Source organism: Pseudomonas sp. HR96 (assembly GCF_034059295.1).
Lineage (GTDB): Bacteria > Pseudomonadota > Gammaproteobacteria > Pseudomonadales > Pseudomonadaceae > Aquipseudomonas.
Genome location: NZ_CP139141.1, coordinates 5105889 through 5162566 on the forward strand (window position 1 = coordinate 5105889; position 56678 = coordinate 5162566).

The following is a 56678-nucleotide window of genomic DNA, read 5'->3' on the forward strand; positions in this document are numbered from 1 at the left end:
CGCTCCAGGCGATGATGAAATAGCGCGCCTGGCGCAGACCGCGGCGCCAGGCGAGGATCCCGGCAGTGAAGATGACCACGGTGAACGCCAGTGCCAGCACGGTGGCCAGGCGCAACGCCAGGGCGTAGCTGGAGGCCAGCGACAGCACCATCACCACCGTGCCGCAGAGCATCAAGGCGAACAGCAGACGGTCCATGCCGCGACTGTGGTCGGCCGTCTGCAGGAAGCTGCGGGAGAACTGGCAACCGAACAGCGCCGCCGCGCCGATCAGGAACGGCGTCGAGGCATTCGCCCACCAGGGGCTCTGCGGCCAGAGGAACTCCACCGCCGCGCCATTGACCGAGAGCTGGTACAGACCGAACGAGGCGATATAAAGGATGTAGAACAGGTAGCTGCGGTCGCGCACGCTGATGAAGATGAACAGGTTGTACACCACCATGCCCAGCAGCACGCCGTAGATGGCCCCAAGCACATAGATGCGCGTGGGCTGCTCTTCCATGTAAGCGGTGGTCGACCACAGCGTCAGCGGCGCCTGCACCGAGCCCTGACTCTGCAGGCGCAGGTAGACAGTCTTCTGCTCGCCCGGCTGGAATGGCAGGTCGAAGACATAGTTGTTCTGCTTGATCTGGCGCACCGAATAGGGCAACGCATCGCCGGTTTTCTGGGTCAGGCGAAAGGTGCCGTCGGCACCGGCCTCGTACAGTTCGATGTTGTCCATCGGCGGGTACGCCAGCTCCAGCAGCCAGCTGCGGCGCTGCGCGGCGGGATCGGCAGCGGCGTAGTGCAGGTCGACCTTGAGCCAGAAGGCCGAGGTCGAGTAGCCGGCATTGAGCACATCGGCGCCATGGCGCTGGAAGCGCTCGACGAGGGCGCCATGGCCACTGACGTCGTCGATGGTGGCCGTGCCGTCGACGTCTTCGAACACCTGCATCACGCGGCCCAGGGGCAGGCTCTGAGTGGATTCGTCGAAATCGACCGCGCAGCACAGCAAGGGCAGCCAGGCCACCAGAAGGATCAGCAAATAGCGCATACGGCCCCAACATGGCCTGTCCGGAAAACGTCGGGAAGCCCCATTCCCTGTGAGACGACGCGGCCCGGCAGGGCCTGATATCAATTTCGAAGCACTCTAGCATAGCCGATGGCCACCTGCGCGACGTGTCGCAACAATCCGCTACACGGCTCTAACGTCGTGTTTTCAGAAGATTTTGTCAGGCTCTGCAGGTCTCCCCCGGAGCGCCAGCGGCGTTCGCCACAGATGTCACACCGCGAGCACAGTGGTAAGCTCACGCACCATGAATATCTATAGCTCTCGCCCCGTTGTCCTTTGCCTCTCCGGCCACGACCCCAGTGGTGGCGCCGGCTTGCAGGCCGATATCGAAGCCCTGTTGGCGCAGGGTTGTCACGCCGCTCCCACGGTCACCGCGCTGACCGTGCAGAATACGGTGAATGTCAGCGACTTCCGCGTGCTCGACCGCGAGTGGATCCTGGCTCAGGCCAATGCCGTGCTCGGCGACTCGCCGGTGGCGGCGGTCAAGCTGGGCATGCTCGGCTCCATCGACATGGTCGACACCGTGGTCGAACTGCTGAGCGCCCACGCCCATCTGCCCATCGTCTGCGACCCGGTACTGCGCGCCGGCGGCGGCGGCAGCCTGGGCAAGGACGAGGTCGGCTACGCCATGCGCGAGCGCCTGCTGCCACTGGCACTGATCGCCACGCCGAATCTGCCCGAAGCACGCATCCTCGCCGAGCTGCCCGATGGCACGCCCGACCAGTGCGCTGAAGTGCTGCTGCGCCACTGCCGCAACCTGTTGATCACCGGCGGCCATGGCGACGAGCAACAGGTGCACAACCGCCTGTACAGCCGCGATGCAGCGCCGTCGAGCTGGACCTGCGAGCGCCTGCCGGGCAGCTATCATGGTTCCGGCTGCACCCTGGCCAGCGCCCTGGCCGGCCGCCTGGCACTCGGCGAAGGCCTGCAGAGCGCGGTCAAGTCGGCCCTGGACTACACCTGGCGCACCCTGCGCGACGCCGAGCGGCTGGGCCAGGGCCAGTACGTGCCGCGTCGACTGCCGCTGGATTTCTGCTCATAGGACCGATCGCCGAGCCGGCTCGGTCGCACGGCCGCAAGGCCAAGAGGTAATGCAATGAAATTACGTGGCGTGTATGCCATCACCGATGGCCAGCTGCTGGCCGGCAAATTCCTTGCCTATGTCAAGGCGGCGCTGGATGGCGGCATCACCCTGCTGCAGTACCGCGACAAGAGCAGCGACGAAGCGCGGCGCCTGCGTGAAGCCGACACCCTGATGAAACTGTGCGAACAGTACAAGACCCGTCTGATCATCAACGACGACCTCGAACTCGCCGCCCGCCTGGGCGTCGGCGTGCACCTGGGCCAGACCGACGGCCCGCTGACCCCGGCGCGGACCCTGCTCGGCCGCCAGGCCATCATCGGCTCGACCTGCCACGCCAGCATCGATCTGGCCAGGCAGGCGGCACAGGAAGGGGCCAGCTACGTGGCCTTCGGCGCCTTCTTCGCCTCGCGCACCAAGCCCGAAGCCGAATTGGCCTCCTTCGACACCCTGGCCACCGCCCGCCAGCAGATCAAACTGCCGATCTGCGCGATCGGCGGCATCACCCTCGACAACGCCGAATCGCTCATCGCCCAGGGGGCGGACCTGCTCGCAGTGGTCCACACCCTGTTCGGCGCCCCCGACACCCAGGAAGTCACTCGCCGCGCCAAGGCCCTGAACGCCTTGTTCGCCGCCGCCTGATGCCCTTCCCAGCCTTGGATTATTGATCATGTCGCGTTCCGAAGAACTGTTTGCCCAAGCCCAGCAACACATCCCCGGGGGGGTCAACTCGCCCGTCCGCGCCTTCAAGAGCGTGGGCGGTACCCCACTGTTCTTCAAGCACGCCGCTGGCGCCTATGTCACCGACGAAGACGACAAACGCTACGTCGACTATGTCGGCTCCTGGGGCCCGATGATTCTCGGCCACAGCCACCCCGAAGTGATCGACGCGGTCCGCCGCCAGCTGGAACACGGGCTGTCCTACGGCGCACCGACCGCCATGGAAACCGAGATGGCCGACCTGGTCTGCTCGCTGGTGCCGTCCATGGAGATGGTGCGCATGGTCAGCTCGGGCACCGAAGCCACCATGAGTGCGATTCGCCTGGCGCGTGGCTTTACCGGCCGCGACAGCATCATCAAGTTCGAAGGCTGCTACCACGGCCACTCCGACAGCCTGCTGGTCAAGGCCGGCTCCGGCGCCCTGACCCTCGGCGTGCCGAGCTCGCCCGGCGTACCGGCGGCGTTCGCCCAGCACACCCTGACCCTGCCGTTCAACGACCTGGCCGCAGTCGCGCAGATGCTCGAGGAAGTCGGCGAGGAAGTCGCGTGCATCATCGTTGAGCCGGTGGCCGGCAACATGAACTGCGTGCCGCCGGCACCCGGCTTCCTGCCTGGCCTGCGCAGCCTGTGCGACCAGCATGGCGTGGTACTGATTTTCGATGAAGTGATGACCGGTTTTCGCGTGGCCCTTGGCGGCGCCCAGGCCTACTACGACGTGGTGCCGGACCTCAGCACCTTCGGCAAGATCATCGGCGGCGGCATGCCGGTGGGCTGCTTCGGCGGCAAACGCGCGATCATGTCGCACATCGCCCCGCTAGGCCCTGTGTACCAGGCCGGCACCTTGTCGGGCAACCCGCTGGCCATGGCCGCCGGCCTGACCACCTTGAAGCTGATCAGCCGTCCGGGCTTCCACGACGAACTGACGGCCTTCACCACCCGCCTGCTCGACGGCCTGCAGGAGCGCGCCGATGCGGCCGGCATTCCGTTCGTGACCACCCAGGCCGGTGGCATGTTTGGCCTGTACTTCAGCGGCGCCGACGACATCGTCACCTTCGACGACGTCATGTCCAGTGACGCGGAGCGCTTCAAGCGTTTCTTCCACCTGATGCTCGAAGGCGGCGTGTACCTGGCGCCGAGCGCCTTCGAAGCGGGCTTCACCTCGATCGCCCACGGCGAAGCGGAGCTGAAGATTACCCTGGATGCGGCAGAGCGGGCGTTTGCAGCATTGAGGTAGGAACGTCTGGGCGCCTGCCCTGCAGGACCACGCTGGCTCGGGAAGGATGTTGCCCTTTCCCGAGCCAGCTCGCTCCTGCGGGGCTTGGCGCTCTCGTACCTGCGAATGCAAGAAAATGAGTAAAGACTTTGTAACCATGCCTCTGCTTATTTCATAATGCATCACCGCACCGTCTTTCAGCCGGCTCCCGCTTTGCGCAGAGGTAATTCGATCCCCATGAACCGCACCGGCCGCGCCCTTGCCTTGGGCTGCCTGTTGCTCCTTGAGCCACTGCTGGCATCGGCGGGAAGCAATTCGTTGCTGATCCCCTCGACGGGTCGTTGCACCCTCAATACCCCGCCGGAAAACCTCGCACAAGCCGTCGCCACCTGCCAGCAGGCGGCCAAGTCGGGCGACGCGCAGGCGCAATACGAGTTGGGGCAGTTCTACTATGACGGCAAGAGTACCCCCCGGGACCTCAACCAGGCCCTGGCGTACTTCGAGCAGGCCTCGCTGCAAGGCCAGGCTGACGCGCAATATCACCTGGGACTGATGTTCTTCAAGGGCGAAGGCGTACCGGCCAACAACGTCCAGGCGTATATCGTGCTGAAGATGGCAGCAGTCAATGGCGCCGAAGATGCACTGGACACCGCCGACCAGGTGTCGGCGCAGATGTCCCATCAAGACCTGGAGATGGCCACCCAGGTGCTCGGGCAGATCTTTCGCAAGTACCTGCTGGAGCTGCAGACCGCCGACGGCGGCCGCACCCCCTTCTCGCCCTTGCCCTGAAGCCTATTTGTCCGGCATCGGCATCGGGAACGGCATCACGTTGCTGACGCCGCGCGCCTCGCTGATCTTCGGAGTGCCCAGGCGCTCGACCTCGTCGATGCGCACGATCGAATGCATCGGCACGAAGCTGCGCACCACGCCCTCGAACTGCGCCTTGAGCTTCTCCTCGCTGGGATCGACGACCACCTGGGTGCGCTCACCAAAGACGAATTCCTCCACTTCGAGAAACCCCCACAGGTCGCTCTGGTAGATCTGCTTGGCGTACATCTCGAACACCTGCCCCTGGTTGAGGAAGATTACTTTGTAAATGGGAGCTTCGCGTTTGGTCATCTTGGGAGGGTAGTCGGTCGAGGTAGTGAAGAGGGGCGAAACTATAGCATAGCCGCCCGACAGACAAGGCTAGGAACCCGGGGGCCTCGCCCCTATAATGCGCGGTTCCGTGAATCACCCGATGACCCCGCATGGCCAAGAAGCTTTATATTGAAACCCACGGTTGCCAGATGAACGAGTACGACAGCTCGCGCATGGTCGACCTGCTGGGCGAACATCAAGCCCTGGAGGTCACGGCCCGCGCCGAAGACGCCGACGTGATCCTGCTCAACACCTGCTCCATTCGCGAGCGCGCGCAGGACCGGGTGTACTCCCAGCTGGGTCGCTGGCGCGAACTGAAGCTGGCCAATCCTGAAATGGTCATCGCCGTCGGCGGCTGCGTGGCCAGCCAGGAAGGCGCGGCGATTCGCGATCGCGCACCCTACGTGGACGTGGTGTTCGGCCCGCAGACCCTGCACCGCCTGCCGGAAATGATCGACGCCGCGCGCACCACCCGGCTGCCGCAGGTGGACATCTCGTTTCCCGAGATCGAGAAATTCGACCACCTGCCCGAGCCGCGCATCGACGGCCCGACCGCCTACGTGTCGGTGATGGAAGGCTGCAGCAAATACTGCACCTTCTGCGTGGTGCCCTACACCCGGGGCGAAGAGGTCAGCCGGCCGTTCAACGACGTCATGGCCGAGATCACCCACCTGGCCGACCACGGCGTGCGCGAAGTTACCCTGCTGGGGCAGAACGTCAACGGCTACCGTGGCACCACCGACAGCGACCACGTCGCCGACCTGGCTGAGCTGATTCGCGCGGTGGCCACGGTCGATGGCATCGAGCGCATCCGCTACACCACCTCGCACCCGCTGGAGTTTTCCGACAGCCTGATTCTGGCCCACGCCGAGGTGCCGCAGCTGGTCAAGCACCTGCACCTGCCGGTGCAGTCGGGCTCGGATCGCGTACTGGCGGCGATGAAACGCAACCACACCGTGCTCGAATACAAGTCACGCCTGCGCAAGCTCAAGGCGGCGGTGCCGGACATCTGCATCAGTTCGGACTTCATCGTCGGCTTCCCCGGCGAAACCGAGAAAGACTTCGAGCAGACCATGAAACTGGTGGCCGACGTCGGCTTCGACTTCTCCTACTCGTTCGTCTATAGCCAGCGCCCCGGCACCCCGGCGGCGGACCTTGGCGACGACACCCCCGAAGCCTTGAAAAAGCAGCGCCTGGATGCCTTGCAGCACCGCCTCAACCAGCAGGGCTTCGAGATCAGCCGACAGATGGTCGGCAGCACCCAGCGCATACTCGTCACTGACTATTCGCGCAAGGATCCGGGCCAGCTGCAGGGGCGCACCGAGAACAACCGCATCGTCAATTTCAGCACCGACAACCCCAAGCTGATCGGCCAGTTCGTCGACGTCTACATCGCCGAAGCGCGGCCGCATTCGCTGCGCGGAACGCTGGTGCAATAAACGGTAATTGTGCGCTGGTCGCTTAATCCCTTTCGCGACCCGCCTGCCGGGGTTATCCTTCAGTTCATCTTAATTGCCGTCGGGCGGCTATAAACGACCTTGAACGCACCCATAGAACCACATCATTTCATCCTCGAACCCTTCGAGGCCCGCCGCTTCGCCAACCTGTGCGGACAATTCGACGAGCACCTGCGCTTGATCGAACAGCGCATGGACATCGAGATCCGCAACCGCGGCAATCAATTCGAGCTCATCGGCGAACCGGCCCACACCCAATCCGCCGAGCAGCTGCTGCGTCGCCTGTACCGTGAGACCAAGGCCACCGAACTGTCGCCAGACATGGTGCACCTGTTTCTCCAGGAGTCGGCGGTCGAGGAATTGTCCAACCCGGCCTCCACCGAAGTGCCGGTAGCGCTGCGTACCCGCAAGGGCATGATTCGCCCGCGCGGCCTGAACCAGCAGCGCTACGTCAAGGAAATCCTCGGCAACGACATCAACTTCGGCATCGGCCCGGCCGGCACCGGCAAGACCTACCTGGCCGTCGCCTGCGCGGTGGATGCGCTGGAGCGCGAGCAGGTGCGACGCATCCTGCTGGTGCGTCCGGCGGTCGAAGCCGGCGAAAAGCTCGGCTTCCTGCCCGGCGACCTGGCGCAGAAGATCGACCCGTACCTGCGCCCGCTGTATGACGCGCTGTACGAGATGCTCGGCTTCGAGCACGTGGCCAAGCTGATCGAGCGACAGGTCATCGAGATCGCCCCGCTCGCCTACATGCGCGGACGCACGCTGAACAACAGCTTCATCATTCTCGACGAAAGCCAGAACACCACCGTCGAGCAGATGAAGATGTTCCTGACCCGTATCGGCTTCGGCTCCACCGCCGTGATCACCGGCGACATCACCCAGGTCGACCTGCCCAAGGGCACCAAGTCGGGCCTGGCGCATGTCATCGAAGTGCTCGACGGCGTACCGGGCATCAGCTTCACCCACTTCAAGCCCAAGGACGTGGTGCGCCACCCGCTGGTGCAGCGTATCGTCGAGGCCTACGAGCGCTTCGAGGCGCGCAAGCCGGCAGCGGCCGAGGGTCGACGCGGCGATGCTTGAACTGGACATACAACGGGCCAGCACGCTGGCTGGTCCGCAGGACAACGATTTTCGCACCTGGTGTGAATTGGCCTTGCGCCAGCGCAGCGCCGACTCGGAAATGACCATTCGCCTGGTCGACGAAGCCGAAGGCCGCGAGCTCAACCACACCTACCGTCACAAGGACTATGCCACCAACGTGCTGTCCTTTCCGGCCGACGTCCCTGACGATATGCTCGATATCCCGCTGCTGGGCGACCTGGTGATCTGCACCCAGGTGGTCGAGCGCGAGGCGCGCGAACAGGGCAAGCCGCTGGACGCGCATTGGGCGCATCTGGTCATTCACGGTTGTCTGCACTTGCTTGGCTACGATCACATCGACGACGACGAAGCCGAGGAAATGGAAGCACTGGAACGAACGTTGCTTGCCGAGTTGGGTCACAGGGACCCGTACGCCGACGACGAAACCGACTTTCCAACCACCGCCGTTCCAACGAAGAACGACACCAGGGATCACGAGTAAGGGACATGAGCGAAGATCGATCGAGCAACGGGCAAAAGTCCTGGCTGGGCAAGATTACCCAGGCTTTTGCCCATGAGCCGAAAAACCGCCAGGAGCTCCTCGAGCTGCTGCGCGAAGCCCATCAGAACAAGCTGCTGGACAGCGAAGCGCTGACCATCGTCGAAGGCGCCATCCAGGTCGCCGACCTGCAGGTGCGCGACATCATGGTGCCGCGCTCCCAGGTGGTGAGCATCCGCTCCACCCAGAGCCTGCGCGAGTTCCTCCCCGCCGTGATCGACTCCGCCCACTCGCGCTACCCTGTGCTGGGCGAGAACCACGACGACGTCATCGGCGTGCTGCTGGCCAAGGATCTGCTGCCACTGATCCTCAAGGACAACACCGACGACTTCGACATCAAGGACCTGCTGCGTCCGGCCACGTTCGTGCCCGAGTCCAAGCGCCTGAACGTGCTGCTGCGCGAATTTCGCGCCAACCATAACCACATGGCCATCGTCATCGACGAGTACGGCGGCGTGGCGGGCCTGGTGACCATCGAGGACGTGCTGGAACAGATCGTCGGCGACATCGAGGACGAGCACGACGTCGAGGAAGACAGCTACATCAAGCCGCTGCCCAGTGGCGACTTCCTGATCAAGGCGCTGACGCCGATCGAGAACTTCAACGAGTTCTTCGACAGCGAGTTCTCCGATGACGAATTCGACACCGTTGGCGGCCTGGTCATGAGTGCCTTCGGCCACCTGCCCAAGCGCAACGAGACCACCGAGATCGGCGCCTGGCGCTTTCGCATTCTCAACGCCGACAGCCGTCGGATACACTTGCTGCGCCTGACCCCCATCTCTCGCTGAAGCTTTGCACTAAGGATCACCATGCGCTGGATCACTCGCCCCGGCTGGCCCGGTAACCTGCTGGCCGTGGTCGCCGGCGCGTTGATCACCCCGGCCCTGGCGCCCTTCGACATCTGGCCACTGGCGTTGGTGGCCCTGCTGCTGATCTACCTGGGCCTGCGCGAGCTCGACCCGCGCCAGGCCTTCGCCCGTGGCTGGTGTTACGGCTTCGGCCTGTTCGGCGCCGGCACCAGCTGGATCTACGTCAGCATTCACACCTTCGGCGACGCCCCGGCGTGGCTGGCGGCCTCGTTGATGCTGGCCTTCACCGCAGCCGTGGCGCTGTTCTTCGCCCTGCCGACCTGGCTTTGGGCGCGCTGGCTGCGGCGCAGCGAAGCGCCCCTGGCCGACGCCCTGGCGTTCGCGGCGCTATGGTTTGCCCAGGAAATGTTCCGCGGCTGGTTCCTCACCGGTTTCCCCTGGCTGTACTCCGGCTACAGCCAGCTGGACGGGCCGCTGGCAGGCCTGGCACCGGTGGGCGGCATGTGGCTGATCTCCTTTACCCTGGCCTTGAGCGCCGCGCTGCTGTGCAATCTGCCGCGCCTGCGTCGCCACACGCCGAGCCTGGCAGCCGGCCTGGTGCTGCTGATCGGCCCCTGGGCCATCGGCCTGGCACTCAAGGGACACGCCTGGACCACGCCCGTGGCACCGCCGTTGAAAGTGGCTGCGATCCAGGGCGATGTCGCGCAGATGATGAAGTGGGACCCCAGTGCCGTGGATCAGCAGCTGGCGCTGTACCGCGACATGAGCTTCGCGGCGCCGCGCGCCGACCTGGTGATCTGGCCGGAGACCGCCATCCCGCTTTGGTTGGACACCGCCAAACCCTACCTGGCCATGATGAGCGGGTTTGCTGCCGGCCAGGATGCCGCGTTGATCACAGGGGTGCCGGTGCGCCGCGAGGTGGACGGCGTGCGCAGCTACTACAACGGCATCACCGTGGTCGGCAAAGGCAGCGGCACCTACCTCAAGCAGAAACTGGTGCCCTTCGGCGAATACGTGCCCTTGCAGGACCTGCTGCGCGGTGTCATCGACTTCTTCAACCTGCCCATGTCGGACTTCGCCCGCGGCCCGGCCGAGCAGAAATTGCTCGAGGCCAAAGGCTATGCCATCGCACCGTTCATCTGCTACGAAGTGGTCTATCCGGATTTCGCCGCCGGGCTCTCGGCGCAGAGCCAGCTGCTGCTGACCATCAGCAACGACACCTGGTTCGGCACCTCCATCGGCCCGCTGCAGCACTTGCAAATGGCCCGCATGCGCGCCCTCGAGGCCGGACGCTGGATGATCCGCGCGACCAACAACGGCGTCTCCGCGCTGATCGACCCGTTCGGCAAGATCACTGCGCAGATTCCCCAGTTCGCGCCGGGATTGCTGTACGGCGAGGTGGTGCCGATGCAGCAGCTCACCCCTTACCTGCGGTGGCGCTCCTGGCCGCTGGCGACTCTTAGCCTGCTGCTGCTGGGTTGGGCGCTGCTGGCCGCGCGCCGGGGCAAAGCCGCGTCACAACCCTCGCACTGAGGATCGATTGGCCCCTCCCCGTACGCCGAGGGAGGGGGCAAAGCCCGCCCGCGCTTGAGCCCCTTACCGATAGAACAACCGATACCCCACCGCCCCGATGGCCTCGTTGAGCAACCAGCCGTTCTGCCACTCGGCCTTGGGCTCCGGCAGCCAGCCGCCAAGCGGCCCGGCGCTCTGCCCGCCAAGGAACCCCATCGGGGCCGGGACCACGGTGAAACCGACCTGCTGGAAACTCCACACCGAGCGCGGCATGTGCCAGCCATGAGTCACCAGGACGATGCGCTTGATCCCTTCCTTGTCGAGCATGGCGGCGGTTCTGGTCGCGTTCTCCCAGGTGGTGCGGCTTTCGCCCTCCTGCCAGCGCGCGGTCACGCCGAAATCTTTCTCCAGCGACTCGGCCATCATCGCCGCCTCGCTGGGTGGCCGCCCGTAGTCCAGGCCGCCACTGATCAACACGGGCAGGCCTGAAGCCTTGGCCAGCCGGGCGGCATAGCGCAGGCGCTCGCTGGCCAGTGCCGAGGGCTGGTCGGTGCCGCCCCAGGCGGCGTCGTCACGCTCGCGGCCGGCGCCCAGCACCACGATCGCATCGGCCCGTTGCGCCAGGCTCGCCCACTGCTCCATCGGCAGCGGCGGCACGCTTTCCATGGCATGGGCCGCCGTACGCAGCACCACAGGCAAGCTCATCAGCCACAAGCCGCCCAGGCCCAGCGCCAGCAGGCAACCGGCCAGGCGCGGCCGAGCCCGGCGCAGCCACCACGCCAGCAGAACGAAAATGAAGAGGATACCGGGCGGTATCAAGAGTTGTTTAAAGACGTAACGCAGAAACATCGAGCATCCCCTCCCTGAAGATGCTCGAAGCGTAAGTGGAATGACGCCTGTCAACAATGCCTGGCCGTGTAAAACTCTGGTCGATCAACCTTTGCTGCGCACGGCCGGAGCGCGCGCCCGCTTCCTGGCGCGGACCTGCTCCAGCCATACCACCTTGGCCGAGGCCGCAGGCTCGGCCACTGCCGGAGCCACGGCGGCGAACGACGCACCGAGGCTGCGATGGCTGGCGTCGCTGCTCAGGTAGGCATTGATCAATTCATACTCGGCGCGGCTCAAGCCGCGCAGTTCCAGTTCGACAGGCACCTCGTCACGCAACCGCACAGCCGTGCGAGCGACGTCCAGGGCCAGCCCCAGGCGGTCGATCAGGCGTTCATAGACTTGCGGTGCAAAAGCCTCCAGCTGCGACTCAACCATCCGCTCCACCTCATTGACAATATTACGTTTCCCCAAGCATTAGCGTAGCGGGAAGCGTAAATCCGGCGAGGAACGTCGACCAACGGACCATCCGGCGCAATCAAGGTTTCCCTCGGTCGAGGGGGGTCATGTATGCTACGGCGTTTCATGATTGTCGCCGGATTACCGGCAGCCGGAGCGCCGGCCGCAGCTGATTCAGGCTGCCTGGACAAGGTCACCCATTTCTCAGCGCAAAGTAGCCATGCACGAACTCTATACGCCCCGCGAAATCGAAGCCGCCGCCCAGACTTTCTGGGACGAGCACAAGTCCTTTGAAGTCAGTGAGCAGCCCGGCAAGGAGACGTTCTACTGCCTGTCGATGTTCCCCTACCCGAGCGGCAAGCTGCACATGGGGCACGTGCGCAACTACACCATCGGCGACGTGATCGCCCGCTACCAGCGCATGCAGGGCAAGAATGTGCTGCAGCCCATGGGTTGGGACGCCTTCGGCATGCCGGCGGAAAACGCCGCCATGAAGAACAATGTCGCGCCGGCCAAGTGGACCTACGAAAACATCGCCTACATGAAGAGCCAGCTGCGCAGCCTGGGCCTGGCGGTGGACTGGTCGCGCGAAGTCACCACCTGCAAGCCGGACTACTACCGCTGGGAACAATGGCTGTTCACTCGCCTGTTCGAAAAAGGCGTGATCTACCGCAAGAATGGCACCGTCAACTGGGACCCGGTGGACCAGACCGTACTGGCCAACGAGCAGGTGATCGACGGCCGCGGCTGGCGTTCGGGCGCGGTGATCGAGAAGCGCGAAATCCCGATGTACTACTTCAAGATCACCGCCTACGCCGATGAGCTGCTGACCAGCCTCGACGACCTGCCGGGTTGGCCCGAGCAGGTCAAGACCATGCAGCGCAACTGGATCGGCAAGTCCAAGGGCATGGAAGTACGTTTCCCCTACGACGTCGCCTCGATCGGCGAAGCCGGTGCGCTGAAAGTCTTCACCACCCGCCCCGACACCCTGATGGGCGCCACCTACGTCGCCGTCGCCGCCGAGCATCCACTGGCCAGCCTGGCCGCTCAGAGCGATGCCGCGCTGCAGGCCTTCATCAATGAATGCAAGAGCGGCAGCGTCGCCGAAGCCGATGTCGCCACGCAAGAAAAGAAAGGCATGCCGACCGCGCTGTTCGTCGAGCACCCGCTGACCGGCGAACGCCTGCCGGTGTGGGTCGCCAACTACGTGCTGATGCACTACGGCGACGGCGCCGTGATGGCGGTGCCGGCCCATGACGAACGCGATTTCGAATTCGCCAGCAAGTACAACCTGCCGATCAAGCCGGTGGTGCGTACCAGCGTCGGCGACCTGACCCCAGCACCCTGGATGGCGGCCTATGGCGAGCACGGCACGCTGATCAACTCCGGCGACTTCGACGGCCTGGATTTCGACGGCGCCTTCGACGCCATCGAAGTCGCGCTCATCAAGAAAGAGCTCGGCCAGTCGCGCACCCAGTTCCGCCTGCGCGACTGGGGCATCAGCCGCCAGCGCTACTGGGGCTGCCCGATCCCTATCGTGCACTGCGACGCCTGCGGCGACGTGCCGGTACCTGAAGACCAGCTTCCCGTGGTGTTGCCCGAAGACGTCGTGCCCGACGGCGCCGGCTCGCCGCTGGCGCGCATGCCCGAGTTCTACCAGTGCAGCTGCCCACGTTGCGGCGCACCGGCCAAGCGTGAAACCGACACCATGGACACCTTCGTCGAGTCGTCCTGGTATTACGCCCGCTACGCCTCGCCGCACTACGAGGGCGGCATGGTCGACCCGAAAGCCGCCAACCACTGGCTGCCGGTCGACCAGTACATCGGCGGCATCGAACACGCCATCCTGCATCTGCTTTACGCGCGCTTCTTCCACAAGCTGATGCGCGACGAGGGCCTGGTCACCTCCAACGAGCCCTTCAAGAACCTGCTGACCCAGGGCATGGTCATCGCCGACACCTACTACCGTCTCGAAGCCAATGGCAGCAAGACCTGGTACAACCCGGCCGACGTCACCCTGGAGCGCGACGCCAAGGCCAAGGTGATCGGCGCCACCCTGACCGCCGACGGCCTGCCGGTGGAAATCGGCGGCACCGAGAAAATGGCCAAGTCGAAGAACAACGGAGTAGACCCGCAGTCGATGATCGACCAGTTCGGTGCCGACACCTGCCGCCTGTTCATGATGTTCGCCTCGCCGCCAGACATGAGCGCCGAGTGGTCCGATGCCGGCGTCGAAGGCTCGCACCGTTTTCTCAAGCGCGTCTGGCGCCTGGCCCAGGCCCATGTCGCCCAGGGCCTGCCGGCCCCGCTGGACACCGGCAGCCTGAACGACGAGCAGAAAGCCGTGCGCCGCGCCATTCACCTGGCCATCCGCCAGGCCGGCCAGGATGTGGGGCAGCACCACAAATTCAACACCGCCATCGCCCAGGTGATGACCTTGATGAACGTGCTGGAAAAAGCCGCACAGGCCAGCGACAGCGATCGCGCCCTGCTGCACGAAGGCCTGCAGACCGTCGCCCTGCTGCTGGCGCCAATTACTCCGCACATCTGCCATGAGCTGTGGAAGGCGCTCGGCCATGCCGATGCCATCATCGATGCGCAATGGCCAGTGGCCGACGAGTCGGCCCTGGTCCAGGACACCCTGCAGCTGGTGATTCAGGTCAACGGCAAGCTGCGCGGGCAGATCGACATGCCGGCCAGCGCCACTCGCGAGGAAGTCGAGGCGGCAGCCCGGGTCAACGAGAACGTGCTGCGCTTCATCGACGGCCTGACCATTCGCAAGGTCATCGTGGTGCCGGGCAAGTTGGTGAACATTGTCGCCAGTTGAACATGGCGTTGCGGCTGCAGGTTTGCCTGCGGCCTTCCAAAGATTGGCGCTAAAGAATTTCCAGGAGCTACAAGCATGATCAAACGCAACCTGCTGGTAATGGGCCTCGCCGTGCTGCTGAGCGCCTGCGGTTTCCAGTTGCGCGGAACGGGCAGCAACACGCTGGCCATCAAGGAACTGAACGTCAGTGCCCGCGACGCCTACGGTGAAACCGTCAAGCTGCTGAAGTCGACGCTGCAAAGCGGCGGAGTCAAGGTTGACGATACCGCCCCCTACAAGCTGGTGCTGACCAGTGAGAAGGAAGATCAACGCACCGCCAGCTACAGCGGCTCGGCGCGCTCGGTGGATATCGAGCTGAGCACCGTCGTCACCTATGAACTGCGCGGCGCCACGCCCGACCCGCTGCTGTCGGACAAGGTTGAAGTCGAGAAGGACTTCACCCATGACGGCAACAACCTGGCAGGTTCGGACTCCGAGTCCACCGAGATCCGCCGCGAGATGCGCCGCGAACTGGTGCAGCGCCTGATCCTGCGTCTGCAACAGCTGACGCCGGCACGCCTGGCCGAGCTGCAGGCGCAATCGGATGCCCGCGCCAAGGCCGCTGCCGACGCCGAGGACGCCGCCAAGCGCGCCATGGACGCGACGCCGCAGCAATCGCCGATCGACATCCCGACCAAGTGATGCCGCGGGTTCAGCCATGAAACTGGCACCGGCCGGGCTCGGCAAGCACCTGCAAGGCCCGCTGGCCCCGGTCTATGTGGTCAGCGGCGACGATCCCCTGCTGTGCCAGGAGGCGGCCGACGCCATTCGCGCCGCCGCCCGGCAGCAAGGCTTCGACGAACGCCAGGTGTTCAGCGCCGACGCCAATTTCGACTGGGGCACCCTGTTGCAGGCCGGTGCCAGCCTCTCGCTGTTCGCCGAGCGGCGCCTGCTGGAGCTGCGTCTGCCCTCGGGCAAGCCGGGGGACAAGGGCGCCGCCGCGCTGATGGAATATGCCGGGCGCCCGGCCGAAGACACCCTGCTGCTGATCAGCCTGCCCAAGCTGGACGGCAGCGCGCAGAAGACCAAATGGGGCAAGGCGCTGATCGAAGGCGCCCACACCCAGTTCATCCAGATCTGGCCGGTGGATGCTGGCCAGTTGCCGCAGTGGATCCGCCAGCGCCTGGCCCAGGCCGGGCTGGCGGCCCAGCCCGATGCGGTGGAACTGATCGCCGCACGGGTGGAGGGCAACCTGCTGGCGGCGGCCCAGGAGATCGAAAAGCTCAAGCTGCTCGCCGACGGTAATCAGATCACCCTGGAGACGGTACAAGCGGCAGTGGCCGACAGCGCTCGTTTTGACGTGTTCGGTTTGGTCGATGCCGTGCTCAACGGCGAGCCGGCACATGCCTTGCGCATGCTCGAAGGGCTGCGCGGCGAAGGCGTCGAGCCGCCGGTGATCCTCTGGGCGCTGGCTCGCGAGCTGCGCCTGCTGGCCAGCCTGTCGCAGCAGTACAGCCAGGGCGTGCCGTTGGATAAAGCCTTCAGCCAGGCCCGGCCGCCGGTCTGGGACAAGCGCAAGCCGCTGATGAGCAAGGCCCTGCAACGCCACTCCGCGCAGCGCTGGAGCCAGCTGCTGCAGGATGCCCAGCACATCGATGCACAGATCAAGGGCCAGGCGCCGGGGTCGGTGTGGGTCAGCCTGTCACGGTTGTCGATGCTGATGGCGGGTATGCGCCTGGCATTGCCTGCGCAATAGCGTCTGTAGCACAGCGTCTGAATGGCCAGCATTGCACCCATGCACCACAGGCGTATGATCGCCGCCGTTGACACGGAGGCAGAGCCCATGAGCAAGAAACCCATGAAGCGCCCCAACAAGGCCAAATCCATCGTTGCCCAGCCGCTGTTCCGCAGCCGCCAGGAACGCCCCGCCAAGGGCAAGGGCAGTTACCGCCGCGAAGCCCTCCCATCCAACGATGGGGAGGCTTTTTACTTTGTGGCCGCCTGAACCCTTCGTCGTGCAGGCATGATAAGGTCGTCACCTGACCTGAAATACTCGGACCCCTGCATGTCTCCTTGTCGTCATCCCCGCTGGCAGTTTCGCCAGTTCATCGCCGCCACCAGCTTCATTCTGTTAGTCGCCTGCGCTGAAAAACCCACTGCTGCCTCAGCCGTGCAGCTGCCTGTCGCACCCGCCGCGCCTGCCGCCCAGGCCGCCCCGCCAGCCGCACCTGCGCCGGCCGACGCCGCCGTGGTACCGACGCAGTCGTTCGAAGACTGGGAAGCCGGGTTCCGCGTACAGGCCCTGCAGGCCGGCATCACTGCCCAGACCTTCGACCGTGCCTTCAGCGGCGTGACCGCCGACCCCAGCGTGGTCACTGCCGACCGCAGCCAGCCGGAGTTCTCCCGGCCAGTGTGGGAATACCTCGAAGGCGCCATTTCCCCGGTGCGCGTGCGCAAGGGCCAGGCCTTGCTGGCACAGAACGCCGAGCTGCTGACCCGCATCGAGGCGCGCTATGGCGTCGACCGCCAGGCCCTGATCGCGGTGTGGGGCATGGAGAGCAGCTTCGGCCAGTTCCAGGGCGACAAATCGGTGATCCGGTCGCTGGCTACCCTGGCCTATGAAGGGCGGCGGCCGGACTTCGCCCAGAGCCAGCTGATCGCCGCCCTGCAGATCCTGCAAAACGGCGACATCCAGCCCGAGCGCATGCTCGGCTCCTGGGCCGGGGCCATGGGCCAGACCCAGTTCATCCCCACCACCTATGCGACCCACGCCGTGGACTTCGACGGCGATGGCCGCCGCGACATCTGGAACAGCAGTGCCGACGCCCTCGCCTCCACCGCCTACTACCTGCAAAGCTCGGGCTGGCAGCGTGGGCAGCCCTGGGGCTTCGAGGTGCAGCTGGCGCCTGGGTTCGACTACAACCTGGCCGATGGCGCCATCCGCAAGCCGGTCAGCGAGTGGATGCAGCTGGGCCTGACCCTGCCGGTGGGCACGCAGATGCCGGCGGGCGCGGAAAACCTCTCGGCCGCCCTGCTGCTGCCGGCAGGCTATCGCGGCCCGGCCTTTCTGGTGCTGGACAACTTCCGCGCGGTACTCAAGTACAACAACTCGTCGTCCTATGCGCTGGCGGTCAGCCTGCTGGCGCAGAAACTGTACGGCGGTGGCGGCATCATCGGCGGCTGGCCCAAGGACGACCTGCCGCTCAGCCGCAGCGAGCGTATGGAGCTGCAGAACCTGCTCAGCGCCCATGGCTACGACGCCGGCACTCCGGACGGCATCATTGGCGCCAACACTCGCAAGGCCATCCGCCTGGCGCAGCAGCGCTACGGCGAGCCAGCTGATGGCTATCCGACGCACATGCTGTTGGAGAGCCTGCGCGCCCGCTGAGGCGTCGCGTACATCTATCTAGCACCGCCGAGCCCACCGGCTCGGCAATGCTCTGGACGTTGGTGGCAGGCCTTTCGCGCGCCGCCCTTGTCGAGATGCATGCATGTCCCATATCCCCTACTTCGCCGCCGTCAAGCTGATTCGCCGCTTCACTGCCCAGATTACCCAGGCCGCCGAAAATCAGCGCTTGAGCGAGGGAGAAAACCTGCTGCTGAGTGCCATTGTGGCGCAACGCGAGATTCCCTCGAACCTGCTGATTCATGTGCACAGCAACCCCTTGTTGCCCGGCCTGACCAGCCTGGCGATCACCCACACCGACAGCACACGTCCTGCCGCATACCTGTGTTGCCCCTTGCAGGGCATCCGCCCGTTCGACGACTTCGCCGCCCTGAAAACCCATGCTGAACAGCTCGGCACACAATTCTCCCTGCCCAGGCGCGGTACCACCTGGAGGGCGCTGGAGGGGGAGGTGTTCGGCCACTGGTCACAGGCCTTGGTTGACCAGCAGACCGACGCCCTGAGCCAGCTCAACCTTGACCTGGCCAAGCTGCCGCGGTTGGCCGAGCGCGTCGAGACCCAGCTCGCCGGCGAACTGCTCAAGGCTTTCCCGACGAGCACGGTGGCCCAACTCAAGGCTCATCAACTGCACGTCATCAATACCGGCGACAGCAAGGTAGAACGCGTACAAAGCCTGATCGAAGCCTGCCTCGAGGACCTCGCCGGACAGTCCCAGGGGGCTACCCAGGCGCGGCGTTATCTTGCGCTGGACGGCAAAGCGGCCGACGCCACAGACGTCAAACGCTATCAACAGGCCTTGACGGCCGCCGGTACGACGGCCAAAACCGCCATGGCCAAGGCTATGACCGCGCACTGGCTGGAGCACGCCGGAACCGGCGGCTTCAATCGCCGCCAGCAGATCGCCCTGCACATGGCCGACGGCTTCGCCCGGGCGGTTCTCAGAGGCCTGGAGGACGGCAGCCTGGAGCCAGCCCAGGCACAAGCCCTGGCCAGCCTGCTGTCCGAGGCGCCCAGCGCCCAGATGAGCGCCTTTACCCTGGGTTGCAAGGACACTGGCAGCCTGCTGACGGGCGTGCCGCTGGCCGGCATGCTGCTGTTGCGCAGCAAGTCCGCGACGAGCCCTCTGATGTTTCTCTTCACTCCCGCCTCCGGTCTGGTGACCCTGCATAGCTGGGCGGTCCTGGAAAAATTCGTTCACGACCTTACCCGCGGCGCCGAGCGCCCCGAACACGTATCCCTGAGCAACTGGGCCAGCGTGCAAACCTTCGGCGCGGTCCATGTCGAACAATACCAGGCGCTGGATGCACCCTTCCTTGCCCTGGCCGATACGCTGATCAAGGTCCAACAGGATAACCTCACCTTCAGGCTCGGCGACCATGGGCCTCAGGTCAGCACCCTGTTGGCCGAGGTTGACGACGCGCTGGACCTGCGCGGTCTGCTCGACCCACGCCTGCGCGCACTCGACGGCCACGGCCGTTGGCTGGAGCAAGGCGAACGGGAGTTGCCTCCAGGTCTGCCGGTGGCCCCCAGCCGTGCCGGCCACCCTGCGGGCTGGCGAGTCCAGATCGGCGCCCTGGTGCAGCGCCTGTACGCCTTGCACACCAGCCAGCCTACCGTCGCTGACTGCGTACGCAGACGTCTGGCGCCGATCATGGCGGTGCTCTGCGAAGGCCAGCTGCAGCCCGGTGATATCTACCTCAGGCATGCCAATGGCACCCCGGATCCGGCCATCCGCCTGACCGACTGGTTCATCGATCGGTGTTCCACCTGGAGCGTCGAGCCCTTGCGCGAAGACGACCACCTGCTGGACCGCGATGGCAAGGTGCTGCCCTGGCCCAGCATCGCCTGGGTCAACCGCCTGATCACCGATCACCTGGAGGACTTTGCCAAGTTCTATACCGGGCAGATGGAAGACCGCTGCCGCGACTGGGTACGGTTGGCCAAAGGCAGCGTGCACTTCCCCTGGGAAATGCGTGCCCTGCGCGAAGCGTCCCTGCGCGTCGAGCACGCCTTGGAAGTCTACGCCGGCGAGACCAACGCCGACTTGCTCGAATTGCTGCTCAATGCCCTGGACTACCCCAGCGCGGCTCTGCGCGCCGGCCTGCCTGGCGAAACGGCCGATATCCATGGGATGTGTCTGATAGTGGACACCGGCAAGCCTGTGCGGCTGAGCAATTGCCTCGCCTTGCACCAGCATGACCAGCGCGACGGCAAGGTTCTGGTCTGGGTCTGTTACGAGAGCTTTTTTGTGTTCACTCTGCTGGACACGCTGCGCACCGGTTTCAGCCGCTCGATCAGCAATGAACAGGAGCGCGAAACCTGGCTCAGCCTGCTGGCGCCACGCCAGCGCCTGGAGGCACGGTTGCGCCTGGACACCCCGGGGGCAAGCGGCAGCTTGTACCTTGCTGCAGTCACCGGCGACTTCATCGCCGAACAATGCCAGCGCGAAGCCGAACGGCGTCGGGCGGTCATCGGCTTCAGCCGTGATGCAGTGGCACTGTCCGGCTTTCCCCATGAGCTGTATCAGCGCTACCTGGACAATGAAGCGCGGGTCGATCTGCTGCTCGCGCTGCTGGACCGCGCGCAGTTGAACGCTCAGAACCTTGAATTCACCGACCGGTTACCCGAATGGCTGCGCAACGCCAGCGGCGCGCAGCTGGAAAAGTTGAGCCTGCTGTTACAGCGCTGCGTAGCCGTTACCGGACCACAGAACGACTACCTGTTCGATATCTCCGGTCTGTACGATTTCTCTCGGTCACTGCTCAGTTCGAAATTGATGGCTGACTACCCGGACGGCCCGAACGATCCGGACAAGATCATCCTGACCTTGACCCGCTATGTGGTGAGCCCAGGCGCAGTGGGCATGGTGCCTTCCTCGATAGCCGCCGCCAGCTTCGTCGAAACCCGCACCCTGACCCAGGCTGCACTCGACCACATGGTCACCCTGCAATCGGCCACCCTCAGGGTAAGCCTGCGCGATGCGCCCGCAGGCGTGGAACCCCCAACCGCCGAAGCCGTGCGCGCGATCATCCATCAGCTCGACGTGGCCGGCCAATACCGCAGCTTGCTGGCCGTTGCCTTCAACCCCACCGGTAAGGATTACGCCAGGCGCCGCACCCTTTTCTGTGAAAGCTTCAGTGTGCAGATGCAGGTAGATGCCCTGCAGCAACGGCTGATGAACAACTTCACCGACACTGCGGTGGCCTATGTCAACGCGCTGATGCAAATGCCCGACGCACTGGCGCGCCCCGCTGTCGAAGGCCAGGCCATCGGCATCTGTCAGCTCAAGCTGCGCGCCGATCCCAAGCTTGAGCCAGACCCGGTGCTGGGCATACACATCATCGGCCCGGACGACCGCAAGGCTGGGCCCGTACTCTTGTTCGTAGCCTATGACACCTCCGCTGCGCTGACCGAGCATGATGACGAGGCGGCGCTGTTGGCTCATCTACAGAAGGACACGGCGCTGCAGCGCTTGATCGTCGAACGGGTGCCCCGTGACGTAAAAGATCGCTACAACCACAACGGCCTGCTGCACCCTCACCTGTTGTGGTACACCGAAGACATGTTCGACGTGAATCCAGAGCCCGCCCCCGCGACGCTGGTGCGCGACCAGGATGCTGGCAACGCGCTGCATCACCTGTTCGCCGACAACCTGAAGTTGCTCATGCACCTCGCCGAAGCACGCACCGTGACGACGGCCGAAGCCGACTGGAAGGCCTTTTGCCAGCTCATGAGCCTGGGCCTGGAACAGGGGGCTCAGTTTCTACCTCTCAAACTCAGCGTGCTGGTGGACACCTGGCAGGCCGAAACCTTGTTCGAAGATGCCGCCAAGGCCGCATCGCACAGCAGCTGGGGCCAGGCATTGGCCGAGTTCGTTGCCGGCCTGGCGACCTTGGCCAGCGGCCGCAGCTCGCCCCATGGCGATGAGCCGCGGGGGTTCAGGGAAACGCAGGCGGCGGTTGCGCCCGTGATCGAGTCGGGCAGCGGTGAATCGCTGACCGAAGTACCCGACGAGCCCATGCCCATCGACAGTGAAGTACTCGCGGGTGATGAGCTGCTGCAAACACCCGAGCAAAACGGGCCCGCCGCGACGTCCTCCGCCAGTGGCTGGGCCCCGGACCCGTTGCCGGCCAACCTTCAGGACCGACTCCTGCAAATGGTCGCGCAGGATATACAGCTCAGTGACCTGCGCAAGGACCCGGCCCTGCACCTGTACCGGGACGCCAAGACCGGCGCCTACTATGCGCCAGTGCAAGGCCGAGTGTTCGAAGTCCGGCAGACGGACGATGCCTGGACGATCTACCACAACGATGAGCGCGGCCCGCAAATCCAGAGGGTCCAGGACCAGTGGCAGATCAGCCCTCCCAGCCGCCTGCTCGGCGGTGGCGCGGCAGTCAGCTACGCGTACCATTCACGCGATACCGAAGCCGATGCCCGCATTCATTTCGTCACCGAAGCTTCCGGCATGGCGCGGATCAGACGGCGCTTCGCCGGGCGCTACTACATGATCCAGACGGCCCACGGCCAAGCCATGAGGTATTTGCGCCAGACCCTGGACAACCTCAACACGACACAGCCGAGCGCGCCCCTGGCGCCGGCCGTGGAAAGCGTGCTGCAGGAGGTCCTGGGGACTGCGTCGACACCGCCGCTGTTGGCCGCTCTGCGAACCAAGTGCATCGACCTGTTCGACGAACTGCTCCAGCCCTCCCTGGACCCGCGCACTTCATCGCGCTATGTCATCGGTCACAATCTATTGGGCTATGAACTCACCTCGGCCTTCACTTACCCCTCCGACCCGCAGCAACGCATCTTCTTCACCGAAGCGTTCTTCAATCTGCGCACTGAAGTGCAACTGCACGCCTTGCCCAACGTCCCCAAGGCGCAGCTGCTGGCACATCAGCAGGCGGTGACCCTGATCCACGAGCTCAGCCATACTCGCCTCGGCGCGGTTGACCTGGCTTACGTGGAGGCGTCGGTGCCGTTTCTGGACCTGATCGACCAGCAGTCGGCAATGTCCAAAGGGTTCGTACGAGCGGTGCAGCGAGCGCGGGCGACGGAGCTGTCGGCACTGACGCCGTCGGCCTATCTGTTCCGCGCTGAGGAGAAAGGCGTGTTCAGGGACTACGAGAGCAGCGATGGACGGCAGAAGAAGACCGTGCTTGCCATCACGGGAGCCAAGACCCTGGCCGATGCCAGAGTGGTGTTCTGGAACGACCCTGACAAGCGGGCCCGAGTCATCCTGGCCAATGCCGATTCCATGGCGTTGATCGTCAGCTTGCTCGGCCGTGGCCGCCTCCCACCTGCGGCAGGGGCCACCGGTGGCTAACGCACCACCGCTTGCAGCAGCCTGAGTTGCTGGGTGCTGGCATCGAGACTGACGCTGGCACCCAGCGGCAAGGTCAGGTTGGGGTCGCAGTGCCCACTGCGCCACCCGGCCAATACCGGTATGCCCAGCGGCGCGAAGGTTTCGCGCAGCAGCGGCAGACTGTGCTCGACACTGATGCCGGCAAAGTCGCCCACCACCACGCCGCGCACCTGGGCCAATTTGCCGGCCAGGCGCAGCTGCGTCAGCAGCCGGTCGATCCGGTACAGCGGCTCGTTGACGTCCTCGATGAACAGGATGATGTCTTCGGCGTTCAACGCCCAGGGCGTACCGAGCGTGGCGCAGAGGATGGCCAGGTTGCCGCCCATCAGACGGCCTTCGGCGACGCCATGGCAGACGGTGGTCAGTGGGTGAGCGGCTGGGTGCTCGAGGCAGTCCCCCTCGCCCCGTTCGCCGCGCAGCAATTGCCACAACGCACCTTCGGTCGGCGCCTGTTTGCCTTCGAGCAGATCGGATTTGAACAATGGCCCGTGAAAGGTGAGAAAGCCGGCGTAACGGGCGATGGCCACGTGCAGGGCGGTAATGTCGCTGTAGCCAACGAAGGGCTTGGGGTGCTGGCGCAGCAGATCGAAATCCAGCGTATCCAGCAGGCGAGGCGTACCGTAGCCGCCGCGCACACAGAAGATGGCGTCGATTTCAGGGTCGGCAAAGGCATCGTGCAGGTCTTGTCGGCGGGCCTGGTCGCTACCGGCCAGATAGCCCCGCTTCATGTACACCGTGGGGTAGATGCGCAGCCCATAGCCACGCTCCTCGACCCAGGCGGTCGCCGCGCCCACGTCCAATGTGGCCGGCCCGGCCGGCGCGATCAACCCGATCAGGCCGCCATCGGGCAGCCGAGGGGGTAAGTCCATCGATTCCTCCACCGAATGCGTGCGCGCAGCCCCTTCCAGACCCCGTCAGAGCTTGATCCTGGCTTCGTGGGCCTGCTGATCGGCATGGTACGAGGAGCGCACCAGCGGCCCTGAGGCAACGTTCTTGAAGCCCATCTTGTAACCCTCCTCGGCGAACCAGGCGAAGGTGTCCGGATGCACGAAACGCTGCACCGGCAAATGACTGCGCGAGGGCTGCAGGTACTGGCCGAGGGTCAGCATGTCGATGTTGTGCTCGCGCATGCGCTGCATCACCTCGATAACCTCCTCGTCGGTTTCGCCCAGGCCCAGCATCAGTCCGGACTTGGTCGGCACGTGGGGCACCAGTTCCTTGAATTTCTGCAGCAGGGTCAGCGACCACTGGTAGTCCGAGCCCGGACGAGCCGCCTTGTACAGGCGTGGCACGGTTTCCAGGTTGTGGTTGAACACATCCGGCGGCTCGGCGGCGGTGATGGCCAGGGCCACGTCCATGCGCCCGCGGTAGTCCGGCACCAGGGTCTCCAGCTGCACGCCCGGCGACAGCTTGCGGATCTCGCGGATGCAGTCGGCGAAGTGCTGGGCACCGCCATCGCGCAGGTCGTCGCGGTCCACCGAGGTGATCACCACGTACTTGAGGCGCAGGTCGGCAATGGCCACGGCCAGGTTCATCGGCTCGTCGGCGTCGAGGGCTTTCGGACGGCCGTGGCCAACGTCGCAGAACGGGCAGCGACGGGTGCAGATGTCACCCATGATCATGAAGGTGGCGGTACCACCCGAGAAGCATTCGCCCAGGTTCGGGCAGGAGGCCTCTTCACACACGCTGTGCAGCTTGTGCTTGCGCAGCAGCTGCTTGATACGGTCGACTTCCGGCGAGACCGGAATGCGCACGCGAATCCAGTCCGGCTTCTTCGGCAGCTCGGTGGTGGGGATGATCTTCACCGGGATGCGCGCGACCTTTTCGGCACCACGCAGCTTGACGCCCGCCTCGACCTTGTGCGGACGAGGGGCGGCGGTACGGTCGGCAAGGTCCAGCGTCGGTATCAGGGTTTGCACAGCGTCTGTGGCAGTAGTCATATCAGTCTATTCCGCCCGTAAGGGTCGTCTGCTCAGCGTAGTCGAGGTGCTTGACGAGCTGCGCGCGCAGCCGGGCACTGACCTCGGCAAATTCGATCTGGCTTGCATGATCGCACATCTGGGTCATGGCCAGGCCGGCGTATCCGCAAGGGTTGATTCGGTTGAACGGTTGCATGTCCATGTCGACGTTCAGCGCCAGGCCGTGAAACGAGCAGCCACGGCGAATGCGCAGGCCCAGCGAGGCGATCTTCGCACCATCGACATATACACCGGGCGCATCGGCTTTGGCCGCCGCAGTGATGCCGTAGCTGGCCAGCAGCGCGATCAGCGTGAGCTCCATGCGCGAGACCAGCTCACGCACGCCGAAGCCCAGACGCTTGACGTCCAGCAGCAGGTATACCACCAGCTGGCCGGGGCCATGATAAGTCACCTGGCCACCACGGTCGACCTGCACCACCGGGATATCTCCCGGCAGCAACAGGTGCTCGGCCTTGCCGGCCTGGCCCTGGGTGAACACAGCGGGATGCTGCACCAGCCACACTTCGTCGGGCACATCCGGCCCACGGCCATCGGTGAAACGCTGCATGGCACGCCACACCGGCTCGTAGGGCTGGCTGCCCAGCTCGCGAAAGCCCAGTTGTTGCAAGCCTGCGGCGCCGGGCATCACAACACCATGTGCACGAAGCCGGTGGCGCGCAGCTCGCTGTTGATGTCGTAGAGCTGGTCCTGGCCGGTGGCCACGATGTGCAACTGGATCGTGGTGTATTTGCCGTTGCTGCTTTGTCGCTCGACCGAAATGTCGTGGTTGATCGTCGCGTGCTTGCTGACGATCTCCAGAACCTTGTCTTTAACGCCCACACCGGTATCGGCGATGATCTTGATCGGATAGTCGGTGTTGGGGAATTCGATTTTCGGTGCTTTTACTTCGGTGTCTGTCATGGCAGTGACGGCCTCGTAAGCCGTGAAGACGGACAAGCCCCCCGGCCGTCGATGACGAGCGGGGGGCCAGCAGTTCACGATATCAGTTGAACAAGCCGTAGAAGAATAGACGAATGCTATCCCACACGCGGCGCAAGATACCACCTTCGTTGACCGCTTCCAGCGCGATCAGGTCGGCGGTCTGAACGACCTTGTCGCCGTTCTTCACTTCAACCTTGCCGATGACCTGGCCCTGGGCGATCGGGGCGGTCAGCTGCGGGTTGACGGTCATGGTCGCTGCCAGGTTTTTCAGCTGGCCGCGCGGCAGGGTCATGGTCAGGTCATCGGCAAGGCCGGCCTTGACCTGGTGGGTGTCGCCTTTCCAGACGGCGGCCTGGGTCAGCTCCTGGCCCTTTTGATAGAAGGTCTGGGTTTCGAAGAAGCGGAAACCGTAGGTCAGCAGTTTCTGGGTTTCGGCGGCGCGGGCCGCTTCGCTGTTGGTGCCGAACACCACGGCGATCAGGCGCATGCCGTCACGCACGGCCGAAGACACCATGCAGTAGCCGGCTTCGTCGGTGTGGCCGGTCTTCAGACCGTCGACAGTCTTGTCGCGCCACAGCAGCAGGTTGCGGTTAGGCTGCTTGATGCCGTTCCAGAAGAACTCCTTCTGCGAGTAGATCGCGTAGTGCGCGGGGTCTTCGTGGATGATCGCGCGCGCCAGGATACCCATGTCGTGGGCAGTGGAGTAGTGATCGGGGTTCGGCAGGCCGGTAGGGTTCATGAAGTGCGAGTTCTTCATGCCCAGGGTTTCGGCGGTCTTGTTCATCATGTCGGCGAAGGCGTCTTCGCTGCCGGCGATGTGCTCGGACAGGGCCACGGTGGCGTCGTTGCCGGACTGGATGATGATGCCGTGCAGCAGGTCGCTGACGGTGACCTGCGAGCCGACCTTGATGAACATCCGCGAGCCGCCGGTGCGCCAGGCGTTCTCACTGACGGTCACCGGGTCGTTCTCGCCGATCTGGCCGCGACGGATTTCCAGGGTGGCGATGTACGCCGACATCAGCTTGGTCAGGCTGGCCGGTGGCAGGCGCTGGTCGCCGTTCTCTTCGACCAGCACTTGCCCGCTGGACGCTTCCATCAGCACCCAGGCCTTGGCGGCGAGTTGAGGGGCGGCCGGTGTCATCTGCTCCGCCGCCCAGGCGGCAGGCGCGATCAACAACGGTACTAGCAGGCATAGGCGTTTGGCGAAGGTGGTGATGTTCATCCGTCTCTCGAAATTGCTGATGGGCATTGCCGTCTAGGGCAAAACTTGTTTCGGGCCTCGCGACCCGGCTCACATTTCCGCTGGGTCAGCAGCGGTGGCGGCTGGTTGCGCCAGCCTGGTTGTTGTATGACGCTGCGGGTCAGTCCAGGGTTACCAATTTGGCATTGCCCAGATTGGCCATCTTAACGTTTTGTTGCATCTGCTGGGCCTCACCCGGCGTCTGGATCGGCCCCAGGCGCACGCGATAGAGTGTCTGCTGGTTGCGCACCACCGGGCTGGTAAACGCCGGTGCCGTCACTGTCGAACTCAGCTTCGATCTCAAGAGCTCCGCAGCGTCCGGGTTGGCGAACGCTCCCACCTGGAGATACAGGCCAGATACTGGTGCAGAACCGTTTTTTTTTGCGTCCACCACAGCCGGCAACACGGCCGGCGCGTGCTGGGCAGGCGGCGGCGTGTATTGCTCCACCGTGCCGGTGCTCGGGCTCAGCGCGGGCTGGGCCTGGGCCACCACTTGCGGCGAGTCGACCATCAGCGGCGCCGGCTTGCCGCGCGCGGCCCACCATTGCTGCGGGTCGATACCTTCGACGCGCACCCGCGCCGTGCCGATTTCGGCGTAGCCGAGCTTCTTCGCCGCCGCGTAGGACAGGTCGATGATGCGGTCCGAATAGAACGGGCCGCGGTCGTTGACCCGCAGTATCACGCTGCGGTTGTTGTCCAGGTTGGTCACTTTCACGTAGCTGGGCAGCGGCAGGGTCTTGTGCGCCGCGCTCATGCCGTAGAGGTCGTAGACCTCGCCGTTGGCGGTGTTCTGGCCATGAAACTTGGTGCCGTACCACGACGCCGTGCCCGTGGCGGTGTAGGTGCTGGAGTTGGTCAGCGGAAAGTAGGTCTTGCCCAGCACCGTGTAGGGGTTGGCCTTGTACGGGCCGGTGTGCAGGGTCGGTACCGCGTCGGGGATGCGCGAAACGTCGACGTCCCACCAGGGCGCGCCGTCCTTGTGCGCCCGGTTGATGTCCAGGCCCGGCTGCGCGCGGACGATGTTGCCGCTGCCGCTCGAACCGTAGTGCGGGCTGGTGGACGAGCAGCTGACCATCAGGATGCCCAGGGCGGTGAAACCCATCAGCTTGAGTGGAGTGCGTATCGACGTTGCCCGCATTACTTGACGCCCCGTGCTTGTACCAGCAGATCCGACAGCTGATGCACGGCCATGGCGTACATCACACTGCGGTTATAGCGAGTGATCGCATAAAAGTTCTTCAGCCCCATCCAGTATTCCGGGCCATTGGCGCCATCCAGGCGAAACGCGGTGACCGGCAGGTCGTCGCGCAGCGCATCATGACTCGACCAGCCCAGGGCTCGCAACTCCCCAACGGTCTTGACCGGATCGATACCCGGGCTCAAACCTTCGTCCACCCGGCCGCCACGCACCGTGGCCTGGCTGACCACCGGCTGGCCGGCAACCCAGCCATGCTGCTGAAAATAGTTGGCGACACTACCGATGGCGTCATCGGGGTCGGTCCAGATATTGATGTGGCCATCGCCGTCGAAGTCCACCGCATAGGCGCGAAAGCTGCTCGGCATGAACTGCGGCAGGCCCATGGCGCCAGCGTAGGAGCCTTTGAGGCTGAGCGGGTCGACCTGCTCTGCACGCGCCAGCAGGAGAAACTCGCGCAGCTCCTTGCGAAAGAAGTCGGCGCGTGGCGGATAGTCGAAGCTCAGGGTCGACAGGGCATCGATCACCCGATAGTTGCCGGTGTTGCGGCCGAAAAAGGTCTCGACGCCGATGATCGCGACGATCACCTGGGCCGGCACGCCATAGTCGCGTTCGGCGCGCGCCAGGGCAGCCTCGTTCTGCCGCCAGAAGTCCACGCCCCTCGCCACCCGGGCGTCGGTGAGGAACATTGGACGGTACTCGCTCCAGGGCTTGACCCGTTCGGCCGGACGCGAAATGGCATCGAGAATCGCCTGCTTGCGTTGCACCTCGCGGAACACAGCCAGCAACTGCTCGTTGGCGAAACCATAGTCGCGGGTCATCTCGCCGACGAACTGGGCGACCTGCGGTGAACCCTCGTAGTCCCCGGCCGGTGCCGTTTGTGCCTGACTTTGCTGAGAGGAACCGAGAATGCCCACCAGGCCGACCCACGGTATGCAGCGAGCCGCCCAGTTGCGCATGACTTGCATTGAATAATTCACCTTGATCAAACCTGTGCGATCCATTTGCGATGTGTATGGATCGACATCAAAACTCCAAACGCTGACATCAGCGTGACGAGCGAAGTTCCGCCATAACTAATGAAGGGCAATGGCACGCCCACCACCGGCAGCAGGCCACTGACCATACCGATATTGACGAAAACGTAAACAAAAAACGTCATGGTCAGCGAGCCGGCCAGCAGCTTGCCGTAGAGCGTCTGGGCCTGCGCAGTGATGACCAGGCCACGGCCGATCAGCAGCACGTAGATCAATAGCAAGGCGCAGATGCCGACCAGGCCGAACTCCTCGCCGAGCACCGCAATGATGAAGTCGGTGTGGCTTTCGGGCAGGAAGTCCAGATGCGACTGGGTGCCCAGCAGCCAGCCCTTGCCGAATACCCCGCCCGAACCGATTGCGGCCTTGGACTGGATGATGTTCCAGCCGGTGCCCAGCGGGTCGCTCTCGGGGTCGAGGAAAGTGAGAATCCGCTGCTTCTGGTAGTCATGCATGATGAAGAACCACATTGCCACCGCCACCGGCACCAGCGCCGCGATCACGCTGATGATCCAGCGCCAGCGCAGTCCGGCCATGAACAGCACGAAGGTGCCCGAGGCGAGGATCAGCAGCGCCGTACCGAGGTCCGGCTGCCGGATGATCAGTATGGCCGGCAGGCCGATGATCAGCAGGCTCAGGGCCACGTGCTTGAGCTGCGGCGGCAGGGTGCGTTTGGCCAGGTACCAGGCGATGGTCGCCGGCATGATGATCTTCATGAATTCCGACGGCTGGAAGCGCACCACCCCCGGGATGTTGATCCAGCGGGTCGCGCCCATGGCGTTGTGGCCCATGACGTCCACCGCCACCAGCAGGATCACCCCGAGCACATAGGCCAGCGGCACATAGCGGGCCATGAAGCGCGGTTCCAGCTGGGCGATGACGAACATCGAGACCAGGCCGATGCCGAACGAGGTCGCTTGCTTGATCAGCAGGTCCCAGCTCTTGCCACTGGCCGAGTAGAGGACGAACAGGCTGCCGGCCGCCAGGGTCAGCAGCAGGATCAGCAACGGGCCATCGATATGAATGCGCTGCAGGAAGGTGGCGCGGCGCCGCATCACGTCCTCGCTGGAGAGGATGCGGTCGAAATTACTCTTCACGTGCCGTGATCTCCGGGGGTTGAGCGCTGGCGTATTCGGGTTTCAGGCGGCCATCCGGATCGAGCAGCCAGGCATCCATGACCTGGCGCACCACCGGAGCGGCGACGCCCGAACCGGACTCGCCGTTCTCGACCATCACCGCCACCACGATCTTCGGATTGTCCGCTGGAGCGAAGCCGACGAACAAGGCGTGATCGCGATGGCGCTCCTGCAATTTTGTACGGTCATATTTCTCGCCTTGGCGGATGGCCACGACCTGGGCCGTGCCGCTCTTGCCGGCGATGCGGTATTGCGCGCCGACCGAGGCCTTGCGCGCAGTCCCCCGGGCGCCATGCATGACCTGCTGCATGCCATGGTTGACCTTGGCCCAGTCGGAGGGGTCGCGCAGCACGATGTCGGCCATCGGGTTGGGGTCCACCGGCTTCTCCCCGCCGATGGTGCGCGCCAGGTGCGGGCGGTTCCACTTGCCTTTGTTGGCCACCAGCGCGGTGGCCTGGGCCAGCTGCAGGGGGGTGGCCTGCATGTAGCCCTGGCCGATGCCGAGGATCAGCGTCTCGCCGGGGAACCAGGCCTGTTTGCGCGTCACGCGTTTCCATTCGCGCGACGGCATCAGCCCTGCCGACTCTTCGAACATGTCCAGCGAGACCTTCTGGCCGACCCCGAACTGGCTCAGGTAGCTGTCCAGGCGGTCGATGCCCAGCTTGTGCGCCAGGTCGTAGAAGTAGGTGTCGTTGGAACGCATGATCGCCGTGTCGAGATCGACCCAGCCGTCGCCGGTGCGGTTCCAGTTGCGGTACTTGTGATCGAAGTTGGGCAGTTGGTAGAACCCGGGGTCGAACACCCGCGTGCTGGCGTTGACCACGCCGCTGTCGAGGCCGGCGATGGCCACTGCCGGCTTGATGGTCGAGCCCGGCGGGTAGAGGCCGCGCAGCACGCGGTTGAACAGCGGCCGGTCGACCGAGTCGCGCAGTTCGGCATAGGCCTTGAAGCTGATGCCGGTGACGAACGGGTTGGGGTCGAAGCTCGGCTGGCTGACCATGGCCAGCACTTCGCCGGTGGCCGGGTCGAGCGCGACAATGGCGCCACGCCGCCCTCCCAGGGCGTTCTCGGCGGCCTCCTGGAGCTTGATGTCCAGGCTCAGGGCAATGTCCTTGCCGGGGATCGGGTCGGTGCGCTTGAGCACCCGCAGCACCCGCCCGCGCGCGTTGGTTTCCACCTCCTCGTAGCCGACCTGGCCATGCAGCTGGTCTTCGTAGAAGCGCTCGATGCCGGTCTTGCCGATATGCGAGGTGCCGCTGTAGTTGACCGCGTCGAGGCTCTTGAGCTCTTTTTCGTTGATCCGGCCCATGTAACCCACCGAGTGGGCGAAATGCGCACCCTGCGGATAGTGGCGCACCAGCTGGGCCACCACTTCCACGCCGGGCAGACGGAACTGGTTCACGGCGATGCGGGCGATCTGCTCCTCGTTGAGCTCGAACAGGATCGACACCGGCTCGAACGGCCGGCGCCCCTGCTTGATGCGCTTCTCGAAGATGGCCCGATCATCGGGCGTGAGCTCGAGAATCTGCACGATCGAGTCGAGCACTACCGGCCACTCCTTGCCGGCGCGCTCGCGGGTCATGCTGAGGCTGAAGCTGGGCCGGTTGTTGGCCACCAGCACGCCGTTGCGGTCGTAGATCAGCCCGCGCGGCGGGGCGATCGACAACACATGCACGCGGTTGTTTTCCGAGAGGGTGGAGTGATAGTCGTACTGCACCACCTGCAGGTAATACAGCCGCGCGATCAGCACGCAGAACAGCGCCACCACCGCGCACGCGCCGACCACGACCCGGCCGCGCACGGTCCGGGCGTCTTTTTCGTGGTCCTTGAGGCGGATCGGCTGGGACATCGGCGAGTCGGCGGCTTGTCGGTGATTACTTGTGGTAAGGGTGCCCGGACAGAACCGTCCAGGCGCGATACATCTGCTCGCCAATCAAGATGCGAACCAGTGGGTGCGGCAGGGTCAGCGCCGACAGCGACCAGCGCTGGTCGGCGCGCGCGCAGACCTCAGGCGCCAGGCCCTCGGGCCCGCCGACCATGAAATTGACGGTTCGCGCATCCAGCCGCCAGCGGTCCAATTCGACCGCCAGCTGCTCGGTGCTCCACGGCTTGCCGTGCACCTCAAGGGTGACGATACGCTCGCCCGGCTGCACCTTGGCCAGCATCGCCTCGCCTTCCTGGCGGATGAAACGGGCTACGTCGGCGTTCTTGCCGCGGGTGTTGAGCGGTATCTCGACCAGCTCCAGCGGCAGCTCGGCAGGCAGGCGCTTGGCATACTCATGCCAGCCTTCCTCGACCCACTTGGGCATGCGCGAGCCGACCGCGATCAGACGCAGGCGCATCGCAGACCCTTAGTGTTTTTCCGAGGAGAAATCGTTGCCCGGAGTATGGTGCGCACCGCTGGCCGCACGGCTCTGCTCGGCACCTTGCCACAGACGCTCAAGGTCGTAGAACTGGCGAGAGGCGGCGGTCATCATGTGCACGATGACGGTGTCGATATCCAGCAGCACCCAGTCGCTGTCGCCCTTGCCTTCTTCGCCCTTGCCTTCTTCGCCCAGTGGCTTGTGGCCCTTGGCTTTGACGTTCTCGCGAACCTTGTCGAGCATGGCATTGATCTGGCGGCTGGACGTACCGGTGGCGATGATCATGTAGTCGGTGATGCTCTGCTTCTCGCGCACGTCGATGACCAGGATGTCCTGGGCCTTGACGTCTTCCAGTGCGGCGACAGCGGCCTTGACCAGTTCGTTGTCGTAATTCGTTGTTTCGTTAGTCATAGAAAACTCATTCAGTTCAAGTGGGCGAACGGTACAGCCCGTGCGCCTCGATATAGGCCAGTACCGCGTCAGGCACCAGGAAACGTACCGACTTACCGCTGGCCAGCAGTTGGCGGATCTGGGTGGCAGACACCGCGAGCGGTGTCTGCCAGACGAATGTAATCTGCCCGCTGGGCCCCTTGAGGGCCAACGGGTCGCTGACCGAACGCGCCGCCAGCAGGTTGCGCAAGGCAAACGGTGGCTCGGTGTCTGCATCAGGTCGTTGCAGGACCAGGATGTGGCAGTGCTGCAGCAGCTCTTCCCAACGATGCCAGGAAGGCAGCCCGCAGAAGGCGTCCCAGCCCAGCAGTAAAATCAGCTGGTCGTGCGCAGCCAGTTCGGCGCGCATCGACTCCAGGGTGTCGATAGTGTAGGACGGCTTGTCGCGCTGCAGCTCGCGGGCGTCCACGGTCAACAGGCGCACATCCTGCACGGCGCTTTCGACCATGGCCAGACGGTCGGCGGCAGCCACCTGCGGCACGTCGCGATGCGGCGGGCGCGCGTTGGGCGTCAGACGTACTTCGTCCAGACCCAGGCTTTGTGCCACTTCCAGCGCGCTGCGCAGATGGCCGATGTGCACCGGGTCGAAGGTACCGCCCAGCACCCCGATTCGGCGGGGTGGCAGGGCAGCGTCTCGGGCGTCCGCAGACGACAGGCCTGCCAAGATCAGCCCGGCTCCTGACCGCGCAAGGCCACTCCGTCACCGATGACCACGTACTTCTCGCAGGTCAGGCCTTCCAGCCCGACCGGGCCACGGGCGTGCAGCTTGTCGGTGGAAATGCCGATCTCGGCGCCCAGGCCATATTCGAAGCCATCGGCAAAGCTGGTGGGCGCGTTGTGCATGACCGAGGAGGAATCGACCTCGGCGATGAAGCGCCGGGCCTCGCCCTGCCACTCGGTAACGATGGCATCGGAATGGTGCGAGCCGTAATGGTTGATGTGTTCGATGGCCTGGTCGAGGCCGTCGACGATGCGAATCGACAGGATCGGCGCCAGGTATTCGGTGCTCCAGTCGTCTTCGCTGGCCGGCTTGATGTCGATCAGCGCCTGGGTGCGGGCGCAACCGCGCAGCTCCACACCCTTGTCGCGAAACTGTGCGGCCATGCCCGGCAGGAAGTCGGCGGCCACTGCCTGGTCGACCAGCAGGGTCTCCATGGCGCCGCAGATGCCGTAGCGGTAGGTCTTGGCGTTGAAGGCGATGCGCTGGGCCATGGCCAGATCGGCGCCGGCAGCCACATACACATGGCAGATGCCGTCCAGGTGCTTGAGCACCGGCACCTTGGCGTCGCGGCTGACCCGTTCGATCAGGCCCTTGCCACCGCGCGGAACGATGATGTCGACGTACTCGGGCTGGGTGATCAGCGCGCCCACTGCCGCGCGGTCGGTGGTCTGCACCACCTGCACCACGGTTTCCGGCAGGCCGGCTTCGGCCAGGCCACGAGCGATGCAGGCGGCGATGGCGCGGTTGGAATGAATGGCCTCGGAGCCGCCACGCAGGATGGTCGCGTTGCCGGACTTCAGGCACAGGCTGGCAGCGTCGATGGTGACGTTGGGCCGCGACTCGTAGATGATCCCGACCACGCCCAGGGGCACGCGCATCTTGCCGACCTGAATGCCCGACGGCCGATAGCTCATGTCGCGAATCGCGCCCACCGGGTCGGGCAGGTTGGCCACCTGACGCAGGCCGAGCATCATGCTGTCGATGCGCGCCGGGGTCAGCGCCAGGCGCTCGAGCATGGCCGGCTCCAGGCCATTGGCACGACCGGCCGCCAGGTCCTGCTCGTTGGCAGCGACCAGCTCGGCGCGGGCGGCATCGAGCGCGTTGGCCGTAGCCAGCAGGGCGCGGTTCTTTTGCGCGGTGCTGGCCCGGCCGATCACCCGGGAGGCCGCGCGTGCGGCCCGGCCCAGGCGGGTCATGTAGTCAAGAACGGACTCAGTCATGGTCTCTGAAGGTCTTGGCGAAGAGGAAAGCGGCTGATTATAGCTGCCACATGGTTGGACTAACAGCAGTGACGGGCGGATGGTCGAAATCTCCCGGCCTTTTTGTTGCAAATTGCAGTCAAGGGGGCAGTTAAGCTGTCATTAAGGCTGGAATTGCTATGATGCGGCGCTTGTCCGCCAGGTCCGAACACATGCCCCACAGCCCAGCCCCATGGCCCCAAGCGCGGCCATTGCCCGACAGCTTCTTCGATCGCGACGCGCAGCTGCTGGCTCGCGAGCTGCTGGGCAAGGTGATCCGCCATCGTCACGGGGCGTATTGGCTGGCGGCGCGCATCATCGAAACCGAAGCCTACTACCTCGACGAAAAGGGCAGCCACGCCTCGCTGGGCTACACCGAAAAGCGCAAGGCGCTGTTTCTCGAAGGCGGCCACATCTATATGTACTACGCCCGCGGTGGCGACTCGCTGAACTTCAGCGCCGGCGGCCCCGGCAACGCGGTGCTGATCAAGTCGGCCTTCCCCTGGCTCGACGGCTACTCGGACGCCAACGCACTGGCGCAGATGCAGCTCAACAACCCCGACGCCAGCGGGCAGCCCCGCCCCCTCGAACGCCTGTGCGCCGGGCAGACCCTGCTGTGCCGGGCCCTGGGCCTGAAGGTGCCGAACTGGGACGCGCGACGTTTCGATATCGAGCAACTGTTCGTCGACGACGTCGGCATCGTCCCGCCACGCATCATCCAGACCACACGGCTGGGCATCCCGGCCGGGCGTGACGAGCACCTGCCCTACCGCTTCGTCGACGCCGAATACGCACGGCATTGCACGCGCAACCCACTACGCCGCGGCCAGCTCGAAGGCCGCGACTATTCACTGCTGAAACGCTGACAAAAGGAAACTGACTCATGGGCCAATGGCTCGACAGCCTGACCCTCTGGTTGGGCAGCCACCCTGAATGGCTGGCCCTGGCCATCTTCTTGATTGCCTTCGTGGAATGCCTGGCCATCGCCGGCATCATCGTCCCCGGCACCGTGGTGCTGTTCGCCGTCGCGGTGCTGGCCGGTCGCGGCCCGCTGGGGCTTGGCGAGGTGCTGCTGCTGGGCTACCTCGGCGGCCTGCTGGGCGACGCCGTGTCGTACTTCCTCGGCCGACGCTTTCATGAAGGCATCCGCAAGCTGCCGCTGCTGCGCACGCACCCTGAGTGGATTGGCACCGCCGAAAGCTATTTTCAACGCTATGGCATTGCCAGCCTGCTGGTGGGACGCTTCATCGGCCCGTTGCGGCCCATGCTGCCGATGGTAGCCGGCATGCTGGATTTCCCGCTGCTGCGCTTTGCCCTGGTCAGCCTGGTGGCGGCTGCGGGCTGGTCGGTGGCCTACCTGCTGCCCGGCTGGGCCACCGGCGCCGCCACCCGGCTGCCGCTGCCCGACGGGTTCTGGCCGCAGGCCGGGCTGGTGGTGGCCGGCGTCGCCATCCTGATCGGCCTGAGCATCCACACCAGCCTGCAGGCGCGCGAACGCGGCACGCGGCTGATTGCCGGTGCCAGCCTGCTGATGCTCGCGGCGTTGCTGATCGGCTGGCCGTGGATGAGCCATTTCGACGAGGGCCTGATGACGCTGATTCAGCAGCACCGCAACAGCGTCCTCGACCCGATCATGGTGCGCATCACCAAAGCCGGGGACTTTCGCAGCCAGTTGGTGGTGGCGGGCACCATTATTGCCATCCTGCTGCTGACCCGCCAATGGCGGGCTGCCCTCTTCGCGCTCGGCACCACCCTGGGCACGGCCTTGGGCAACACCGCGATCAAGGCCCTGTTCTCCCGCGCCCGCCCCGAGGTGCTGTCCACCCCGTTGACCACGTTCAGCATGCCCAGCGGGCACAGCTCGGCGGCGTTTGCGCTGTTCCTGACCCTGGCGGTGCTGGCCGGCCGCAGCCAACCGCCGCGCCTGCGCGTGACCTGGCTGCTGCTGGGCGCCCTGCCGGCACTGGCGATCTGCATTTCGCGGCTGTACCTGGGCGCGCACTGGCCCACCGACGTGCTGGCCGGCGCGCTGCTGGCCTGCACCCTGTGCGCCGTCAGCCTGTCGCTGGTGCAGTACAAGGAAAAACTACCGGCCCAGCCGCCGCGCACCTGGTGGCTGATGGTGCCGGCATGCGTGATCCTGCTGGGTTTTTTCGCCACCACCGAGTTCAGTCATGAGTTCGAGCGCTACGCCTACCCTGAGCTGCACATCCAGCAACAGGCCTGCGACACGCCGGTGGGTCAGGAACAGGCGAACAAGGCCGATCAGGCGAACAGTTCGCCCTGCAACTGATCGAGCAACAGCTGGATGGCGGCGAGCCGCGCGTGCGGGTCGCCGAGCTCCAGCAGCTCGAGCTTCTCTTCTTCGGTAAAGGGCAGCAGGTAGCCCAGCTGGTTGGCCAGCGACTGGCGGCCGGAGGCGCCGGTGGCCATGTCCAGCGCCGCCACCATCGGGTGCTCGGCGAGCGCCAGGAGCAGGGCCAGCAGGTCCTCATCCTCTTCCTGCAGAGGTGCATCGGCGGCCTCGTCCAGCCACTGCACTTCAGCCATCAGCAACTGGTCGCGCTGCACCTCGGTGCTCAGCACGCGAAAACGCCGACCGCCCTGCACGCGAATCCCCAGCAGGCCGTTGTCCTGCTGCTGAAAATCGGTGATGCGCGCTTCGCAGCCGATCAGCGCGTGATCACTGGGCGCAGCGCCGACCTCTTCGCCGCGCAGAATGCACACGACACCAAATCCGGCGCCCTGCTTCATGCAGCGCCCGATCATGTCGAGGTAGCGCGCCTCGAAAATCTGCAGGTCGAGCGTGCAGCCGGGAAACAGCACGGTATTGAGCGGAAACAACGGCACCATCATAAGCATTCCTTAAACGAACAGACTCACGGCCAACGGCAGGAAAACCGCCGTGGCAACGCCCATCAGGCTCATCGCCAACGCAGCGAATGCGCCACACTCCTCGCTCTCCTGCAACGCCACCGAGGTGCCCACCGCGTGCGCGGTCAGACCCAGGGCCATGCCACGCGCTTCGGGCTGGACCACGCCCAGGCGGGTCAGCAGCGCCGGACCGATAATGGCACCGATCACCCCGGTGATCAGCACGAACACCGCCGCCAGGCCCGCCACCCCGCCAATCTGCTGGGCCACCAGCATGGCGATCGGCGAGGTCACCGACTTGGGCGCCAGGGTCATGAGGATCATCGGCTTGGCCCCCAGCAGCCAGCCCAGCAACAGGCCCAGCCCGGTGGCGAAGACGCCGCCTACTACCAGCGTAGTCAAGGTCGGCAGGAACAACTGACGGATGCGCCGCAGGTTCTGGTACAGCGGAATGGCCAGGGCGACCGTGGCCGGCCCCAGCAGCACCCCCATGATGTCAGTGCTCCTGCGGTATTCGGCGTAGTCCAGCCCGCACAGCAGGAGGACGCCGATCACCACCAGCATCGACAGCAGCACCGGTTGCAGGAACAGCCAGCGGGTCTTCTCGAAGGCCGCCAGCGCCAGCTGGTAGACCCCCAACGTCACACCGATGCCGAACAGCGGATGGTGCACCACCACGGCGAAAGTGCCCTGCCAATCGAGATTCACGGCAGGTCCTCCGTGCGGCGCCGACGCATCATGCGCTGCATCAGCCAGCCGGCCAGGGCCATGCCTAGGATCAGCGAAATCACCAGGGCACCGGCGATGGCCCAGAAGTCGGCGGCGATGTCGCGGGTGTAGGCCATCACCCCGACCGCAGGTGGCACCAGCAGCAAAGGCAGATAGCGCAGCAGCCCGGCACTGGCCACGGCCAGCGGCTCGGCCACGGCGCCTCTGAGCATGAGGTAGGCCAACAGCAGCACCAGGCCGATGATCGGCCCTGGCAGCATCGGCAACAGCAGGTGGTTGAGCGCGGTGCCAAGCAACTGGAACAGCACCAGCCAGGTCAGACCCCGTAGCAACATAGCAATCTCCGACAGGCATGCGCCGCCCATTATAAGCACGCCAGGCTGGCGCCTATCATCCATCATTCGCGCCGCCGGGGGTGGCTTGACCGCCCCGCCGAGGCCCGCCTAGGCTTGCCGACCCCTCCCCAACCGCAAGGAACACCCCGATGCGTCAGGCCCCGATCGAGGAATTACCCCGCTACGCCGGCAGCCACCTGGGGGTGTCGCGCTGGCTGACCATCGACCAGGCGCGCATCGATCTGTTCGCTCAGGCCACCGGCGACTTCCAATATATCCATGTCGACCCGGTGCGCGCGGCGCAAGGTCCGTTCGGCTGCACCATCGCCCATGGGTTTCTGTCGCTGTCGCTGATTCCGCTGCTGATGGAGGACCTCCTGGTGCTGCCCGAGGGGTTGCAGATGGTGATCAACTACGGGCTCGACAGCGTGCGCTTCATTCAGCCGATCAAGGTCGATTCACAGGTGCGCCTGAGCGTCATGCTCGACGATGTGCGCGAGAAGAAACCGGGCCAATGGTTGCTGAAGGCCATCGTCACCCTGGAAATAGACGGTGAAGAAAAACCCGCGCTGATTGCCGAGCCGCTCTCGCTTTGTTTCATCTAGGCGGGGCGTTTAAAGGCGCTGGGTGACTGTTTCAAGGGCGACATGTACGGCATACTCAGGCGCATATCTGCCCGGATCCTGTCATGCGCCCACTCGCTCCACTCACGCCCCTCGCCCCCATCGCCCTCGCCCTCCTGCTCGCCGCCTGCGGCGAAGGTGAACCGCTGTCGCCGCCCGACGCGCGCCTGCCCGATGGCGGCCGCTACCGCGGCGAAGTGGTCAACGGCGTGCTGCAAGGCCAGGGGCGTATCGACTACCCCAACGGCAGCGGCTACATTGGCCAGTTCGCCGACGGCCAGTGGCATGGCGAAGGCGAGTGGCACGGGCGCAACGGCGAAACCTACAAAGGCGGCTTCAACCACGGCCTGTTCGAGGGCCAGGGCACCCTCGTGGCCCACGGAGCCACCTACACCGGCGGTTTCCTGCAAGGGCGGCGCGACGGCGAAGGCACCCTCAAGGAACCGGGGGTCAGCTATCGCGGCGGCTTCAAGGACGACCAGTATTCGGGCAATGGCCACCTCGAGCTGGCCGACGGCAGCCAGTATCAGGGGCAGTTCGCCCATGGCAAGCCCAACGGCGAAGGCCAGCGCAGCGACGCGGCGGGCAACCACTTCAGCGGCAACTTCGTCGACGGTATGCTCGAAGGCCACGGCAACTACAACAGCGCCGACGGCGACCAGTACATCGGCAACTTTCGCCACAGCCAGCTGGACGGCCGCGGCCGCTACGAAAACTCCGACGGCGACGTGTGGATCGGCGAGTTCAAGGACGGCGCCCTGACCGGCCACGGCGAGCTGCTGGGCGCCGACGGCAGCCACTACAAGGGCGAGTTCAACGAGTGGAAATTCTCCGGCAGCGGCAGCCTGAACCTCAGCGACGGCAGCGTGTACACCGGCCAGTTCGACAACGACACCTATGAGGGCCAGGGCCGCCTGGTCGCCAAGAACGGCAACGTGCAGGGTGGCACCTGGCTCAACGGCCAGCGCGTGCGCGACGAACAGGGCCAGCTGCTGCCCGACCCGCTCGACCTCGGCCTGCTCAACCAGGGCCGCCTGCTCGACGAGGCGCTGGCAGCGGTACCGCGCTCCTCTTCCGGCATCAACCTGTACACCCTGGCGCTGGGTGGCGACGGCCAGCAGAGCGTGTTCATGCGCGAGGCCGACTACGTCAGCCACATGCTCGCCAGCCGCTTCGGCGCCACCGGCCAGATCACCCTGGTCAACCACCGTGACCATCTCGCCGACCGCCCCATGGCCAGCCGCGAGACCCTCGCCCGCTCGATCCGCACCCTTGCCGAACGCAGCCGCCCCGACGACCTGGTGCTCATCTACCTGAGCAGCCATGGCACCAGCGAGCACGAACTGGTCCTCGACCAGCCGCGCCTGCAGCTGGCCGACCTTCCGGCCGATCAACTGGCCACGCTGCTGGCGCCGCTGAAGAATCGCGACAAGATCATCGTCATCTCGGCCTGCTACTCAGGAGGTTTCATCCCCGCCCTGAAAGATGAGCATACATTGATCATGACCGCTTCGCGGGCCGACCGGGTTTCGTTCGGCTGCTCGGAGGAGGCCGACTTCACCTACTTCGGTGACGCCTTGTTCGCCCAGGCGCTGAACGAAACCGATGATTTGCAGCAGGCCTTCGAACTTGCCCGCGGCCACGTTGCCGAACGAGAAATCGCCGACAATTTCGAAGCCTCCGAACCGCAGATCTGGGCACCCAAAACGGTTCTGGCGCACTGGCAGCGCCTGCGCCAGCAGCAGGCCCGCAACGCATTGCAGAATGCCTCGCAGGCCAGCGTCATGACCCGCTGAAGCGATTGGCAGGCATCCGTTTCGAAGGAGAGAAACATGTATTTGACCCCCCAGCACATCCTCCTGGCAGGAGCCACTGGATTGACCGGCGAGCACCTGCTCGACCGTCTGCTCAACGAGCCGACCATCAGCCGGGTCCTGGCGCCCACTCGCCGGCCGCTGGCCGAGCACCCGCACCTGGAAAACCCGGTGGGCAACATCGCCGACCTGCTGCCCGAGCTCGAAGGGCGGGTCGACATCGCCTATTGCTGCCTGGGCACTACCATCAAGGACGCCGGTTCCGAAGAGGCCTTCCGCCAGGTCGATCACGACCTGATCGTCCGCTACGCCCAGCGCGCCCGTGACATGGGCGCACGCCACCTGTTGGTGATCAGCGCGATCGACGCCGACCCGGCGTCCTCGATCTTCTACAACCGGGTCAAAGGCGAAACCGAGCAGGCCTTGCGTGCGCAGAACTGGCCGCAGCTGACCATCGCCCGGCCTTCGCTGCTGATCGGCAACCGGGTCGAACCGCGGCTGGTTGAGCGGATTGCGGCGCCCCTGTCCAGGCTGATTCCCGGGCGCTATCACGGCATCGAGGCGTGCCAGCTGGCCAGGGCGCTGTGGCGCCTGGCGCTGGAAGAGCAGGACGGGATTCGGGTGGTGGAGTCCGATGAGTTGCGCCGGTTGGGCAAGTGATACGCGCCCGCTGGCAGGGATGCGAATCAAACCGGCCTTGCGGCCTCTCAAGGCTTCGCCCCGCCCACATCGCCCACAAGCAGGATGATGACTACAACCCACCCCGGGTTGACACCCCTACCCCCGCCGCGGTCAGCAACGACACCGGCAGCAGCAAGGTATCGAGCAGGAAACTCGCCGTTAGATCGACCCCCGGCCACCCTGGCGCCTCGGCGCCGAAATGATCCATGGCGCAACAGCCACCCTGGATCACATACCAGTCCAGCCGCGTGCCGGCGTACACCACCGGCGCCCCAGGCTTGGCGGCGTCCAGGGTGCGCGCGGTGGCGCAGCCGGCCAGTTGCAGGCCGGCCAGCACCAAAAGCAGCGCCTTACTCATCCCCACCCAGATGATGCTGGCCCCAGCGCGGCAGCATGTCCTGGGGAATATCCAGCAGGTTGAGCACCCGCGCCACGACGAAATCGATCAGGTCGTCGATGGTCTGCGGCTGGTGGTAGAAGCCCGGTGCCGCCGGCAGGACCACCGCGCCCATGCGCGACAGCTTGAGCATGTTCTCCAGGTGGATGGTCGACAGCGGCGCCTCGCGCGGCACCAGAATCAGCGGGCGACGCTCCTTGAGGGTGACGTCGGCTGCGCGTTCGATCAGGTTGTTGCAGGCGCCCATGGCAATCGCCGACAGAGTGCCGGTGGAACAGGGCACCACCACCATCGCCGCTGGCGCGCCGGACCCCGAGGCCACCGGCGACATCCAGTCTTCCTTGCCGTACACGCGAATCTGCCCGGCCTGGGCGCCGGTGTACTCGGTGAGGAAGGCCTGCATTGCCTGCGGCTTGGGTGGCAAGCTGACGTCGGTCTCGGTGGCCATCACCAGCTGTGCGGCCTTGGAAATCAGAAAGTGCACCTCGCGGTCTTCCCGCACCAGGCAGTCGAGCAGGCGCAGGCCGTACTGCGCACCCGAGGCGCCGGTCATGGCCAGGGTGATGCGTTCCGGGCCGCTCATCGCAGGGCCTCGGCCAGTTTCAGGTGCAGGCCGCCAAAGCCGCCATTGCTCATGATGATGACCTGGGTGCCGGCCACCGCCTGCGCCTTGACCTGGGCGATGATCGCCTCCAGCGAGTCCGCCACCTGGGAGGGAATGCTGCATTCTGCGGCCGTGCTCGCCAGGTCCCAGCCCAGCCCGGGGGGGGCATACCAGATGACCTGGTCGGCATCGCGCACGCTGGCCGGCAGGCCGTCGCGGTGCGCGCCCAGCTTCATGGAGTTGGAGCGCGGCTCGATGATGGCGATGATCGGCGCATCACCCACCCGCTGGCGCAAGCCATCCAGGGTCGTGGCGATGGCCGTGGGGTGATGGGCGAAGTCGTCGTAAATGGTGACGCCGTTGACCACCGCCACAGTCTCCATGCGCCGCTTGACGTTCTTGAACGCGCTCAGCGCTTGCACGCCCATAGCCCCGACCACGCCGACGTGACGCGCGGCAGCCAGGGTGGCCAGGGCATTGGCGACATTGTGCTGGCCGGTCAGCCCCCACTGTACAGTGCCCTGCAGCACACCTTCGAAACTCACCTCGAAGCGCGAGCCGTCGGCGCTCAACAGCCGCGCCTGCCATTGCCCGCCAACGCCGGTGGTTTGCACTGGGGTCCAGCAGCCCATCTCGATGACGCGCTGCAGGGCCGGCTCGGTGGTAGGGTGAATGATCAGGCCTTCGCCCGGGATCGTCCGCACCAGATGATGAAATTGCCGCTCGATGGCTGCCAGATCCGGGAAGATATCCGCGTGATCATATTCCAGATTGTTCAGGATTGCGGTGCGCGGGCGGTAGTGCACCAGCTTGGAACGCTTGTCGAAGAAGGCGCTGTCGTATTCGTCGGCCTCGACCACGAAGAACGGCGTGTCACCGAGCCGCGCCGAGACCGCGAAGTTCTGCGGCACGCCGCCGATCAGAAAGCCCGGGCTCATGCCGGCATGTTCCAGCACCCAGGCCAGCATGCTGCTGGTGCTGGTCTTGCCATGGGTGCCGGCAACGGCCAGCACCCAGCGGCCCTGCAGCACGTGGTCGGCCAGCCACTGCGGCCCGCTCACGTAGGGCAGGCCCTTGTTCAGCACGTATTCGACCGCCGGGTTGCCGCGCGAGAGCGCGTTGCCGATCACCACCAGGTCTGGCGCCGGCTCCAGCTGCGCCGCGTCGTAGCCCTGGATCAGCTCGATGCCCTGAGCCTGCAGCTGAGTGCTCATCGGGGGATAGACATTGGCGTCGGAACCGGTCACATGGTGGCCCAATTCCTTGGCGAGCACCGCCAGCGAGCCCATGAAGGTGCCGCAGATACCGAGAATGTGAATATGCATGATTGGCCTCGTAAACATCGCCGCAGGTTAGCGCAGGGGGCGCAAAATCTCACGCGATGAATAGCCCGGGGCCTTGCTCAGCTGCCCGTAGCCTTCTCGATGCCGTGCCGGCGCAACTTGCGATACAAGGTATTGCGGCTCACGCCCAGCACCTCGGCGGCCCGGGTCATATGCCAATGCTGCTGCTCGAGCACCTCGATCAGGGCGCTGCGCTCGGCCTGTTCCAGTGGCGCCGGCAGCGCCTGCGCCAAGGGCGCGGGCTGGCGCACCAGTGCCGGCAGGTCGGCCACGCCGATCATCGCGCCCTCGCAGAGGGCCACCAGGGTGCGCAACACCGTGCGCAACTGGCGCACGTTGCCCGGCCAGGCGTAATCCAGCAACCTCTGCCGCGCCGCCGGCGCCAGCTGCACACGGCGCTCCTCGCCGGCCAGCTCGCGGGCCAGGAGAAAATCCAGCAACTGGCTCCTGTCGCTGCGCTCGCGCAACGGCGGCAGGGCGATCTCCAAACCGTTGAGCCGGTAGTACAGGTCTTCGCGAAAGCGCCCGTCAACGACCCGCTCCTGCAGGTCGCGGTGGCTGGCACTGACGATGCGCACATCCAGCGACACCGGCTCGCCACCCAGCGGCACCACCTGGCGCTCCTCCAGCACGCGCAGCAGACGAGCCTGCAGGGCCAGCGGCATGTCGCCGATCTCATCGAGCAACAAAGTGCCGCCGTTGGCCTGTTGCAGCTTGCCACGCATGCCCTCCTTGCGCGCTCCGGTAAAACTGCCGCCCACGTAGCCGAACAACTCGCTTTCGATCAGGCTCTCCGGAATGGCCGCACAGTTGAGCGCCACAAACGGCCCAGCGGCGCGCTGGCTGGCCAGGTGCACGGCCTTGGCGAAGGCTTCCTTGCCACAGCCGGTCTCGCCCTTGAGCAGCAGCGGCACGTCGCGCTCGAACACCCGCAGGGCTCGACGAAAATCCTGCTGAAGGCCAGCATCGCCCAGGCAGATGTCGGCCGCAGGCGGCGCGGTCCTGGCCACCGGCGTCGCCGGCGCAGAGGCCACGCGGACCGGGCCGGGCCGTCCCTTGACCCGCGCGTACAGCAGGCGCCCGTCATGACAACGCAACGGCCAGCTGGCCGCAGCGTCCTCGCCGGCATGCGCCAGCAACCAGTCGAGCGGGCAGTCGAACAGGGTTTCGAGCGGCCGCCCGACGAGGCTCTCGCGCGAATGCCCGAGCAGGTTCAGCGCACTCTGGTTGACCGCCTCGATCCGCCCTGCGGCGCTGAACGCCAGCAGCCCTTCGCTGAACAGCCCCATGGAGCCCATCGGCAGGTGAATCTGCAGCAGCAGGTGCTGGGCCTGGGCATTGATGAAGTAGTGGCCTTCGATCATCTTGGCCGCCAGGTTGACCAGAGTCTGCGTGTGGAACTGGCTCTGGCGCGAGACTTGGGCACGCGCCGAGGACACATCGAGCACCGCGAGCAATTCGCCATCGGGGTCGAACACCGGGCTGGCCGAGCACGTCAGGTGGGTATGACGACCACGAAAATGCTCGTCACGGTGGATGGTCAGGGCCTGGCGCTCGACCAGGCAGGTGCCGATGCCGTTGGTGCCTTCGCAGGCCTCGCTCCAGTCGGCGCCCAGCCACAGCCCGGCCTGCTCGAACACGCGCCGCTCGGCCGGCGCAGTCACGCAGTTGAGGATCACCCCACTGGCGTCGGTCAACAACACGGCATGGCCGCTGCCACTGAGCTGTTGATGCAGATGGCTCATCTCGCTGCCGACCGCCAGCAGCACCTGACGCAGCTGCTCGCGACGCTCGAGGACGTGCGCATGCTCCAGCACCGTAGGGGCGATGGCCAAAGCGGGGTCCAAATGGTAATCCTGCAAGCAGCGCCGCCAGGAACGGGCAATGGACGGGTCACCCTGGCCCCCTTGCGGCTGATCTTGGGTCACGGTGAGTACGCGACGGGCGTGGCGGCTCAGATCGCTGCTCTGCATTTTATTATTCTCCCTGGAGCGAAGGCTCAGCATCCTCTTCGCCCCTGCTCTGCGCAAGCCGACCTCAGTCGCAGAAAGGCCACTTGCTGCACGACTGACACAGTGTGTCAGGCGGACTGTGCCGTATCCGATACAGCCGCCCGTTGCATTGACCCTGCCTCCCGCCCGCGCGCCGTGTTCCCAGGCCTTCGCAGAGCAGTGGCCCAGCCTTTGCTCTACGCTCAATGACCTGGATCGGTTCAATCAGCTGGATCGTTGCAGCTCCCCACAAGCACAAGAGCAGGAGACACCTACCATGCGTTACGCACATCCCGGAACCGACGGCGCGCTCGTATCCTTCAAGAGCCGCTACGGGAACTACATCGGTGGCGAATTCGTCGCCCCGGTCAAAGGCCAGTATTTCACCACCACATCGCCGGTCAACGGCCAGGCCATTGCCGAATTCCCCCGCTCCAGCGTCGAGGACATCGACAAGGCGCTGGACGCCGCCCACGCCGCTGCCGACGCCTGGGGCAGCACTTCGGTCCAGGCGCGCTCGCTGACCCTGTTGAAAATCGCCGACCGCATCGAACAGAACCTGGAGCTGCTGGCCATCACCGAAACCTGGGACAACGGCAAGGCCGTGCGCGAGACCCTCAACGCCGACATCCCGCTGGCGGCCGATCACTTCCGCTACTTCGCCGGCTGCCTGCGCGCGCAGGAGGGCAGTGCCGCGGAAATCGACGGCAACACGGTCGCCTACCACATCCATGAACCGCTGGGCGTGGTCGGGCAGATCATCCCGTGGAACTTCCCGATCCTGATGGCCGCCTGGAAGCTCGCCCCGGCACTGGCCGCCGGCAACTGCGTGGTGCTCAAGCCGGCCGAACAGACCCCGCTGGGCATCACCGTACTGGCCGAGCTGATCGGCGACCTGTTGCCGCCGGGCGTGCTGAACATCGTGCAGGGCTTCGGCAAGGAAGCGGGCGAGGCACTGGCCACCAGCAAGCGCATCGCCAAGATCGCCTTCACCGGTTCCACCCCGGTAGGCTCGCACATCATGAAATGCGCCGCCGAGAACATCATTCCGTCGACCGTGGAGCTGGGCGGCAAGTCACCGAACATCTTCTTCGAAGACATCATGAACGCCGAGCAGAGTTTCATCGAGAAGGCCGCCGAGGGCCTGGTGCTGGCCTTCTTCAACCAGGGCGAGGTCTGCACCTGCCCATCACGGGCCCTGGTGCAGGAGTCGATCTACCCAGCCTTCATGAAAGAGGTGATGAAGAAGATCGAGCAGATCAAACGCGGCGACCCGCTGGATACCGAGACCATGGTCGGCGCCCAGGCCTCCGAGCAACAGTTCGACAAGATTCTCTCCTACATGGAAATTGCCAAGCAGGAAGGCGCCGAGCTGCTGACCGGCGGCAAGGTGGAAAAACTCGAGGGCAACCTGTCGACCGGCTACTACATCCAGCCCACCCTGCTCAAGGGCACCAACAAGATGCGCGTGTTTCAGGAGGAGATCTTCGGCCCGGTGGTCAGCATCACTACCTTCAAGGACGAAGCCGAAGCCCTGGCCATCGCCAATGACACCGAGTTCGGCCTCGGCGCCGGCGTATGGACCCGCGACATCAACCGCGCCTGGCGCATGGGCCGCGGCATCAAGGCCGGTCGCGTCTGGACCAACTGCTACCACCTGTACCCGGCGCACGCCGCGTTCGGTGGCTACAAGAAGTCTGGTGTCGGTCGTGAAACCCACAAGATGATGCTCGACCATTACCAGCAGACCAAGAACCTGCTGGTGAGCTACGACATCAACCCCCTCGGGTTCTTCTGACCTGCCGCGGCAACCGGCCTGGCAACAGGCCGGTTGTTCACGCGCCTTGCTCCGGGCCGGCGAGCTGGAGTACTAATGGCTTGTCCTTCCGACACCACGTCGTAACGGAGAAGCGCCATGGCACAGTTCGTCCACACCGCAGGCCAGCAGACCTATCGCTTCGACAGCCTCAAGCAACTGATGGCCAAGGCCAGCCCCGCTCGCTCGGGCGACTATCTGGCCGAAATCGCCGCCAGCAACGATCGCGAACGCGCCGCCGCGCAGATGGCCCTGGCCGAAGTGCCGCTCAGGCACTTTCTGCAAGAAGCGCTGATCCCCTACGAAACCGATGAAATCACCCGCTTGATCCTCGACACCCATGACGCCCAGGCCTTTGCCGCGGTCAGCCATCTGACCGTCGGCGGCCTGCGCGACTGGCTGCTCGGGGACGAGGCCGACGAGCACAGCCTGCGCGCCCTGGCCCCAGGCCTCACGCCGGAGATGGCCGCCGCCGTGTCGAAAATCATGCGCATCCAGGACCTGGTGCTGGTGGCGCAGAAGATCCGCGTGGTCACCGCCTTTCGCGGCACCGTCGGCCTGCGTGGCCGGCTGTCGACGCGCCTGCAGCCCAACCACCCCACCGACGACCCGGCCGGCATCGCCGCAAGCATCCTCGACGGCCTGCTGTACGGCAACGGCGACGCCATGATCGGCATCAACCCGGCCAGCGACAGCACCGGCGCCATTGTCGAGTTGCTGCACATGCTCGACGCCATCATCCAACGCTACGACATTCCGACCCAGGCCTGCGTACTGACCCACGTCACCACCTCCATCGAGGTGATCGAACGGGGCGTGCCGCTGGACCTGGTGTTCCAGTCCATCGCCGGCACCCAGGCCGCCAACGCCAGCTTTGGCGTCACCCTCGAGCTGCTGCGCGAGGGCTATGAAGCCGGGCAGAGCCTCAAGCGCGGCAGCGCCGGCGACAACCTCATGTACTTCGAGACCGGCCAGGGCAGCGCGCTGTCCGCCGACGCCCACCATGGCGTCGACCAGCAGACCTGCGAAGCCCGCGCCTACGGGGTGGCGCGGCACTACAAGCCGTTCCTGGTCAACACCGTGGTCGGCTTCATCGGCCCGGAATACCTCTACAACGGCAAGCAGATCATCCGCGCCGGCCTCGAAGACCACTTCTGCGGCAAGCTGCTCGGCGTGCCCATGGGCTGCGACATCTGCTACACCAACCATGCCGAAGCCGACCAGGACGACATGGACACCCTGCTGACCCTGCTCGGCGTGGCCGGCATCAACTTCATCATGGGCATCCCGGGCTCCGACGACATCATGCTCAACTACCAGACCACCTCGTTCCACGACGCCCTGTACGCGCGCAAGGTGCTGGGCCTGGCACCTGCACCCGAGTTCGAACGCTGGCTGCAGCGCACCGGCATTCTCACCCGGCTGGACGGGCAACTGCGCCTTGGCCGCGACTTGCCGGCCGCGTTCGGCCATGTCCTGCGCGGCCTGAATTGACGCAGGCGCTGACTGCCGGGCGCGAACTAAACTGCGGCCCCGGCTTCTGATCCAGATCTGCAATTTTGTGACATAAAACTCACAGATCGCCGGTTATGCTCAGCCCGAACATGCGCCCGTTCAGCCCCCACACAGGCTCGCAGGCCGTATACTGGCCCCCCATTTTTTATCCCACCCGTGGACGCGGGTGACTGACAACAGGTGTCGCACATGGAATTTCACCCTCTGGACCTGATACTGCATCTGGACGTCTACCTCGACATGCTGGTGCGCAACTATGGGCTGTGGATCTACGCCATTCTGTTCCTGGTGATCTTTTGTGAAACAGGCCTGGTGGTCACACCTTTCCTGCCAGGCGACTCTCTGCTGTTCATCGCCGGCGCCGTCGCTGCAGGCGGCGGCATGGACCCCTGGCTGCTGGGCGGCCTGTTGATGCTGGCGGCCATCCTCGGCGACAGCACCAACTACGTGATTGGCCGAACGGCCGGCGACAAGCTGTTCAGCAACCCCAACTCGAAGATCTTTCGCCGCGACTACCTCGACCAGACCCACGCGTTCTACGAGCACCACGGCGGCAAGACCGTCACCCTGGCGCGTTTCCTGCCGATCCTGCGCACCTTCGCGCCCTTCGTCGCCGGCATCGGCAAGATGCACTACCCACGCTTTCTCGGTTTCAGTGTCGCCGGCAGTGTGGTCTGGGTCGCCGGCCTGATCACCTTGGGTTATTTCTTCGGCAATATCCCGTTCATCAAGAAGAACCTGACCCTGCTGATCGTCTTCATCATCCTGCTCTCGCTGCTGCCGATGATCATCGGCCTGGTGAAAAGCCGCAAAGCCCGTACCGCCTGACCGGTGTGGTCGCTGAGCGCCTGGCGGCGGCGTCGCACCCTCGCCCGGCACCCGGTGGATGCGCAGACCTGGCACGGGGTACGCCAGCATCTGGCCATTCTCGACGGCCTCGACGAACCTGAGGAGCAGCGCCTGCGCGAGCGCAGTGTGCTGTTCCTGCAGGCCAAGCACCTGACGTGCCTGCCCGGCGTCGAATTGAGCGAGCAGGACCGTCTGCTGCTCGCCGCCCAGGCGCAACTGCCGCTGCTGCACCTGGCCGAGCTGAACTGGTACCAGGGCTTCCACGAGATCATCCTGTACGCCGACGACTTCCTCAGCCCGCAACGCCACCGCGACGCCAGCGGCGTGGAGCACCAGTGGGACGGCGAACACAGCGGCGAGGCCTGGCAACACGGCCCGGTGATTCTCGCCTGGTCCGGCGTGCTGGCCAGCGGCGGCTGGGACGGCTACAACCTGGTGGTTCACGAACTCGCGCACAAACTCGACATGCTCAACGGCGATGCCAACGGCCACCCGCCGCTGCACAGCGACATGCGCGTGCAAGACTGGGCCAGCGCCATGCAGGGCGCGTATGACGACCTCAATCGCCAGCTCGACCGCCACCCCGATGCCGATACCACCATCGACCCCTATGCGGCAGAGAACCCCGCGGAGTTCTTCGCCGTCACCAGCGAATATTTCTTCAGCGCTCCGGACCTGCTGTCTGCCACCTACCCCGAGGTCTACCGGCAGCTGGCAGCTTTCTACCGCCAGGATCCGCTGAGTCGATTGCAGCGCTTGCAGGCGAACCATCCCCAATACAAAGCGTCGGAGTGATACCGCGCGCGGTTCCCTGCCACTTTCGATCCGGGAAAGCGCCCCGGCAAACATGGCAAGGTGCCGTTAATGTGCCTATAATCGCCACCACTTTTTGGCCACAGCGGCCATATTTTACTGGCCTACAACGGGGGCAACGCCCATGAGCTACAGCAAGATTCCGGCTGGCAAAGACCTGCCGAACGACATCTACGTCGCCATCGAGATTCCGGCCAACCACGCGCCGATCAAATACGAGATCGACAAGGACAGCGACACCCTGTTCGTCGACCGCTTCATGGCCACCCCGATGTTCTACCCGGCCAACTACGGCTTCATCCCCAACACCCTGGCCGACGACGGCGACCCCCTCGACGTGCTGGTGGTCACCCCTTACCCGGTGGCTCCAGGTTCGGTGATCCGCGCTCGCCCGGTCGGCATCCTGCACATGACCGACGACGGCGGCGGCGATGCCAAGGTCCTGGCCGTGCCTCACGACAAGCTGTCGCAGCTGTACGTGGACGTGAAGGAATACACCGACCTGCCCGCGCTGCTGCTGGAGCAGATCAAGCACTTCTTCGAGAACTACAAGGATCTCGAGAAAGGCAAGTGGGTCAAGATCGAAGGCTGGGGCAACGCTGACGCCGCCCGCGCCGAAATCACCAAGTCGGTCGCTGCCTACAAGGGCTGATCACGCGGTAACAGTAAAGCCCCGGCCGGTGCCGGGGCTTTTTTGTGCCCGCTGCACTCTGGCCTAGAGCATTGGGTAGGAAACGCCCTACATCCAACGGACAAACCCACACACTTTGTTTATTTAATCCACCACCTCGGGGTCGTAGAATTCCTCGCCATGAATACCTCCGGCGATCGACTCAAACACCTGCTCTTCGAATGCGACCTGCGCCCTGCAGACTTCGCCGCCCATCGCAACCTGACGCCGCAGCATATCTACAACTGGTTCACCCGTGGCGTCCCGGCCGCCCGGCTCGACGAGATCGCCACGCTGCTCAGCGTGCGCGCCTACTGGCTGAGAACCGGCAAGGGTCCGAAATACCCCAACGCCCCCGACCCCAGCGCGCCCTTCGAGCCCGCATCGCTGGCCTTTGTCCGCCGCCAGGGCATCAGCCAGAACGAAGCCCTGGTCAAGGCCATCAGCCGCGCCGATGACTGTCTGGTGAGCTTCCACGCGCTGTCCGGCGAACATCTGCTGCCATTGCAGGACGCCCAGCTGCGCCTGCCGCGCCAGGCTTTCGAGAGCGTCGGCGTGCGCCCGGACGACAGCATCGCCCTGCTCATGCCAGACACCAGCATGATCGACCGCCTGCCCGCCCGGGCCCCGCTGGTCATCGACAGCAGCCTCACCCACATTGTCGACGGCCAGCCGTACGCGCTGATCCACGAAGGCGCCTTGCACGTCCGCTACCTCTATCGCCAACCCAATGGCGGCCTGCGCATGCGTTGCCACAATTTCATCGAATACCCCGACCGCATTCTCAGCGCCCGCGAAAGCGGCCCACAGGACATCCGCGTGCTTGGCTGGATGTTCTGGCACGCCAGCCTGAGCGCGCAGCGGCCCCGCTCCGGGTAAAAGCAAGCGCGGTCGTGGGGTGGGCAGGCCCGGGGAATGTGGGTATGATTCGCGCACCTTTCGGGCACCCCGCGCACTTGCAGCGCGGGCGGGTCCCAGGCCGGGCCGCTACGCGCGACCCAGGCCCTGGCTGGCTTCGGCCGGCACTACAGTTGATGGCGGTCGAGGTTTGTCAAAAACAGATCGAGACCGTCCGCGAGAAGCCGGCCACAAGCCGGCTTTTTAATGGATTCTTCAAAGCTGGTCTCGTTTCAGTTGCCGCCGTCACGGTCGGGACAGCAGGGCCAATCGGCTGATGCTTTACCTCTGATGTGGTCGCATAGAAAGACTTTGCCACGATCCTTGTTCCGATTTTTCGGGACGGGCAGACTCTGCACGGAAAAAATCAAGGGGTAGATGTTAAGGTACGTCTTGCCGTGGAATCCGGGAATATGCCGTAAATGATCTATCGCAGACTGAACCCCAGGAAAGCTCTGATTTGGCGCATTGTCCATCGGGATACCCTGCCTTGGATCCTGGGTACGGTCTTCACTGCGCAAACTCTAATATGCAATCCCCTCAATACGTGAACATCGGTAATGCCGACCTGATCGAAAAGCGTAGATTTAGGCACGTGCCAATCCCACCGGGCGGGGTACTGGCCGACTACATACCCTTCTATTTCACCCCCTTCTCTGTAATGATGAAAAATATTCTGTCGGGTTGGAGTGTTCAGCAGCGCGGCAATGATGAGATCGTGATTCTGGTCTCAAGCCTTTACCACGTCGAACAGTTCGGCATACCTTTCATCTTCACAAACGCTCATGCCTATCCAAGCTGGACTAACTATTACAGTGATTTGGCTGATCTGGACGAGATCGATTGGCCAATTTACAAAGGCGCGACTTCAAGCGTGACCCTGATGACCCGCGCAAGATGGAACGTTATCAGGCAGAAGCTTTGATTTACCGTCACCTACCGATTACAGGGCTGCTTGGCATTGTGTGCTACACGGATGCGATGAAGAGACATATAGAGCAGGATGTAGCAGCTCAATCTTTGGTATTGCCCGTTCACGCCCGTCCAGAATGGTACTTCCAATGATTCGATTCACCCAGGGCAACCTACTGGAAGCCAAGACCGACGCCCTCGTCAATACGGTGAATACCGTTGGTGTTATGGGTAAAGGTATCGCATTAATGTTTAAAGAGCGCTTCGCGGACAATTACCGCTTGTACTCGGCTGCGCGCAAGGCGGGTGAAGTCATGACTGGCAAGATGTACGTGACGGCGGTCAACGAACTGGACGGACCTCGCTGGATCGTCAATTTCCCGACAAAACGTCACTGGCGATCGGCCTCGGAAATGGCTTGGATAACGGAAGGCCTGCATGATCTGCGCCGATTCCTGATCGAGAATGAAGTGAAGTCTGTGGCAGTCCCTCCCCTGGGGGCGGGCAACGGTGGTCTGAAATGGGCTGATGTCCGCGAACAGATTGTAGCTGTGCTGGGCGAACTGGATGTGGATGTCCTAGTGTTCGAGCCGTCCAGGCAGTATCTGAATGTCGCCAAACGCAGCGGGGTGGAAAAGCTCACTCCCGCCCGCGCGCTTATCGCCGAACTGGTTCGGCGCTATTGGGTCTTGGGTATGGAGTGCAGCCTGCTTGAAATCCAAAAGTTGGCGTGGTTCCTCGAACGCGCGATAGAAAAACTACCGGGCATCCAGAACCCTCTGAATCTTAAGTTTGTCGCACACAAATATGGTCCGTATGCCAACCGACTGGAGCACCTGCTCAACGCCCTTGACGGTAGCTATCTACATTGCGACAAACGTATCAGTGATGCTGGAATCAGTGACGTGATCTGGTTTGACGAAGAACGCAGGTTTTTTCTGCAAACTTACCTAAGTACTGAAGCGAAAGAGTATTCACAAGCGCTCGAGCACACTGTCCAGCTGATCGATGGTTTCGAATCCCCCTTCGGCATGGAGCTGTTGGCAACCGTGGACTGGCTGATGAGCCGTAGAGGAGTTTCTCCCTCAGTAGCTGCAGTGCGGGAGTCGCTGCGACATTGGGATGGAGGAGTCGAGTCTGCGGCTCGCAAAAGCAGATTATTTGACGATCAGGCCCCTGAAATAGCGATCAACCGACTGACTTCCATTGGATCGTCATCATGCGCCACTGAGCCCAACGGCACCCAGTCGCCTGAACAATAGCAGCCTGCTAGCATGCGACAACCCTTTCGAAAGGATTCTCGAAATGCCTGGATCGGCAACTGCCCTATTGCCTGCGCTCTTGCTCGTCGCCCTGCTCTCCCAGACTTCCCTCGCCGCCAATACCCCCTGTTCAGGCCATAAAGGCGGTGTCGCAAGGTGTGATGGGGAGCTGTTTCTCTGCAACGATGGCTCTATCAGCCAGTCGAAACGCAGCTGTCCCGCCTACACGGGTCGGTCTGCCGTGGTGGATAGTCAGAGCACACTACCCCGGCCGCAGCCTACGCCAGCTGCGAGCGAGTGTGGATGCAGCGCCAACAGGTTCTGTACCGGCCCGCGCGGTGGCGTCTATTGCCTGACTCCGGGCGGGGCCAAGAGCTACGTGAGGAAGTAGGCGTCAATCGCTATTCTGCGACGGCGGAGTAGACAGATCCTCTACGATGGCTTGTGCCATCTCTCCCAGATAGACAGCGGCCCAGGCCAGACAGGCCTCACCATCACCCATCGCCGATTCGGTCATCAGCTGCGTAGCAATCCGCTGCAGATTCGCAACATGTGCCAGCGCATCCCTGCAAGGGACGTCGGGATTGACCCGTAAAAGGGGCATGGCCAACGGACCGCAGGGGCTGAATGAGGTGCGTCCGGGCGTACAAGGAGGGAGCGACGTGTGCATGATGAAGTTCCTGTTGGGTGGCGATTCACCGCTGCCTGCCGCCAAGCAGAACAGGGTGACGGATTACGCAAGGTTGGCGGACCGGCAACAGAAACCGGCACTTCGTGGGAAGTCCCTGCGCAA

General features: G+C 64.6%; 52 protein-coding genes and 2 pseudogenes (1 of these 54 only partly in view). 29 read left to right on the forward strand and 25 right to left on the reverse strand.

Annotated features, from left to right (window positions below; genetic code table 11):
• Positions 1–1030 carry the beginning of a hybrid sensor histidine kinase/response regulator gene (locus SFA35_RS22915; protein ID WP_320572990.1) on the reverse strand. The gene continues 1382 nt to the left of window position 1, outside the view, so only the first 1030 of its 2412 coding nucleotides appear in the window; its start codon is at positions 1028–1030; its stop codon lies off the left edge, out of view.
• A 262-nt stretch (positions 1031–1292) separates the two neighbouring features.
• On the opposite strand from SFA35_RS22915, the gene SFA35_RS22920 reads away from it, so the two are divergent.
• The 4 genes from SFA35_RS22920 (at position 1293) to SFA35_RS22935 (ending at position 4851) form a co-directional block, all read left to right on the forward strand.
• Positions 1293–2090: a hydroxymethylpyrimidine/phosphomethylpyrimidine kinase gene (locus SFA35_RS22920; protein WP_320572992.1), complete on the forward strand. Its 798-nt coding sequence runs from the start codon at positions 1293–1295 to the stop codon at positions 2088–2090.
• Between the two features lie 54 nt (positions 2091–2144).
• A complete protein-coding gene (gene thiE / locus SFA35_RS22925; RefSeq protein WP_320572994.1) occupies positions 2145–2771 on the forward strand; it encodes a thiamine phosphate synthase in 627 nt (208 codons plus the stop codon).
• 28 nt (positions 2772–2799) lie between these two features.
• A complete protein-coding gene (gene hemL, locus SFA35_RS22930) occupies positions 2800–4083 on the forward strand; it encodes a glutamate-1-semialdehyde 2,1-aminomutase (protein ID WP_320572996.1) in 1284 nt (427 codons plus the stop codon).
• A 216-nt stretch (positions 4084–4299) separates the two neighbouring features.
• On the forward strand, positions 4300–4851 hold the full coding sequence (locus SFA35_RS22935; RefSeq protein ID WP_320572998.1) for a tetratricopeptide repeat protein: 552 nt from the start codon (positions 4300–4302) through the stop codon (positions 4849–4851).
• Positions 4852–4854: 3 nt separating this feature from the next.
• Here the strand turns inward: SFA35_RS22935 and SFA35_RS22940 are convergent, their stop codons facing one another.
• A complete protein-coding gene (locus tag SFA35_RS22940) occupies positions 4855–5181 on the reverse strand; it encodes a DUF1820 family protein (RefSeq protein ID WP_044465235.1) in 327 nt (108 codons plus the stop codon).
• Between the two features lie 131 nt (positions 5182–5312).
• Here SFA35_RS22940 and miaB point away from each other — a divergent pair, with 131 nt between their 5' ends.
• The 5 genes from miaB (at position 5313) to lnt (ending at position 10643) form a co-directional block, all read left to right on the forward strand.
• A complete protein-coding gene (miaB, locus tag SFA35_RS22945) occupies positions 5313–6641 on the forward strand; it encodes a tRNA (N6-isopentenyl adenosine(37)-C2)-methylthiotransferase MiaB (protein WP_320573005.1) in 1329 nt (442 codons plus the stop codon).
• A 99-nt stretch (positions 6642–6740) separates the two neighbouring features.
• Positions 6741–7742, forward strand: coding sequence for a PhoH family protein (locus tag SFA35_RS22950; RefSeq protein WP_320573006.1), 1002 nt, complete (start codon positions 6741–6743; stop codon positions 7740–7742).
• Positions 7735–8244, forward strand: a complete 510-nt coding sequence (gene ybeY, locus SFA35_RS22955) for an rRNA maturation RNase YbeY (protein WP_320573007.1) — start codon at positions 7735–7737, stop codon at positions 8242–8244. Before SFA35_RS22950 ends, ybeY begins: the two co-directional genes overlap by 8 nt.
• 5 nt (positions 8245–8249) lie before the next feature.
• Complete coding sequence (locus SFA35_RS22960; RefSeq protein ID WP_320573008.1) at positions 8250–9089, forward strand: HlyC/CorC family transporter; 840 nt, start codon at positions 8250–8252, stop codon at positions 9087–9089.
• Positions 9090–9110: 21 nt separating this feature from the next.
• The gene (lnt, locus tag SFA35_RS22965; protein WP_320573009.1) at positions 9111–10643 is read left to right on the forward strand and encodes an apolipoprotein N-acyltransferase; all 1533 of its coding nucleotides are present in this window, start codon (positions 9111–9113) and stop codon (positions 10641–10643) included.
• Between the two features lie 63 nt (positions 10644–10706).
• Here the strand turns inward: lnt and SFA35_RS22970 are convergent, their stop codons facing one another.
• Positions 10707–11471 (reverse strand): YdcF family protein, encoded by a 765-nt coding sequence (locus SFA35_RS22970; protein WP_320573010.1) that lies wholly within the window; start codon positions 11469–11471, stop codon positions 10707–10709.
• A gap of 84 nt (positions 11472–11555) precedes the next feature.
• A complete protein-coding gene (locus SFA35_RS22975) occupies positions 11556–11885 on the reverse strand; it encodes a hypothetical protein (RefSeq protein WP_320573011.1) in 330 nt (109 codons plus the stop codon).
• 241 nt (positions 11886–12126) lie between these two features.
• On the opposite strand from SFA35_RS22975, the gene leuS reads away from it, so the two are divergent.
• The 6 genes from leuS to SFA35_RS23005 all read left to right on the forward strand — a co-directional run bounded on the left by leuS (position 12127) and on the right by SFA35_RS23005 (position 23444).
• Positions 12127–14733, forward strand: coding sequence for a leucine--tRNA ligase (leuS, locus tag SFA35_RS22980; RefSeq protein ID WP_320573012.1), 2607 nt, complete (start codon positions 12127–12129; stop codon positions 14731–14733).
• A 75-nt stretch (positions 14734–14808) separates the two neighbouring features.
• Complete coding sequence (gene lptE, locus SFA35_RS22985) at positions 14809–15414, forward strand: LPS assembly lipoprotein LptE (protein ID WP_320573013.1); 606 nt, start codon at positions 14809–14811, stop codon at positions 15412–15414.
• 16 nt (positions 15415–15430) lie between these two features.
• A complete protein-coding gene (gene holA, locus SFA35_RS22990; RefSeq protein ID WP_320573014.1) occupies positions 15431–16468 on the forward strand; it encodes a DNA polymerase III subunit delta in 1038 nt (345 codons plus the stop codon).
• Positions 16469–16555: 87 nt separating this feature from the next.
• Complete coding sequence (gene arfA, locus SFA35_RS22995) at positions 16556–16717, forward strand: alternative ribosome rescue factor ArfA (protein WP_320573016.1); 162 nt, start codon at positions 16556–16558, stop codon at positions 16715–16717.
• A gap of 60 nt (positions 16718–16777) precedes the next feature.
• On the forward strand, positions 16778–18100 hold the full coding sequence (locus tag SFA35_RS23000) for a lytic murein transglycosylase (RefSeq protein WP_320573018.1): 1323 nt from the start codon (positions 16778–16780) through the stop codon (positions 18098–18100).
• 103 nt (positions 18101–18203) lie between these two features.
• The gene (locus SFA35_RS23005; RefSeq protein ID WP_320573020.1) at positions 18204–23444 is read left to right on the forward strand and encodes a hypothetical protein; all 5241 of its coding nucleotides are present in this window, start codon (positions 18204–18206) and stop codon (positions 23442–23444) included.
• On the opposite strand, the gene SFA35_RS23010 is transcribed toward SFA35_RS23005, so the two are convergent.
• The 13 genes from SFA35_RS23010 to SFA35_RS23070 form a co-directional block, all read right to left on the reverse strand.
• A complete protein-coding gene (locus SFA35_RS23010) occupies positions 23441–24352 on the reverse strand; it encodes an LD-carboxypeptidase (RefSeq protein ID WP_320573022.1) in 912 nt (303 codons plus the stop codon). The genes SFA35_RS23005 and SFA35_RS23010 overlap by 4 nt on opposite strands.
• A 45-nt stretch (positions 24353–24397) precedes the next feature.
• Positions 24398–25423, reverse strand: coding sequence for a lipoyl synthase (gene lipA / locus SFA35_RS23015; RefSeq protein ID WP_320573024.1), 1026 nt, complete (start codon positions 25421–25423; stop codon positions 24398–24400).
• Between the two features lies 1 nt (position 25424).
• Positions 25425–26087 carry a lipoyl(octanoyl) transferase LipB gene (gene lipB, locus SFA35_RS23020; RefSeq protein WP_320573026.1) on the reverse strand — a complete coding sequence of 221 codons (663 nt, stop codon included), beginning with the start codon at positions 26085–26087 and terminating at the stop codon, positions 25425–25427.
• A complete protein-coding gene (locus tag SFA35_RS23025) occupies positions 26087–26362 on the reverse strand; it encodes a DUF493 domain-containing protein (protein WP_320573028.1) in 276 nt (91 codons plus the stop codon). The genes lipB and SFA35_RS23025 overlap by 1 nt, the downstream gene beginning before the upstream one ends.
• An 82-nt stretch (positions 26363–26444) precedes the next feature.
• The gene (locus tag SFA35_RS23030; RefSeq protein WP_320573031.1) at positions 26445–27605 is read right to left on the reverse strand and encodes a D-alanyl-D-alanine carboxypeptidase family protein; all 1161 of its coding nucleotides are present in this window, start codon (positions 27603–27605) and stop codon (positions 26445–26447) included.
• A 139-nt stretch (positions 27606–27744) separates the two neighbouring features.
• Entirely contained in the window at positions 27745–28761 is a 1017-nt protein-coding gene (locus SFA35_RS23035) for a septal ring lytic transglycosylase RlpA family protein (RefSeq protein WP_320573033.1), read from the reverse strand.
• A complete protein-coding gene (gene mltB, locus SFA35_RS23040) occupies positions 28761–29786 on the reverse strand; it encodes a lytic murein transglycosylase B (protein WP_320573034.1) in 1026 nt (341 codons plus the stop codon). The genes SFA35_RS23035 and mltB overlap by 1 nt, the downstream gene beginning before the upstream one ends.
• Before the next feature lie 17 nt (positions 29787–29803).
• The gene (rodA, locus tag SFA35_RS23045) at positions 29804–30907 is read right to left on the reverse strand and encodes a rod shape-determining protein RodA (RefSeq protein ID WP_320579196.1); all 1104 of its coding nucleotides are present in this window, start codon (positions 30905–30907) and stop codon (positions 29804–29806) included.
• Between the two features lie 31 nt (positions 30908–30938).
• Entirely contained in the window at positions 30939–32837 is a 1899-nt protein-coding gene (gene mrdA / locus SFA35_RS23050; protein WP_320573036.1) for a penicillin-binding protein 2, read from the reverse strand.
• Positions 32838–32862: 25 nt separating this feature from the next.
• The gene (rlmH, locus tag SFA35_RS23055; RefSeq protein ID WP_320573038.1) at positions 32863–33330 is read right to left on the reverse strand and encodes a 23S rRNA (pseudouridine(1915)-N(3))-methyltransferase RlmH; all 468 of its coding nucleotides are present in this window, start codon (positions 33328–33330) and stop codon (positions 32863–32865) included.
• A gap of 9 nt (positions 33331–33339) precedes the next feature.
• The gene (gene rsfS / locus SFA35_RS23060) at positions 33340–33777 is read right to left on the reverse strand and encodes a ribosome silencing factor (protein WP_414058562.1); all 438 of its coding nucleotides are present in this window, start codon (positions 33775–33777) and stop codon (positions 33340–33342) included.
• 1 nt (position 33778) lies between these two features.
• Complete coding sequence (gene nadD / locus SFA35_RS23065) at positions 33779–34426, reverse strand: nicotinate-nucleotide adenylyltransferase (protein WP_320579197.1); 648 nt, start codon at positions 34424–34426, stop codon at positions 33779–33781.
• 41 nt (positions 34427–34467) lie between these two features.
• Positions 34468–35742, reverse strand: a complete 1275-nt coding sequence (locus SFA35_RS23070) for a glutamate-5-semialdehyde dehydrogenase (RefSeq protein WP_320573040.1) — start codon at positions 35740–35742, stop codon at positions 34468–34470.
• A 191-nt stretch (positions 35743–35933) separates the two neighbouring features.
• On the opposite strand from SFA35_RS23070, the gene SFA35_RS23075 reads away from it, so the two are divergent.
• Both SFA35_RS23075 and SFA35_RS23080 read left to right on the forward strand, forming a co-directional pair.
• Complete coding sequence (locus tag SFA35_RS23075) at positions 35934–36626, forward strand: DNA-3-methyladenine glycosylase (protein ID WP_320573042.1); 693 nt, start codon at positions 35934–35936, stop codon at positions 36624–36626.
• A 17-nt stretch (positions 36627–36643) separates the two neighbouring features.
• A pseudogene (locus SFA35_RS23080) lies at positions 36644–37957 on the forward strand (bifunctional DedA family/phosphatase PAP2 family protein); the annotation flags it as partial.
• A gap of 68 nt (positions 37958–38025) precedes the next feature.
• On the opposite strand, the gene SFA35_RS23085 reads toward SFA35_RS23080, so the two are convergent.
• From SFA35_RS23085 to SFA35_RS23095, 3 genes are read right to left on the reverse strand one after another with little or no spacing between them, the layout of a single operon-like run.
• Positions 38026–38616, reverse strand: coding sequence for an LON peptidase substrate-binding domain-containing protein (locus SFA35_RS23085; RefSeq protein ID WP_320573046.1), 591 nt, complete (start codon positions 38614–38616; stop codon positions 38026–38028).
• A 9-nt stretch (positions 38617–38625) separates the two neighbouring features.
• Entirely contained in the window at positions 38626–39342 is a 717-nt protein-coding gene (locus SFA35_RS23090) for an LrgB family protein (protein ID WP_320573048.1), read from the reverse strand.
• Positions 39339–39698, reverse strand: a complete 360-nt coding sequence (locus tag SFA35_RS23095; protein ID WP_320573050.1) for a CidA/LrgA family protein — start codon at positions 39696–39698, stop codon at positions 39339–39341. The genes SFA35_RS23090 and SFA35_RS23095 overlap by 4 nt, the downstream gene beginning before the upstream one ends.
• A gap of 149 nt (positions 39699–39847) precedes the next feature.
• On the opposite strand from SFA35_RS23095, the gene SFA35_RS23100 reads away from it, so the two are divergent.
• From SFA35_RS23100 to SFA35_RS23110, 3 genes are all read left to right on the forward strand, one after another.
• The gene (locus SFA35_RS23100) at positions 39848–40303 is read left to right on the forward strand and encodes a MaoC family dehydratase (RefSeq protein ID WP_320573052.1); all 456 of its coding nucleotides are present in this window, start codon (positions 39848–39850) and stop codon (positions 40301–40303) included.
• An 83-nt stretch (positions 40304–40386) separates the two neighbouring features.
• Entirely contained in the window at positions 40387–42117 is a 1731-nt protein-coding gene (locus tag SFA35_RS23105; RefSeq protein ID WP_320573054.1) for a C13 family peptidase, read from the forward strand.
• Between the two features lie 36 nt (positions 42118–42153).
• Positions 42154–42795 (forward strand): oxidoreductase, encoded by a 642-nt coding sequence (locus tag SFA35_RS23110; RefSeq protein ID WP_320573055.1) that lies wholly within the window; start codon positions 42154–42156, stop codon positions 42793–42795.
• 91 nt (positions 42796–42886) lie between these two features.
• Here the strand turns inward: SFA35_RS23110 and SFA35_RS23115 are convergent, their stop codons facing one another.
• The 4 genes from SFA35_RS23115 to SFA35_RS23130 all read right to left on the reverse strand — a co-directional run bounded on the left by SFA35_RS23115 (position 42887) and on the right by SFA35_RS23130 (position 47133).
• Positions 42887–43174, reverse strand: a complete 288-nt coding sequence (locus SFA35_RS23115; protein ID WP_320573057.1) for a YceK/YidQ family lipoprotein — start codon at positions 43172–43174, stop codon at positions 42887–42889.
• The gene (gene ubiX / locus SFA35_RS23120) at positions 43167–43796 is read right to left on the reverse strand and encodes a flavin prenyltransferase UbiX (protein ID WP_320573059.1); all 630 of its coding nucleotides are present in this window, start codon (positions 43794–43796) and stop codon (positions 43167–43169) included. Before ubiX ends, SFA35_RS23115 begins: the two co-directional genes overlap by 8 nt.
• Positions 43793–45142: a UDP-N-acetylmuramate:L-alanyl-gamma-D-glutamyl-meso-diaminopimelate ligase gene (gene mpl / locus SFA35_RS23125; RefSeq protein ID WP_320573061.1), complete on the reverse strand. Its 1350-nt coding sequence runs from the start codon at positions 45140–45142 to the stop codon at positions 43793–43795. The genes ubiX and mpl overlap by 4 nt, the downstream gene beginning before the upstream one ends.
• 77 nt (positions 45143–45219) lie before the next feature.
• Entirely contained in the window at positions 45220–47133 is a 1914-nt protein-coding gene (locus tag SFA35_RS23130) for a sigma-54-dependent Fis family transcriptional regulator (RefSeq protein ID WP_320573063.1), read from the reverse strand.
• A gap of 295 nt (positions 47134–47428) precedes the next feature.
• On the opposite strand from SFA35_RS23130, the gene SFA35_RS23135 reads away from it, so the two are divergent.
• From SFA35_RS23135 to SFA35_RS23175, 9 genes and pseudogenes are all read left to right on the forward strand, one after another.
• Complete coding sequence (locus SFA35_RS23135; RefSeq protein WP_320573064.1) at positions 47429–48949, forward strand: aldehyde dehydrogenase family protein; 1521 nt, start codon at positions 47429–47431, stop codon at positions 48947–48949.
• Between the two features lie 117 nt (positions 48950–49066).
• The gene (locus SFA35_RS23140) at positions 49067–50461 is read left to right on the forward strand and encodes an ethanolamine ammonia-lyase subunit EutB (RefSeq protein WP_320573067.1); all 1395 of its coding nucleotides are present in this window, start codon (positions 49067–49069) and stop codon (positions 50459–50461) included.
• A gap of 210 nt (positions 50462–50671) precedes the next feature.
• Positions 50672–51310 carry a DedA family protein gene (locus SFA35_RS23145; RefSeq protein WP_320573069.1) on the forward strand — a complete coding sequence of 213 codons (639 nt, stop codon included), beginning with the start codon at positions 50672–50674 and terminating at the stop codon, positions 51308–51310.
• A gap of 3 nt (positions 51311–51313) precedes the next feature.
• Positions 51314–52126 carry a M90 family metallopeptidase gene (locus tag SFA35_RS23150; protein ID WP_320573071.1) on the forward strand — a complete coding sequence of 271 codons (813 nt, stop codon included), beginning with the start codon at positions 51314–51316 and terminating at the stop codon, positions 52124–52126.
• A 142-nt stretch (positions 52127–52268) separates the two neighbouring features.
• Positions 52269–52796, forward strand: coding sequence for an inorganic diphosphatase (gene ppa / locus SFA35_RS23155; RefSeq protein WP_008374799.1), 528 nt, complete (start codon positions 52269–52271; stop codon positions 52794–52796).
• Positions 52797–52955: 159 nt separating this feature from the next.
• Positions 52956–53693 carry a helix-turn-helix transcriptional regulator gene (locus SFA35_RS23160; protein WP_320573075.1) on the forward strand — a complete coding sequence of 246 codons (738 nt, stop codon included), beginning with the start codon at positions 52956–52958 and terminating at the stop codon, positions 53691–53693.
• Positions 53694–54133: 440 nt separating this feature from the next.
• Positions 54134–54776 (forward strand): annotated as a pseudogene (locus SFA35_RS23165) (DUF4433 domain-containing protein).
• The gene (locus SFA35_RS23170; RefSeq protein WP_320573077.1) at positions 54773–55885 is read left to right on the forward strand and encodes a macro domain-containing protein; all 1113 of its coding nucleotides are present in this window, start codon (positions 54773–54775) and stop codon (positions 55883–55885) included. The pseudogene SFA35_RS23165 and the gene SFA35_RS23170 overlap by 4 nt, the downstream one beginning before the upstream one ends.
• 43 nt (positions 55886–55928) lie before the next feature.
• Positions 55929–56276: a hypothetical protein gene (locus tag SFA35_RS23175; protein ID WP_320573079.1), complete on the forward strand. Its 348-nt coding sequence runs from the start codon at positions 55929–55931 to the stop codon at positions 56274–56276.
• A gap of 3 nt (positions 56277–56279) precedes the next feature.
• Here the strand turns inward: SFA35_RS23175 and SFA35_RS23180 are convergent, their stop codons facing one another.
• Positions 56280–56555, reverse strand: coding sequence for a DUF3077 domain-containing protein (locus tag SFA35_RS23180; RefSeq protein ID WP_320573081.1), 276 nt, complete (start codon positions 56553–56555; stop codon positions 56280–56282).
• Positions 56556–56678 lie beyond the last annotated feature (123 nt).

What these genes read in the sequence shown, in the direction of transcription:
- SFA35_RS22920 (WP_320572992.1), top strand. Translation starts at nt 1,293, where the DNA reads ATGAATATCTATAGCTCTCGCCCCGTTGTCCTTTGCCTCTCCGGCCAC.
- thiE (WP_320572994.1), top strand. Translation starts at nt 2,145, where the DNA reads ATGAAATTACGTGGCGTGTATGCCATCACCGATGGCCAGCTGCTGGCC.
- hemL (WP_320572996.1), top strand. Translation starts at nt 2,800, where the DNA reads ATGTCGCGTTCCGAAGAACTGTTTGCCCAAGCCCAGCAACACATCCCC.
- SFA35_RS22935 (WP_320572998.1), top strand. Translation starts at nt 4,300, where the DNA reads ATGAACCGCACCGGCCGCGCCCTTGCCTTGGGCTGCCTGTTGCTCCTT.
- SFA35_RS22940 (WP_044465235.1), bottom strand. Translation starts at nt 5,181, where the DNA reads ATGACCAAACGCGAAGCTCCCATTTACAAAGTAATCTTCCTCAACCAG.
- miaB (WP_320573005.1), top strand. Translation starts at nt 5,313, where the DNA reads ATGGCCAAGAAGCTTTATATTGAAACCCACGGTTGCCAGATGAACGAG.
- ybeY (WP_320573007.1), top strand. Translation starts at nt 7,735, where the DNA reads ATGCTTGAACTGGACATACAACGGGCCAGCACGCTGGCTGGTCCGCAG.
- SFA35_RS22960 (WP_320573008.1), top strand. Translation starts at nt 8,250, where the DNA reads ATGAGCGAAGATCGATCGAGCAACGGGCAAAAGTCCTGGCTGGGCAAG.
- lnt (WP_320573009.1), top strand. Translation starts at nt 9,111, where the DNA reads ATGCGCTGGATCACTCGCCCCGGCTGGCCCGGTAACCTGCTGGCCGTG.
- SFA35_RS22970 (WP_320573010.1), bottom strand. Translation starts at nt 11,471, where the DNA reads ATGTTTCTGCGTTACGTCTTTAAACAACTCTTGATACCGCCCGGTATC.
- SFA35_RS22975 (WP_320573011.1), bottom strand. Translation starts at nt 11,885, where the DNA reads ATGGTTGAGTCGCAGCTGGAGGCTTTTGCACCGCAAGTCTATGAACGC.
- leuS (WP_320573012.1), top strand. Translation starts at nt 12,127, where the DNA reads ATGCACGAACTCTATACGCCCCGCGAAATCGAAGCCGCCGCCCAGACT.
- lptE (WP_320573013.1), top strand. Translation starts at nt 14,809, where the DNA reads ATGATCAAACGCAACCTGCTGGTAATGGGCCTCGCCGTGCTGCTGAGC.
- holA (WP_320573014.1), top strand. Translation starts at nt 15,431, where the DNA reads ATGAAACTGGCACCGGCCGGGCTCGGCAAGCACCTGCAAGGCCCGCTG.
- arfA (WP_320573016.1), top strand. Translation starts at nt 16,556, where the DNA reads ATGAGCAAGAAACCCATGAAGCGCCCCAACAAGGCCAAATCCATCGTT.
- SFA35_RS23000 (WP_320573018.1), top strand. Translation starts at nt 16,778, where the DNA reads ATGTCTCCTTGTCGTCATCCCCGCTGGCAGTTTCGCCAGTTCATCGCC.
- SFA35_RS23005 (WP_320573020.1), top strand. Translation starts at nt 18,204, where the DNA reads ATGTCCCATATCCCCTACTTCGCCGCCGTCAAGCTGATTCGCCGCTTC.
- SFA35_RS23010 (WP_320573022.1), bottom strand. Translation starts at nt 24,352, where the DNA reads ATGGACTTACCCCCTCGGCTGCCCGATGGCGGCCTGATCGGGTTGATC.
- lipA (WP_320573024.1), bottom strand. Translation starts at nt 25,423, where the DNA reads ATGACTACTGCCACAGACGCTGTGCAAACCCTGATACCGACGCTGGAC.
- lipB (WP_320573026.1), bottom strand. Translation starts at nt 26,087, where the DNA reads ATGCCCGGCGCCGCAGGCTTGCAACAACTGGGCTTTCGCGAGCTGGGC.
- SFA35_RS23025 (WP_320573028.1), bottom strand. Translation starts at nt 26,362, where the DNA reads ATGACAGACACCGAAGTAAAAGCACCGAAAATCGAATTCCCCAACACC.
- SFA35_RS23030 (WP_320573031.1), bottom strand. Translation starts at nt 27,605, where the DNA reads ATGAACATCACCACCTTCGCCAAACGCCTATGCCTGCTAGTACCGTTG.
- SFA35_RS23035 (WP_320573033.1), bottom strand. Translation starts at nt 28,761, where the DNA reads ATGCGGGCAACGTCGATACGCACTCCACTCAAGCTGATGGGTTTCACC.
- mltB (WP_320573034.1), bottom strand. Translation starts at nt 29,786, where the DNA reads ATGCAAGTCATGCGCAACTGGGCGGCTCGCTGCATACCGTGGGTCGGC.
- rodA (WP_320579196.1), bottom strand. Translation starts at nt 30,907, where the DNA reads ATGCGGCGCCGCGCCACCTTCCTGCAGCGCATTCATATCGATGGCCCG.
- mrdA (WP_320573036.1), bottom strand. Translation starts at nt 32,837, where the DNA reads ATGTCCCAGCCGATCCGCCTCAAGGACCACGAAAAAGACGCCCGGACC.
- rlmH (WP_320573038.1), bottom strand. Translation starts at nt 33,330, where the DNA reads ATGCGCCTGCGTCTGATCGCGGTCGGCTCGCGCATGCCCAAGTGGGTC.
- SFA35_RS23070 (WP_320573040.1), bottom strand. Translation starts at nt 35,742, where the DNA reads ATGACTGAGTCCGTTCTTGACTACATGACCCGCCTGGGCCGGGCCGCA.
- SFA35_RS23075 (WP_320573042.1), top strand. Translation starts at nt 35,934, where the DNA reads ATGCCCCACAGCCCAGCCCCATGGCCCCAAGCGCGGCCATTGCCCGAC.
- SFA35_RS23085 (WP_320573046.1), bottom strand. Translation starts at nt 38,616, where the DNA reads ATGATGGTGCCGTTGTTTCCGCTCAATACCGTGCTGTTTCCCGGCTGC.
- SFA35_RS23095 (WP_320573050.1), bottom strand. Translation starts at nt 39,698, where the DNA reads ATGTTGCTACGGGGTCTGACCTGGCTGGTGCTGTTCCAGTTGCTTGGC.
- SFA35_RS23100 (WP_320573052.1), top strand. Translation starts at nt 39,848, where the DNA reads ATGCGTCAGGCCCCGATCGAGGAATTACCCCGCTACGCCGGCAGCCAC.
- SFA35_RS23105 (WP_320573054.1), top strand. Translation starts at nt 40,387, where the DNA reads ATGCGCCCACTCGCTCCACTCACGCCCCTCGCCCCCATCGCCCTCGCC.
- SFA35_RS23110 (WP_320573055.1), top strand. Translation starts at nt 42,154, where the DNA reads ATGTATTTGACCCCCCAGCACATCCTCCTGGCAGGAGCCACTGGATTG.
- SFA35_RS23115 (WP_320573057.1), bottom strand. Translation starts at nt 43,174, where the DNA reads ATGAGTAAGGCGCTGCTTTTGGTGCTGGCCGGCCTGCAACTGGCCGGC.
- ubiX (WP_320573059.1), bottom strand. Translation starts at nt 43,796, where the DNA reads ATGAGCGGCCCGGAACGCATCACCCTGGCCATGACCGGCGCCTCGGGT.
- mpl (WP_320573061.1), bottom strand. Translation starts at nt 45,142, where the DNA reads ATGCATATTCACATTCTCGGTATCTGCGGCACCTTCATGGGCTCGCTG.
- SFA35_RS23130 (WP_320573063.1), bottom strand. Translation starts at nt 47,133, where the DNA reads ATGCAGAGCAGCGATCTGAGCCGCCACGCCCGTCGCGTACTCACCGTG.
- SFA35_RS23135 (WP_320573064.1), top strand. Translation starts at nt 47,429, where the DNA reads ATGCGTTACGCACATCCCGGAACCGACGGCGCGCTCGTATCCTTCAAG.
- SFA35_RS23140 (WP_320573067.1), top strand. Translation starts at nt 49,067, where the DNA reads ATGGCACAGTTCGTCCACACCGCAGGCCAGCAGACCTATCGCTTCGAC.
- SFA35_RS23145 (WP_320573069.1), top strand. Translation starts at nt 50,672, where the DNA reads ATGGAATTTCACCCTCTGGACCTGATACTGCATCTGGACGTCTACCTC.
- ppa (WP_008374799.1), top strand. Translation starts at nt 52,269, where the DNA reads ATGAGCTACAGCAAGATTCCGGCTGGCAAAGACCTGCCGAACGACATC.
- SFA35_RS23160 (WP_320573075.1), top strand. Translation starts at nt 52,956, where the DNA reads ATGAATACCTCCGGCGATCGACTCAAACACCTGCTCTTCGAATGCGAC.
- SFA35_RS23170 (WP_320573077.1), top strand. Translation starts at nt 54,773, where the DNA reads ATGATTCGATTCACCCAGGGCAACCTACTGGAAGCCAAGACCGACGCC.
- SFA35_RS23175 (WP_320573079.1), top strand. Translation starts at nt 55,929, where the DNA reads ATGCCTGGATCGGCAACTGCCCTATTGCCTGCGCTCTTGCTCGTCGCC.
- SFA35_RS23180 (WP_320573081.1), bottom strand. Translation starts at nt 56,555, where the DNA reads ATGCACACGTCGCTCCCTCCTTGTACGCCCGGACGCACCTCATTCAGC.